The organism is Mesorhizobium sp. M2A.F.Ca.ET.043.02.1.1, from assembly GCF_003952405.1.
GTDB lineage: Bacteria > Pseudomonadota > Alphaproteobacteria > Rhizobiales > Rhizobiaceae > Mesorhizobium.
In genome coordinates this window covers 2,881,229-2,938,715 of record NZ_CP034445.1, presented here as the reverse complement: position 1 = coordinate 2,938,715, position 57,487 = coordinate 2,881,229, and the positions used below count along the sequence as shown (strand labels likewise).

The 57,487-nt window shown below is 64.7% G+C and carries 49 protein-coding genes and 1 pseudogene (2 of these 50 cut by a window edge); 16 read left to right on the top strand and 34 right to left on the bottom strand.

Annotated features, from left to right (window positions below):
• The 6 genes from EJ068_RS13815 to exbB form a co-directional block, all read right to left on the bottom strand.
• A protein-coding gene (locus EJ068_RS13815; protein WP_129554595.1) for an AsmA family protein crosses the window boundary here: on the bottom strand, positions 1-690 show its start. The gene continues 2,397 nt to the left of window position 1, outside the view; only the first 690 of its 3,087 coding nucleotides appear in the window; the start codon lies at positions 688-690; the stop codon falls past the left edge of the window.
• Between the two features lie 171 nt (positions 691-861).
• Positions 862-1,347, bottom strand: coding sequence for a hypothetical protein (locus EJ068_RS13810; RefSeq protein ID WP_245463414.1), 486 nt, complete (start codon positions 1,345-1,347; stop codon positions 862-864).
• A 328-nt stretch (positions 1,348-1,675) separates the two neighbouring features.
• Positions 1,676-3,070 (bottom strand): multicopper oxidase family protein, encoded by a 1,395-nt coding sequence (locus tag EJ068_RS13805; RefSeq protein WP_127252615.1) that lies wholly within the window; start codon positions 3,068-3,070, stop codon positions 1,676-1,678.
• A gap of 85 nt (positions 3,071-3,155) precedes the next feature.
• Positions 3,156-4,118, bottom strand: coding sequence for an energy transducer TonB (locus tag EJ068_RS13800; protein WP_127252616.1), 963 nt, complete (start codon positions 4,116-4,118; stop codon positions 3,156-3,158).
• A complete protein-coding gene (gene exbD, locus EJ068_RS13795; RefSeq protein ID WP_127252617.1) occupies positions 4,115-4,600 on the bottom strand; it encodes a TonB system transport protein ExbD in 486 nt (161 codons plus the stop codon). Before exbD ends, EJ068_RS13800 begins: the two co-directional genes overlap by 4 nt.
• Before the next feature lie 5 nt (positions 4,601-4,605).
• Positions 4,606-5,544, bottom strand: a complete 939-nt coding sequence (gene exbB / locus EJ068_RS13790; protein ID WP_127252625.1) for a tonB-system energizer ExbB — start codon at positions 5,542-5,544, stop codon at positions 4,606-4,608.
• A 224-nt stretch (positions 5,545-5,768) separates the two neighbouring features.
• Between exbB and EJ068_RS13785 the strand changes: the two genes are divergently transcribed.
• From EJ068_RS13785 to EJ068_RS13775, 3 genes are all read left to right on the top strand, one after another.
• Positions 5,769-6,443, top strand: a complete 675-nt coding sequence (locus tag EJ068_RS13785; RefSeq protein WP_127252618.1) for an isochorismatase family cysteine hydrolase — start codon at positions 5,769-5,771, stop codon at positions 6,441-6,443.
• 130 nt (positions 6,444-6,573) lie between these two features.
• Positions 6,574-6,801, top strand: coding sequence for an antibiotic biosynthesis monooxygenase (locus EJ068_RS13780; protein ID WP_127252619.1), 228 nt, complete (start codon positions 6,574-6,576; stop codon positions 6,799-6,801).
• Positions 6,802-6,889: 88 nt separating this feature from the next.
• Positions 6,890-7,804 carry an RNA polymerase sigma factor gene (locus EJ068_RS13775; protein WP_127252620.1) on the top strand — a complete coding sequence of 305 codons (915 nt, stop codon included), beginning with the start codon at positions 6,890-6,892 and terminating at the stop codon, positions 7,802-7,804.
• 1 nt (position 7,805) lies between these two features.
• Here the strand turns inward: EJ068_RS13775 and EJ068_RS13770 are convergent, their stop codons facing one another.
• Positions 7,806-8,744, bottom strand: coding sequence for an LLM class flavin-dependent oxidoreductase (locus tag EJ068_RS13770; RefSeq protein ID WP_127252621.1), 939 nt, complete (start codon positions 8,742-8,744; stop codon positions 7,806-7,808).
• Positions 8,745-8,902: 158 nt separating this feature from the next.
• Entirely contained in the window at positions 8,903-9,058 is a 156-nt protein-coding gene (locus tag EJ068_RS13765; protein WP_095816548.1) for a hypothetical protein, read from the bottom strand.
• A gap of 279 nt (positions 9,059-9,337) precedes the next feature.
• Between EJ068_RS13765 and EJ068_RS13760 the strand changes: the two genes are divergently transcribed.
• Positions 9,338-10,105 carry an SDR family oxidoreductase gene (locus EJ068_RS13760; RefSeq protein ID WP_127252622.1) on the top strand — a complete coding sequence of 256 codons (768 nt, stop codon included), beginning with the start codon at positions 9,338-9,340 and terminating at the stop codon, positions 10,103-10,105.
• A gap of 190 nt (positions 10,106-10,295) precedes the next feature.
• Here EJ068_RS13760 and EJ068_RS13755 read toward each other — a convergent pair whose 3' ends face one another.
• From EJ068_RS13755 to EJ068_RS13715, 9 genes are all read right to left on the bottom strand, one after another.
• Positions 10,296-11,240, bottom strand: a complete 945-nt coding sequence (locus EJ068_RS13755; RefSeq protein WP_127252623.1) for an ABC transporter permease — start codon at positions 11,238-11,240, stop codon at positions 10,296-10,298.
• The gene (locus EJ068_RS13750; protein ID WP_127252624.1) at positions 11,237-12,292 is read right to left on the bottom strand and encodes an ABC transporter permease; all 1,056 of its coding nucleotides are present in this window, start codon (positions 12,290-12,292) and stop codon (positions 11,237-11,239) included. Before EJ068_RS13750 ends, EJ068_RS13755 begins: the two co-directional genes overlap by 4 nt.
• Positions 12,292-13,812 (bottom strand): ABC transporter ATP-binding protein, encoded by a 1,521-nt coding sequence (locus EJ068_RS13745; RefSeq protein WP_127386310.1) that lies wholly within the window; start codon positions 13,810-13,812, stop codon positions 12,292-12,294. The genes EJ068_RS13750 and EJ068_RS13745 overlap by 1 nt, the downstream gene beginning before the upstream one ends.
• Positions 13,813-14,148: 336 nt before the next feature.
• Entirely contained in the window at positions 14,149-15,174 is a 1,026-nt protein-coding gene (locus EJ068_RS13740; protein WP_127253691.1) for a BMP family protein, read from the bottom strand.
• A 301-nt stretch (positions 15,175-15,475) separates the two neighbouring features.
• On the bottom strand, positions 15,476-17,551 hold the full coding sequence (locus EJ068_RS13735; protein ID WP_127386311.1) for a 3-hydroxyacyl-CoA dehydrogenase NAD-binding domain-containing protein: 2,076 nt from the start codon (positions 17,549-17,551) through the stop codon (positions 15,476-15,478).
• A 336-nt stretch (positions 17,552-17,887) separates the two neighbouring features.
• The gene (locus tag EJ068_RS32625) at positions 17,888-18,049 is read right to left on the bottom strand and encodes a hypothetical protein (RefSeq protein WP_189512684.1); all 162 of its coding nucleotides are present in this window, start codon (positions 18,047-18,049) and stop codon (positions 17,888-17,890) included.
• Positions 18,018-18,815, bottom strand: coding sequence for a transposase (locus tag EJ068_RS13725; protein ID WP_189512638.1), 798 nt, complete (start codon positions 18,813-18,815; stop codon positions 18,018-18,020). Before EJ068_RS13725 ends, EJ068_RS32625 begins: the two co-directional genes overlap by 32 nt.
• Positions 18,816-19,145: 330 nt before the next feature.
• The gene (locus tag EJ068_RS13720) at positions 19,146-19,736 is read right to left on the bottom strand and encodes a hypothetical protein (protein ID WP_129554593.1); all 591 of its coding nucleotides are present in this window, start codon (positions 19,734-19,736) and stop codon (positions 19,146-19,148) included.
• Positions 19,737-19,781: 45 nt separating this feature from the next.
• Positions 19,782-20,390: a TetR/AcrR family transcriptional regulator gene (locus EJ068_RS13715; RefSeq protein WP_127249852.1), complete on the bottom strand. Its 609-nt coding sequence runs from the start codon at positions 20,388-20,390 to the stop codon at positions 19,782-19,784.
• Between the two features lie 78 nt (positions 20,391-20,468).
• Between EJ068_RS13715 and EJ068_RS13710 the strand changes: the two genes are divergently transcribed.
• A complete protein-coding gene (locus tag EJ068_RS13710; RefSeq protein WP_127249853.1) occupies positions 20,469-21,752 on the top strand; it encodes an MFS transporter in 1,284 nt (427 codons plus the stop codon).
• A gap of 295 nt (positions 21,753-22,047) precedes the next feature.
• Positions 22,048-23,622 (top strand): alkaline phosphatase, encoded by a 1,575-nt coding sequence (locus EJ068_RS13705; RefSeq protein WP_127249854.1) that lies wholly within the window; start codon positions 22,048-22,050, stop codon positions 23,620-23,622.
• Between the two features lie 213 nt (positions 23,623-23,835).
• On the opposite strand, the gene EJ068_RS13700 is transcribed toward EJ068_RS13705, so the two are convergent.
• Positions 23,836-24,117 (bottom strand): hypothetical protein, encoded by a 282-nt coding sequence (locus tag EJ068_RS13700; protein ID WP_126083653.1) that lies wholly within the window; start codon positions 24,115-24,117, stop codon positions 23,836-23,838.
• Positions 24,118-24,318: 201 nt separating this feature from the next.
• On the opposite strand from EJ068_RS13700, the gene typA reads away from it, so the two are divergent.
• On the top strand, positions 24,319-26,148 hold the full coding sequence (gene typA / locus EJ068_RS13695; protein ID WP_126063759.1) for a translational GTPase TypA: 1,830 nt from the start codon (positions 24,319-24,321) through the stop codon (positions 26,146-26,148).
• A 50-nt stretch (positions 26,149-26,198) separates the two neighbouring features.
• On the opposite strand, the pseudogene EJ068_RS13690 reads toward typA, so the two are convergent.
• A pseudogene (locus EJ068_RS13690) lies at positions 26,199-26,824 on the bottom strand (DUF1062 domain-containing protein).
• Between the two features lie 629 nt (positions 26,825-27,453).
• Here EJ068_RS13690 and EJ068_RS13685 point away from each other — a divergent pair.
• Positions 27,454-28,065: a LysE family translocator gene (locus EJ068_RS13685; protein ID WP_127249855.1), complete on the top strand. Its 612-nt coding sequence runs from the start codon at positions 27,454-27,456 to the stop codon at positions 28,063-28,065.
• A 108-nt stretch (positions 28,066-28,173) separates the two neighbouring features.
• Here the strand turns inward: EJ068_RS13685 and EJ068_RS13680 are convergent, their stop codons facing one another.
• The gene (locus EJ068_RS13680) at positions 28,174-28,497 is read right to left on the bottom strand and encodes a YciI family protein (RefSeq protein ID WP_127249856.1); all 324 of its coding nucleotides are present in this window, start codon (positions 28,495-28,497) and stop codon (positions 28,174-28,176) included.
• Positions 28,498-28,641: 144 nt separating this feature from the next.
• Positions 28,642-29,205, bottom strand: a complete 564-nt coding sequence (locus tag EJ068_RS13675; RefSeq protein WP_128314964.1) for a peroxidase-related enzyme — start codon at positions 29,203-29,205, stop codon at positions 28,642-28,644.
• A 127-nt stretch (positions 29,206-29,332) separates the two neighbouring features.
• Here EJ068_RS13675 and EJ068_RS13670 point away from each other — a divergent pair, with 127 nt between their 5' ends.
• Positions 29,333-34,108 (top strand): NAD-glutamate dehydrogenase, encoded by a 4,776-nt coding sequence (locus EJ068_RS13670; protein ID WP_127385966.1) that lies wholly within the window; start codon positions 29,333-29,335, stop codon positions 34,106-34,108.
• 247 nt (positions 34,109-34,355) lie between these two features.
• Positions 34,356-35,729, top strand: coding sequence for an MFS transporter (locus tag EJ068_RS13665; RefSeq protein WP_127249859.1), 1,374 nt, complete (start codon positions 34,356-34,358; stop codon positions 35,727-35,729).
• 201 nt (positions 35,730-35,930) lie between these two features.
• Here EJ068_RS13665 and purH read toward each other — a convergent pair whose 3' ends face one another.
• The 4 genes from purH to htpX form a co-directional block, all read right to left on the bottom strand.
• The gene (gene purH / locus EJ068_RS13660; RefSeq protein WP_127249860.1) at positions 35,931-37,547 is read right to left on the bottom strand and encodes a bifunctional phosphoribosylaminoimidazolecarboxamide formyltransferase/IMP cyclohydrolase; all 1,617 of its coding nucleotides are present in this window, start codon (positions 37,545-37,547) and stop codon (positions 35,931-35,933) included.
• A 113-nt stretch (positions 37,548-37,660) separates the two neighbouring features.
• A complete protein-coding gene (locus EJ068_RS13655; RefSeq protein ID WP_127249861.1) occupies positions 37,661-39,385 on the bottom strand; it encodes a heparinase II/III family protein in 1,725 nt (574 codons plus the stop codon).
• Between the two features lie 149 nt (positions 39,386-39,534).
• On the bottom strand, positions 39,535-40,914 hold the full coding sequence (locus EJ068_RS13650) for an RsmB/NOP family class I SAM-dependent RNA methyltransferase (RefSeq protein ID WP_189341952.1): 1,380 nt from the start codon (positions 40,912-40,914) through the stop codon (positions 39,535-39,537).
• On the bottom strand, positions 40,905-41,933 hold the full coding sequence (gene htpX, locus EJ068_RS13645) for a zinc metalloprotease HtpX (RefSeq protein ID WP_127249863.1): 1,029 nt from the start codon (positions 41,931-41,933) through the stop codon (positions 40,905-40,907). Before htpX ends, EJ068_RS13650 begins: the two co-directional genes overlap by 10 nt.
• Positions 41,934-42,038: 105 nt before the next feature.
• Here htpX and EJ068_RS13640 point away from each other — a divergent pair, with 105 nt between their 5' ends.
• The gene (locus EJ068_RS13640) at positions 42,039-42,260 is read left to right on the top strand and encodes a DUF1674 domain-containing protein (RefSeq protein ID WP_126080561.1); all 222 of its coding nucleotides are present in this window, start codon (positions 42,039-42,041) and stop codon (positions 42,258-42,260) included.
• 65 nt (positions 42,261-42,325) lie between these two features.
• Here EJ068_RS13640 and EJ068_RS13635 read toward each other — a convergent pair whose 3' ends face one another.
• Positions 42,326-42,991, bottom strand: coding sequence for an HAD-IA family hydrolase (locus EJ068_RS13635; protein ID WP_127249864.1), 666 nt, complete (start codon positions 42,989-42,991; stop codon positions 42,326-42,328).
• Between the two features lie 187 nt (positions 42,992-43,178).
• Between EJ068_RS13635 and EJ068_RS13630 the strand changes: the two genes are divergently transcribed.
• Both EJ068_RS13630 and EJ068_RS13625 read left to right on the top strand, forming a co-directional pair.
• Positions 43,179-44,048 (top strand): transglutaminase family protein, encoded by an 870-nt coding sequence (locus tag EJ068_RS13630; RefSeq protein WP_127249865.1) that lies wholly within the window; start codon positions 43,179-43,181, stop codon positions 44,046-44,048.
• A 297-nt stretch (positions 44,049-44,345) separates the two neighbouring features.
• Positions 44,346-45,761 (top strand): pilus assembly protein, encoded by a 1,416-nt coding sequence (locus EJ068_RS13625; protein WP_127249866.1) that lies wholly within the window; start codon positions 44,346-44,348, stop codon positions 45,759-45,761.
• A 375-nt stretch (positions 45,762-46,136) separates the two neighbouring features.
• Here the strand turns inward: EJ068_RS13625 and EJ068_RS13620 are convergent, their stop codons facing one another.
• Together EJ068_RS13620 and acs are read right to left on the bottom strand one after the other, a co-directional pair.
• Entirely contained in the window at positions 46,137-46,901 is a 765-nt protein-coding gene (locus tag EJ068_RS13620) for an MOSC domain-containing protein (protein WP_127249867.1), read from the bottom strand.
• Positions 46,901-48,856 (bottom strand): acetate--CoA ligase, encoded by a 1,956-nt coding sequence (gene acs, locus EJ068_RS13615; RefSeq protein ID WP_127249868.1) that lies wholly within the window; start codon positions 48,854-48,856, stop codon positions 46,901-46,903. The genes EJ068_RS13620 and acs overlap by 1 nt, the downstream gene beginning before the upstream one ends.
• Before the next feature lie 304 nt (positions 48,857-49,160).
• Here acs and EJ068_RS13610 point away from each other — a divergent pair, with 304 nt between their 5' ends.
• Positions 49,161-49,433 (top strand): usg protein, encoded by a 273-nt coding sequence (locus EJ068_RS13610; RefSeq protein WP_126063777.1) that lies wholly within the window; start codon positions 49,161-49,163, stop codon positions 49,431-49,433.
• Between the two features lie 306 nt (positions 49,434-49,739).
• Here EJ068_RS13610 and EJ068_RS13600 read toward each other — a convergent pair whose 3' ends face one another.
• The gene (locus EJ068_RS13600) at positions 49,740-50,774 is read right to left on the bottom strand and encodes an aldo/keto reductase (protein WP_127249869.1); all 1,035 of its coding nucleotides are present in this window, start codon (positions 50,772-50,774) and stop codon (positions 49,740-49,742) included.
• Between the two features lie 37 nt (positions 50,775-50,811).
• A complete protein-coding gene (locus tag EJ068_RS13595) occupies positions 50,812-51,999 on the bottom strand; it encodes an MFS transporter (protein ID WP_126080567.1) in 1,188 nt (395 codons plus the stop codon).
• A 121-nt stretch (positions 52,000-52,120) separates the two neighbouring features.
• Here EJ068_RS13595 and EJ068_RS13590 point away from each other — a divergent pair, with 121 nt between their 5' ends.
• Complete coding sequence (locus EJ068_RS13590; protein ID WP_127249870.1) at positions 52,121-53,026, top strand: LysR family transcriptional regulator; 906 nt, start codon at positions 52,121-52,123, stop codon at positions 53,024-53,026.
• Between the two features lie 61 nt (positions 53,027-53,087).
• Here EJ068_RS13590 and EJ068_RS13585 read toward each other — a convergent pair whose 3' ends face one another.
• From EJ068_RS13585 to EJ068_RS13570, 4 genes are all read right to left on the bottom strand, one after another.
• Complete coding sequence (locus EJ068_RS13585) at positions 53,088-54,137, bottom strand: aldo/keto reductase (protein ID WP_126080569.1); 1,050 nt, start codon at positions 54,135-54,137, stop codon at positions 53,088-53,090.
• Positions 54,138-54,266: 129 nt separating this feature from the next.
• Complete coding sequence (locus EJ068_RS13580; protein ID WP_126080570.1) at positions 54,267-54,668, bottom strand: type II toxin-antitoxin system VapC family toxin; 402 nt, start codon at positions 54,666-54,668, stop codon at positions 54,267-54,269.
• On the bottom strand, positions 54,668-54,922 hold the full coding sequence (locus EJ068_RS13575; protein ID WP_126080571.1) for a type II toxin-antitoxin system Phd/YefM family antitoxin: 255 nt from the start codon (positions 54,920-54,922) through the stop codon (positions 54,668-54,670). The genes EJ068_RS13580 and EJ068_RS13575 overlap by 1 nt, the downstream gene beginning before the upstream one ends.
• Positions 54,923-55,006: 84 nt before the next feature.
• Complete coding sequence (locus EJ068_RS13570) at positions 55,007-55,669, bottom strand: YggS family pyridoxal phosphate-dependent enzyme (RefSeq protein WP_126080572.1); 663 nt, start codon at positions 55,667-55,669, stop codon at positions 55,007-55,009.
• Positions 55,670-55,885: 216 nt separating this feature from the next.
• Between EJ068_RS13570 and leuS the strand changes: the two genes are divergently transcribed.
• Positions 55,886-57,487: the 5' portion of a leucine--tRNA ligase gene (gene leuS / locus EJ068_RS13565; protein ID WP_126080573.1), read on the top strand. Its footprint extends 1,026 nt past the window's final position; 1,602 of the gene's 2,628 nt are visible here — the first part of the coding sequence; its start codon is at positions 55,886-55,888; its stop codon lies beyond the right edge, outside the window.

Below are 57,487 nucleotides of genomic sequence, written 5' to 3'. Positions count from 1 at the left end.
GATTTGGGCCGGCAGCCGTTTCAGAATCGGCCTAAAGGCGGAAAGGCTCCCGCTTATGTCGACGCGACGGCCGTTGCTGGTGCCGGCCAATGAAAACGAGACCTCCCGGTCGAGGTCCGGAACCCTGAGGTCGGCGTCGATCGCCGTCACCTTGGCGGCGTTCCCTGTCGATGCGCCTGAGGTGAGGGTGCCGTTCGTTATGGTCAGCCGGTTGATCGACAGCCGCTCGAGCGTATCGACAATCGCCGCGAAGGGATCAGCCTGAACATCCTTCGGCTCGGGAGCTGGCTCCGCGCTCGCCGAAGCCTCGAGCGCGATTGTCGGATCCGCCAGCGCAACCGACTGAATCTCGAGCTTTTTCGACCATAGCGACGACAGCGTTATCGACGTCGAGAAGCGCGGAGCGGATATCGCGATGTCGCCCGTGCCGGTCGAGAGCGAAATATCATCCGCGACCACCGCCAGCCTGGGCAGCAGCGACAGCCTGACAGGCCCGTCCAGCCGAATGGTCATTCCGGTCGCGGACGACAATCGCCGGCCTAGTTCAGCACGAACCCAGTCGGTCGAGACCAGCGCGGGCAGAAGGAAAAGCAGCCCGACGACAAGAACGACGGCTACGCTGAGTGCGGCGACGATTTTTCTCACATCGACCAGCCAAAAATGATCGGAAGAATCAGTATCGTCGAGCATACATGCTTCCGGCGCCCGACTGAATCCTGCCGAACCAAGGGCTTGGCGCCGGACGAATCCCGGACTGGTCCACGGGACCCGGGGCCGGCATGTTTCGCCTAACGCCTCCCCGGCGCCATTCACCCTGGAGAACGCTGACACAAGCGGAGTCTCGGACCGGCCTCGCTCCACTCACCTGGAAACTGCCCTCGCCTTGTGATTGCGTTGGCGCGCATAGGCCACACAGGCGTCCACCGTGCTGACGCAGAGCGCATCGACGCTGTTCGGCAGATTGTTGTCGCCGGCATAGGAGACCTCGGCGACATGGCCGCCGACCATGCGGATCTGTGTGTTGCAGTAGCCGCCGGGGGCGACATTGACTGACCCGCCGACCGCGGGAATCGCGCCCACGGCCATGGTCGGCACCGCGATGCTGAGGTTGCCGCGCTGCACGGTGCGTTGATAGGTCCAAATCTGGCCGGATGGTCCCGTATCGGCCGTCGCGGTCGGAAAGCCGGCGCACATGCGGACATCGGCCTCGCTGAGACCGACCATCTCCTTGCGGGCGGCGGCCGTGGTGGGGTCGACCTTGGCGATGCTGGATGTATCGTCCGGGATGACGCAGGACGACAGGATGGAGATGCCTGCCGCAACAAAGGCAAGTTTTCGAATACGCAAGGATGTCATGCCGTCGGTTGGAGTTGCGTGCCGCCCCAGCGCCCTCCTGCCTACCTAGGCATTCGGCCAAACGCGTCAACCCGAGACAGGCGCGGAAATGCCGCGCGTTAGAGCGGTTCACCGTTTCGCGGAAACGGCGAACCGCGTTATCTCTTTGTTTTTACGCTATTCCGGACGGAAAACCGCTCACACTTTTCCCGGAATTGCTTTAAAGCGCGTCGCGCTGAAACGGATTCGGGCGACGCGCTTTAAGTCGTTGTTTTGATGATGTCGTTGTCCCAGAACCGCTGCGCACTTCTGGGCGACATGCATTAGTGCACCAATGCGCTCACACCACCCGAAAATAACTCGTCATGCCTGTCTTCTGATGCTCGATGATGTGGCAATGCAGCAGCCAGTCGCCGGGATTGTCGGCGACGAATCCCAGCTGCACCTTCTCGTCGGGCTGGATGAGATAGGTGTCGGAGACGAGCGGCTGCACTGGCCTGGTCGAGGACGACAGCACCTTGAAGCTCATGCCGTGCAAATGGATCGGGTGCGCGTGCGGCGTCAGGTTCTCCATGTCGATGATATAGCTCTTGCCGAGCTTCAGCTCGGCTAGCGGCGCGGTCGGGTCGGGCGTGTCGCCCGGCCACGGCACCTTGTTGATCGCCCAGAAACTGTAACCGAGCGAACCGCAGATGCTGTCGGCCGAAACGTTTTCCGCCGTGGCGCTCAGCGCCAGCGGAATGCGCCTGGCGCTGGAAAGGTCCACCTCCGCCACCGGATTGACTTCCAGCGGGCCGAGATCGCGCAGATCGTGCTTGAGCGATTTGCCGACGGAACGCAGCGTCGCCACGATTTTCGGCTTGGTGCCCCGGACGTCGCGCAGGCTGACGATCGCGCCTTCCTCGTCGGGCATACGGATGGCAAGCTCCAGCCGCTGGCCGGGTCCAATCTGCAAGGCGTCCGGCGTAAACCGCTGCGGCACCGGGTTGCCGTCGAGCGCGATCACCGCCGCCTCGGCGCCGTCGACGCGGAAGGCATAGATACGGGTGACGTCGGTGATGGCGGCGCGCAGCCGCACCAGTCCGCCGGCCGGCGCATCGAATTGCGGCTGTTCGAGCCAATTGGCGGTGCGCACCGTGCCGAAGGTGCCGGCCTTTGCGGCGTCGCGCGGCCGGAACGCCTCGATGAACTGGCCATCGTCGCCGAGCCGCCAGTCGCGCAGGTTGATCACCATTTCGGCGTCGAAGGCGGGGTCCTTCGGGTTCTCGACCACGATCACGCCGGTCAACCCGTGACCCATCTGGATCAGCGTGTTGCAATGCGGGTGGTACCAGAAGGTGCCGGCGTCGGGCGGGGTGAAGGCATAGTCGAAATGGTCGCCCTGATAGACATAGGGCTGGATCAGGAACGGCACGCCGTCCATCTTGTTGGGAACGCGGATACCGTGCCAGTGGATGGTCGTCGGATCATCGATGCCGTTGATCAGCCGCGCGGCAAACGGTTCGCCTTTCCGCATCCTGACGACCGGCGGCGGGCCTGCCTCGCCATAGGTCAGAACATTCTGCGTCGGCGCACCGTCCATCAGCCGCGCCTCGATGCTGGTGGTCTTCAGGATCAGCAGTTCGGGCTTCGCCGCCGCCCAACCGGCCAATCTGCCGACGGTCGCGGCGCCGATCCCGGCGAGTCCGGCGGCAACTGTGGTCTTGAGAAGGGCGCGGCGGGTCAGTGCTGTCATAGGCTTTCAATCGAGACTGTTCTTGGCGCATTGAGGACAAAGCTGAGCGCTTCCGTCAATCGCTCCGAAGCGGTCGGAGCCGTCTTCAATCTTCCAGGAAGAAATACAAAGGCGCGATAACGCTCGTGCCGGCCTTCTCAGCTGGCGGCGCAGGTACGGTAGCGCCCTGGAGAGTTTTGAGCGCGGCCCGGTCTAGATCGGCGTCGCCTGAGGATCGCGCCAATCGTACGGATGTCACTTGCCCGGAGGCAGCTACCGTGAAAACCACATTCGCGGTGCCCTTCGCGCGCCTGAGGCGCGCCGCGCTCGGATAGCGCGTATGCCTTCCTAGCCAGGTATACAGCCGGGACTTCCATTTTGAGTCGTCGCCAGGCTTGGAGTTGCTCCCGGTTGATTTGGGCGCGGCCGCCTTAGCGTCGATGCTCGCCGTCATCGACGTCCTGGGAGCGGATGCTTTTTCTTTTTTCGGCCGCGACTTCGGCTTTTCGACGGGCTTTTTCTCCGCCTTTTTCGTTTCGACGGGCTTTACCGGTTTTTCGTCCGCCTCGACCGGCCGCTTCTCCGGCAAAGGCACGACGACATCGGGGTTGATCGCCTCGACGGGATCCGGCACGACTTCTTCCAGCGGCGGCTGCTCGCTCAGCGCCGCCATCCGCTCGGCCGGTTCGGCCTCTTGTGCCGCCTCGTTTTCGACCGGCGGTTCGGCGACCGGCTCTTCCGCCACCGGCTCCGGCGCCGGGTCGGTCAGGGGTTGCACATCGGTGGGCTTGTCCGTCTCCTCCGCCGCGTCGGGCGGCTCCGGGGTCACCGTGTCCAGCATGGCGGCTTCTTCGGGGATGGCGGGCGTGCTCGGCAGCGGCGCCAGGTCGATCGCCAGGGTCGGCGGCGGCCCGCCGTCCGCATCGGCAAAGCTGAGATTCTGCAAGCCATAGGCAACGGCCACATGCCCGGCAAGAACGATCGCGGCCGCGGCCGTCCAAAGACCGGCGGCGCGCGCGCCGGGGCGCGGCAGCCTGAGCCCGTCCGGAGCGGCGGCCGCTTGCGTCATGGTGCGGCGCTTCCGCTTGCGGCGGGGGCCACGGTTCCGGCGGGCGCGGCGGCGCCAGTTCCGCCCGCCGTTTCCAGCCCGACCAGCGCGACCTTCAGATAGCCGGCGGCGCGCAAGAGGTTCATGACCTCCATCAGGTCGCCATAGCCGACCGTCTTGTCGGCGCGCAGGAAGATGCGCGTCTGCTTGTCGCCCTTGGTGCGGCTGTCGAGCATCCCGGCAAAGGCCGGACGCGGCACGCTGTCATTGCCGATCGCCAGCGTCAGATCGCTTTTCAGCGTCAGGAACAAAGGTGTCTCGGGCCGCGGCGCCGGCGTCGCCGTCGATCCGGGCAAGTCGACATTGACATCGACGGTGGCGAGGGGTGCCGCGACCATGAAGATGATCAGAAGCACCAGGATCACGTCGATGAATGGCGTGACGTTGATGTCGTGGCTTTCCTCAAGATCGTCGCCGGAGGTCTCGCGAATCCGCGCCGCCATCGCCGCTACTCCGCCGCCATCGCCGCTGCCGGCGGCACCGTGCGGAAATCGAGGTCGCGGCTGACCAGCCGCTCGACGCCGGCTGAGGCGTCGGCGAGGATCTGTTTGTAGCCGGCTATCGAGCGCGCGAAGACGTTGTAGATGACGACCGCCGGGATGGCCGCGACAAGGCCCATCGCGGTCGCAAGCAGCGCCTCGGCGATGCCCGGCGCCACCACGGCGAGGTTGGTGGTCTGCGCCTGCGAGATACCGATGAAGGCGTTCATGATGCCCCAGACGGTGCCGAACAGGCCGACAAAGGGCGCCGTCGAGCCGATGGTGGCGAGCAGGCCGGTGCCGCGCGACATGCGCCGCGCCGCCGTCGCCTCGATGCGCGAGAGCCTGGAAGCGACGCGTTCCTTCAGGCCGTCGCCGGAAACGTGGTCGAGCGCGCCGGCCGATAGCGCCCGTTCCTCTTCCGCCGCCCGCACCAGAAGCGCGCCCGGACCGCCGCTATGGCCGAGTTCCCGGCGGGCCTGGGTCAGCGTCGCGGCATTGCCGATCGCATCGGCGGCGCGGCGGGCCCTCAGCTTGCCGCCGAAGACCTCCAGCGACTTGGCAAGCCAGATCGTCCAGGTGACGAGAGAGGCGAAGGCCAGCCCGACCATGACCGCCTTCACGACGATGTCGGCATTCATGAACATGCCCCAGGGCGACAGGTCATGCGGCAGTGTCAGCGCGATGGAAGGCTCTTCACCGACGGCGCCGTTCGGAGCCGGCTGGAGGCCCTGCGCCATCGGCGTGGCGGCGGGCGCCGCCGGCGCCTGCTCGATTGGCTCCTGCGCGGCGGGTGCTATCGGCTGCCCAGCCGGCGCCTGCGTCGCCGGCTGTTCTTGCGCCCCGGCGATGCCGGCCGAAAGAATGAGGGACACGGCCAGCGCCGCGAAAATACCGTTCCAGGACAAGGCTCGTCCTCGCTTCATCATCGCAATGCGGTGGCCGCCATTGAGATCAGACACAGGGCGAGCCATGGCAGTTGACTATGAAACATGAATTTCCGAGTCAACTATAAAGATGACTGTGCGATCAACAATCTACGATGCGCCGATGCCACCTGGGTACGCTGCGGGCTGGACCGCAGGTCTGCTAGCGAGCACGATGCACCGACAACGACCAAAGCAGGTGACCGATGATCAAGGCGATACCCTTCGACTTTCCCTATGACGGCAGGCTGGAGCCGCAGCATGCGGCGCTGCTGGTCATCGATCTGCAGGAGGATTTCCTGTCGCCGACCGGCTATTTCGCCAGGAAAGGCTATGATCCGGCGCCGTTGAGAGCCATCCTGCCGGCGGTGAACCGGCTGATTGCCGCGGCTCGCGCCGCGGGCATCATCATCATCCACACAAGGCAAGGCTACCGCGCCGACATGGCCGACATGACGCCTTACGAGAAATGGCGCCGCAAGCGGGCCGGCCTCGACGGCACCGATGTCATGCTGCGCTCGGGCCCGGGCTTCCAGATCGCCGCCGATGTCGACGTGGCGCCGCAGGACATCATCATCGACAAGACCTGCAACAGCGCCTTCACCTATACGGATATGGAGATGGTGCTGCGCGCCCGGGACATAACGCATCTGCTTTTCACCGGCTGCACGACGGATGTGTGCGTGCACACCACGTTGCGCGAGGCCTGCGACCGCAACTTCCAATGCCTGACGGTTTCGGACGCCTGCGCCAGCGGTGACCAGTATGCGCACGAAGCGGCGCTGCACATGGTGACGGTCGAGGACGGGATCTTCGGCGCGCTGGCGGATTCGGAGGCCGTCATCGCCGCGTTGCGGCAACTCGCGGACGCGGCGCGCTGAAGATTATTTCGGGGTCTCATCGAGAATTTTCGCCCCGCCGTTCTGTTTGCGGTTCCGCCTTCGTCTTGAGGGTCGTAACAGGTGTGAGAGCCACGACCGCCTCCGCCATCAGCATAAACGGAGCCGAGCCATGTCGACCACAGTGACCCTGATCAACGTCTTCACCGCCAAGCCGGGCAAGCAGCAGGAACTCGCCAGGACGCTCGCCGAAGGCAACTTCTTCAGCAAGCAGCCGGGCTCGCTGTCGTCATCCGTGGTCGTCGGCGGCGACGGCAGCAAGGTCGCCAACATCTCGCAATGGCGTTCGGCAAGGACATCGCGGCCTTCCGCGCCGATCCCCACTTCGCCGACTACATAAAGAGCATCGTTGAGCTGGCCGCGGGCGAGAGCATAATGGGCCACACGACCTATTCCCATACGGGTGGCGTAGAAAACTAGGAGGTTGCGTGACCGGTTCGCAGGATCAGGCCGTTGCGGCGACCGAGTCCCGCCTCCGCGCCTTCGAGCGCGAGGCCGCTTCGCTGAGAGCCAGGCTGCACCGCTACGCGTCACGCATGGTCGGATCGGTCATCGATGGCGAGGACATCGTCCAGGAGGCTTTGGCCAAAGGCTTCGTTGCGATCAGGAATGGCGACATGCCCGATAGGACCGAACCCTGGCTGTTTCGCATCGCGCACAACGCGGCGCTCGATTTCCTGCGCAAGCGCGCCCGCTTGCGGGGCCGCGAAAGCGAGGTCGAGCTCGACACGATCGCCGACGAGAATTCGGCGCTGGACGCGCGCATCGCCGCCGAGGCGAGCCTGGCCGAGCTGATGCAGCTGCCGCCGGCGCAACGGTGCGCGGTCGTGCTGAAGGATGTGCTCGGCCACAGCCTGGAAGAGATCGGCGAAATCCTCGAAACATCCGACATGGCGATCAAGGGCGCGCTGCAGCGCGGGCGCGAAAGCTTGCGCAAGCTGGCGGCCGCGCCGCGCATGGCGCCGCCCCGTCCGGCGCTCGACCGGCAGGACATGCGCCGCTTGGGCGACTATGTAGTTGCCTTCAACGCCAGGGATTTCGATACGCTGCGCGGCCTTTTGGCCGAGGACGTCAAGCTGGAGCTGGTCAATCGGCTGCGCGCGGACGGCAAGGAATATGTCGGCAATTATTTCGGCCGCTATGCCGACGAAACGCATTGGCATTTCGCGACCGGCCTTGTCGAAGGCCGGCCCGCCATCCTGGTCACCAGCCCGGAGCGTCCGGACGGACCGCCGCGCTACTTCATCCTCATCGATTGGAAGGACAGCCGGATCGCCGGCATCCGCGATTTCCTGTTCGCGGATTACGTGATGGACGGGCTGGAGTACTCCGGCACGCCGTGACTCAGCCTATGCGGTGTTCCGCAAAGGGGGATGAGGCAAACGCACCCGGTTGCGGAATTTCCGCCTCGCGGCGCGCCAGCGAATTCGCGAGCAGCGTGATCGTCTCGCGCCCAATGCGGACGATCTCGCCCGGACGGTCGATGCCGCTGATCATGAATTCCTCGATGCCGAGCGCCGCATAGGGCAAAAGCGCCAGGGCAATCCGCGCCGGCGGCCCGGCGATCTCGACCGCCTTGTGATCCGGGGTTCCGCTCCAGCCATCCGCGTGGATGCGGACCGGCAGCGCGAAGCGCAACCTGCCGGCGCGGCCGTGCTCGGCGGCGGCGCCGCGCGCACGCTCGATCAATTGCCGCACCTCGTCCGGCGAGCCGGCGGCCAGTTCGAAGACATCGGCATGCTTGCCGGCCACCTTCAGCGCGGTGCCCGATTGGCCGCCAAGCCGGATGACGAGATCGGCGCCATGCGGGCCCTTGCGAGGCACGAAGCCGCCCCTGACGCTGTAGAAGGCGCCTTCATGGTCGAAGGGCCTGTCGTTCGACCACAGGCGCTTCAGCAGCACCAGATATTCGTCGATGCGCTGCCAAACCACGCTGTGGCCAACCGGTCGCGCCTCGGCATCGCTGTCTTCCAGCGGCTCGCTCAGCATGCGAAGCGACAGGCGTCCGCCGCCTCTGCGGTCGAGCGCGGCAAGCTGCCTTGCCGCCACCGTCGGCTCGATCACGCCGGCCCAATGCGTCAACACCACCTCCAGCGAACCGGTGCGGTCGAGCGTCTGCGCGGCGATGTCCATATTGGTGAGCAGGCCGGCCGGATCGTCCACCACCAGCCTGCGGAAACCGGCATCCTCGATCAGCGACAGTTTGGTCGCCGTCTCGGCGAAATCATAGAAGAAGCCGCCATTGACAGCCTTACCGGGAACATGCGTGAACTCGATCGGCATTGCCATCTCCTCCATCACGTCGGCTTGCCCCGCTCCAAAGCCTTTTAAACCAAATCCGAGGACGCAGGCGCGCGACACCGCCCCGGCGCTCGGCCAGCTTTCCACTCCGGTTACGCAACTCAGATTGTTTTGACGGCGGGTCTCGGCCCGCCTTGAAATCAGGGGATCAACCCCAGCACCACCGCGCCGGTGAACACGAATGCAAGCGCGAAGACGAGATAGGCGAAGGTACCGCCATAGGCGGGCCTCCAGCTCTGGTCGGCGGTCAGCCTTTGGCCCTTGCGGGCGGTCTGAGCGTTCTGGATATAGGACATATCGGCCTCCGTCTCAGCGCTTAATCTATAAAGTAAGTAGACTTTGTCGATTGCTATTTTTCAAGGATTTTTGGGAGAATGTTCTCAGGGATGGTGCAATCCAGGGTAATTCGTGCTCCTCCAGAGTGGAAGATCCAGCGAGCAAGCGGAGCATGGGCTGCCCGACAAATGCCTGGAACCACGGACTTTCAGTGGCAAAACGGCCTCCTTTGAGCGCTTGGCTATTCCCCGCGCGAGGCGATAGCATCTAAAACACTCACGGAATCCAGGGAGACAAAAATGGGTGGAAGGCTGGCGGGCAAGGTCGCCATCGTTTCGGGCGGCGCGACGGGGATGGGCGGGGCGGCTTCCGAGCTGTTCGCCGCCGAAGGCGCCAAGGTGGCGATCGTCGACCGCAATGGCGAGGCGGCCGGCAAGACCGCGGCGGCGATCCGGGCGCGGGGCCATGTGGCGGAGCATTTCGTGGCCGATGTTTCGGATGAGGCGCAGGTCGAGGCGGCGGTGAAAGCGGCGACGGATGAGCTCGGTCCGGTCACGGTGCTGTTCAACCATGCCGGCACGATCGTGATCAAGCCCTTCCTGGAGACGACGCTGCAGGAATGGGACTGGCTGCATGCCGTCAATGTCCGCTCGATGTTCCTGATGACGCGCGCGGTGCTGCCCGGCATGATCGCCGCCGGCGGCGGCTCGATCGTCTGCACTTCCTCAATCTCGGCGGTGGCGGCGACGCCGAACGAGGTGCTCTACGACACCACAAAAGGCGCCTGCCACATGTTCGCGCGGGCCATAGCGGTGGAATTCCGTGACCGCAACATCCGCTGCAACGCCGTCTGCCCCGGGTTCATCCGCACGCCGCACGGTCTGCGCGAAGTGGCCGATCTCGGCAAGCTCGGCGTCGATGTCTCCGATGCCGCCATGGCCGCGCAACAGGGCCGCATCGGCGAGCCCGAGGAAGTGGCTAAGGCCGCGCTGTTTTTGGCCAGCGACGAGTCCAGCTTCGTCAATGGCGCGCATCTGTTTGTCGACAACGCGTTCACGGCGATATGAGGCTTTTCCTCGCCCCACGAAAGTGGGGAGAGGTGGCTCGGCGGAGCCGAGACGGGGAGGGGACGCCCTGCGTGAAGCCAGAACCGGCTGAGAATTTGGCGCAAACGCGTCGCCAAAAGAGCAACCGTCGACGCAGACCCCTCTCCGGCCGCTTCGCGCCACCTCTCCCCCGCCTTGCGGGGCAAGGAAATTACCGCTCCTCCCTCCGAAACGGCTTCAGCAGCGCCGAAGGTGCCACTGCGTTGCGCGACATGAAGGCCATGGCGACGATGGTGAAGATGAAGGGCAGCATCAGGAAGGCTTCGTAGGCGATGTGGCCGAGGCCGCTGGCCTGCATCCTCAGCTGCAGCGCGTCGACGAAGGCGAAGAGCAGCGCCGCGCCTGCCGAACGCCACGGATCCCAGCGGCCGAACACGACCAGCGCGATCGCCACCCAGCCGCGCCCGGAGACGACGCCGAATGTGAAGGCATTGAACTGCGCCATGGTGAGGAAGGCGCCGGCAAGCCCCATCAGCGCGCCACCGAGGATAACCGCCTGGAAGCGTGTCGCGATGACGCTGACGCCGGCCGAATCCGCCGCGCGCGGGTTTTCGCCGACCATGCGCACCGACAGCCCCCATGGCGTGCGGTAGAGCACGAAGGCGGCGAGCGGAATGGCGACGATGGCGAGATAGACGAGGGTGAACTGGTTGAACACGGCAGGGCCGATCACCGGTATGTCCGAGAGCAGCGGGATCGGCGCCGGCTTGAAGCCGTCGATGCTGGGCGGCACCGATTGCTGGCCGAAGATCAACCGGTAGAGGAAATAGGCAAGGCCCGAGCAGAACAGGGTCACGCCGATGCCGCAGACATGTTGGCTGAGGCCCAGCGCGACGGTGAACAGCGCGTGCAGGGCGCCCATCAGCGCGCCGACCAGCACGGCCACCAGCACGCCCAGCCACAGGCTGCCGCTGAGGCTGGCGGCGGTGAAACCGGCCATGGCCGAGAGCAGCATGATGCCTTCGATGCCGAGATTGAGCACGCCGGCGCGTTCGGAAAACATTTCGCCGAGTGTGGCGAAAGCGAGCGGCGTGGCGATGCGGATGATGGCGGCGAGGAAGCCGACCTGGAAAATCTGCTCGAACACCGCGCTCATGTCTGCGCTCCCACGCGGCGGACGCGGTAGGCGGTGAAGAGCAGCGCCACCAGCATGGCAAGCAGCGCCGTGCCCTGGATGACGTCGCTCAGGAAGGCCGGCACGCCGGTTGCGCGCGACATCGCTTCGGCGCCGGTCATCACGGCGGCCAGGAAGATCGCCGCCGGCACCACGCCGAGAGGGTTGAGCCTGGCGAGCATGGCGACGACGATGCCGGAATAGCCATAGCCCGGCGAGATGTCGCTCATCACCTGGAAATGCACGCCGCCAACCTCGCCGACGCCGGCGAGCCCGGCGAGCGCACCCGACAGCAGCGCCGTCGAGAGCAGCACGCGCTGCACGCTGATGCCGCCATAGCGGGCGGCTTCCGGATTTTCGCCGGTGACGCGGATCCTAAAGCCGAGCGTGGTGCGGGCGATCAGGAACCAGCAAAGCGGCGCTGCGATCAGCGCCACGACGACGCCGAGATGCAGCCGCGTGCCTTCGATCAGCACCGGGAAGTTGGCGGAATCCTCGATCGGTGGCGAGATCGGGTAGCCGGAAAAGGTGTCCTTCCACGGCCCTTCGATCAGCGCCATCAGCGCGTAATAGATGACCGAGTTTAGCAGCAGCGAGCTCACCACGTCGTCGACTTTGAATTTGATGCGCAACGTCGCCGGCACCAGCGCCACGAGCGCGCCGGCGGCGGCGCCTACAATCGCCATCAACAGCATGGCGAGGGTGCCCGGCATCGGGATCGCGCCGACAAAGCAGCTCGCCACCGCGCCGGCGAGCAGCTGGCCCTCGGCGCCGATGTTCCAGAATTTGGCGCGGAAGGCGATCGCCACGGCAAGGCCGGTGAAGATCATCGGGGCGGCGCGCACTAGGGTCTCGGTGATGGCGTAGCTGTCGCCGAGCGAGGCCGACAGCATGACGCCATAGGCCTCGATCACGCCGGCGCCGGCGATGGCGATCAGGCCACTGCACAGAATGAGCGTCGCGGCGATGGCGATCAGCGGCAGCGCCAGATTGAACCAGGCGGGTGTCGAGGTGCGGGCTTCGAGGCGAAACATCAGGCCGCCTCCTCGGTCTGCCCGGCGCCGGTCATCATCAAGCCGAGCCTGGTGACGGTGGCATCGGCGCTGATAAGCGTGCCGGCGATGCGGCCCTCATACATCACCGCGATGCGGTCCGAGAGCATCAGCAATTCCTCGAGGTCTTCGCCGATGACGATGATGCCGCAGCCTTTGGCGCGCATCGCGAGGAATTTCTCGTGGATGAAGCGGGCGGCGCCGATGTCGAGGCCGCGCGTCGGCTGCGAGACGATCAGCACTTTCGGGTCGAAGGCGAGCTCGCGTGCCAAAAGCGCCTTCTGCAGGTTGCCGCCGGAGAGCGCGCCGGCGCGCACCATCGGGCCAGGGCAGCGTATGTCGTAGGCCTTGATCTGTTCTTCGGCGAAGGCGCGGATCGCCGCCGGGTTGAGCAGGCCTTTGCGGCTGAAGGCCTCGGTGCCGATCCGCGGCAGAACCATGGAATCGGCTAGAGGCAGGTTGGTGACCAGTCCGGTGGTCATGCGGTCTTCCGGGATGCGGCCGAGGCCAAGCGCCTGCAGCTCGCGCGGCGAGAATTGCGTCACCGTTTTGCCGGCTATCGTCATCGTGCCGGCCCTTGGCGGCAGCATGCCGGAGATGACATCGGCCAGCGCCCGCTGGCCGTTGCCGGAGACGCCGGCGATGCCGAGTATCTCGCCCGCCCGGACGACCAGCGAGACGTCGCGCAGCGGCGTGCCGGCATGGCCGGCGGTGGAGATGCCGTCGAGCATCAGCACGGCGGCGCCGGGCGTCGAAGCCTCCTTGACCGGTGGGACGATTTCGTGGCCGCACATCAGTCTGGCCATCTCGGCCAAGGTGGTTTCTGCCGGGTGGTCGACGCGGCCGGCGACCTTGCCATGGCGCAGCACGACGCAGCGATGGGTGAGCGCCCGGACCTCGTTCAGCTTATGCGAGATGAAGATGATGCCGAGCCCCTGCGCCGCCATCGAGCGCAGGGCGGCGAACAGGCCGTCTACTTCGCTTGGCGCCAGCACGGCAGTCGGCTCGTCGAGGATCAAAAGCTTCGCGCCGCGAAACAGCGCCTTGATGATCTCCAGCCGCTGCTGCTCACCGACCGACAGCGCCGACACCGGCAGGTTCGGATCGAGGCTCAGCCCATACTGCCGGCTGATTTCGGTGAGCCGGGCGAGCCCGCGCGCACGGTCGATGCGGCCGGATTTGCCGGGAATGCCGATCAGCAGGTTTTCCAGCACCGTGAGGCGCGGCGCGAGGTGGAAATGCTGATGCACCATGCCGATGCCGGCGGCGAGCGCATCGGCCGAATTGTGGATGGCGACGGGCCGTCCTTCGACCAGGATCTCGCCGGCGTCCGGCGCGTAGGCGCCGAACAGCACGTTCATCAGCGTCGTCTTGCCTGCGCCATTCTCGCCAAGCAGGCCGAGGATTTCGCCGGGTGCGACGCTGAGGTCGACGGCCTCGTTCGCCTTGACGGCGCCGAAGCTCTTGGTGATGCCGCGCATTTCGATGAGTGGGGCGGACAAGGGTGCTCCCTGGATTTGCGATCCGGCTAACCGCCTAAAGCGCGTCGCGATCTTTCAGATGCGCTCCACGCGCTTTAGGTTTTGATTTTACGCATGTCTTTATCCCGAAACCGGTTCCCACTTTCGGGAGACATGCTTTAGGGCAGCGCGAGGCCCCCCTCTCTGGCCTGCCGGCCATCTCCCCCTCAAGGGGGGAGATCAGATGTCACGCCGGCTTTCGTCAACTTTCAACGTTGAAAAGATCGAGCGCCGTCAATGAAACTGCCGATCTCCCCCCTCGAAGGGGGAGATGTCCGGCAGGACAGAGAGGGGGCCTCGCGCCACCCTCAAAATGCATCAATCCGAAACCGGCGTGTTCTCGTCGACGTCGACGCGGAAATTGCCTTCGAGGATCTCGGCCTTTTTCTTCTCGACCAGTTCCTTCACCTCGGCGGGCAGCGTCTTGTCGAACTTGTGGTAGGGCGCCAGATACGAGCCGCCCTTGGCCATGCGCGAGAAATCGCCATAGTCCTGCGCGGTGAAGACGCCGGCCTTGACCAGCTTGATCGCCTGCTCGACCGTCGGATACATGTCCCAGACCGGGCCTGTGATCACCGTATCTGGCCCGAGGCTCGACTGGTCGGACATGTTGGAGATGGCGTAGATCTTCTTCTCCACTGCCGCCTCGATGACGCCGAAGCGCTCGGCATAGATGACGTCGACGCCGGCGTCGATCTGCGCGACGGCCGCTTCCTTGGCCTTGGGCGGATCGAAGAAGGAGCCGATGAAGGCGACCTTCTTCTTGACGTTCGGATTGACCTCCTTGGCTCCGGCGAAGAAGGCGTTGACCAGGCGGTTCACTTCCGGAATGCCCATTGCCGCGACGGCGCCGACCGTGCCGGACTTCGACATCTTGCCGGCGATCATGCCGGAGAGATAGGCCGGCTCATGGATCCAGTTGTCGAAGACGCCGAAATTGGGCTCGGCCGGGCCGGCGCCGGAGCCGAACAGCCAGGCGGTCTTCGGGAATTGCTTGGCGGTCTTTCGCGATTCGCGCTCGGCGGCGAAGGCGTCGCCCAGCACCAACTGGTAGCCGCCCTGCGCATATTCGCGCATGACGCGGCTGAAGTCGGCGGTCTGCACCTTTTCCGACCATTTGTATTCGATGCCCAGTTCCTTCTCGGCCTTCTGCAGGGCGACATGGATCTGGTTGTCCCACGGCTCCTCGATCGGCGTGGCGAAGATCGCCGCCACCTTCAGCTTCTTGTCCTTGGCGAAGGCCGCGCTGGGCAGCACGGTGGCCGCGAGGCCGAGCGCGCCAAGTTCCAGCAGGTTGCGCCGCGACAGGCCGGCGCGTTGCGTTTTGCTACGGTCGTTTTCCATGAAGTGCCCCTCTGTTCGACAGCCGTGTCGAGCCGGCCGTTCCAAAAATGTCAGACGCCGGGGACTATGGAACGGTGGGTGAGATTTGTCCACATGGTCAAATTTGGTTGCGCTTTCGCGTTCGTCATCCACGGGCGGGGCAAGGAGCGAAGCGACGCGCGCAGACCCGAGGATCCGCTCCTCAACGGCGCAGAACCAGCAACGGCTGCGCCAATGCCTGTTCTGCACCGTGGCATTCTTCGCTTGAAGTTCCGGCATGGATTCCAGGGTCTACGCTTCGCTTCGCCCTGGAATGACGAAGTTACGGGGCGCCGCCCGCGCCCTCCCACGATCCCGTCTCGGCAAACCTTTTCAACGCCGGCGCCGGCTCGAAAATCGCCCGTCCGGTCCGCCGGTGCCAATACTCCAGGCGCTCGACGATCTTGCCCGCGCCCGCAAGCCCGGCCCAGAACATCGGTCCGCCCTTGCCGATGGGAAAGCCGTAGCCGTTGACCCAGACGACATCGATGTCGGACGCGCGGGCTGCTACCCCCTCCTCGAGAATCCGCGCACCTTCGTTGACCAAGGGATAAAGCGTGCGCTCGATGATTTCCTCCGCGCCGATCTCACGCCGGGCAATTCCAAGCTCCGCCGCCTTGGCGCGGATCAGTGCCTCCACATCCGGGTCCGCGACCGGCTCCCGCGCGCCGCTCTCATAGCGGTACCACCCACTTCCGGTCTTCTGACCGAAGTGACCCTGTTCGCACAGCGTATCAGCAATCACCGCCGTCTGGCCACGCGCCTTGCGGTTGCGCCAGCCGATGTCGAGGCCGGCGAGGTCGCCCATCTGGAACGGTCCCATCGGCCAGCCGAAATCGGTGAATGCCTTGTCGACCTGGGCAGGGGTGGCACCTTCCAGCAGCAGCGCTTCGTTCTCCGCCCCGCGCGCGGACAGCATCCGGTTGCCGACAAAACCGTGGCAGACGCCGACGACGACCGCGACCTTGCCGATGCGCCGGGCGAGATCAGTGACCGTCGCCAGCACCTCGGGCGCGGTCTTTTCGGCTCGCACGATCTCCAGGAGCTTCATGATGTTAGCCGGCGAAAAGAAATGCATGCCGAGCACGTCTTGCGGCCGTGACGTCGAGGCGGCGATTTCGTTCACGTCGAGATAGGAGGTGTTGGTGGCGAGGATGGCGCCGGGCCTGGCGATGGTGTCGAGCTTGCCGAACACCTCCTGCTTGACGACCATGTCCTCGAACACGGCCTCGATGATCAGGTCGCAATCGGCAAGGTCGGCATAGTCGGTGCTGCCCTTGAACAGTTCGAGGCGCTTCTGCTTGGCCTCCTCCGTCAAAGAACCGCGGCTGACCGATACGGCATAGTTCTTCTCGATCGTCGCCAGCCCGCGCCCCAGCGCCTCATCGCTGGTCTCGAGCAAGGTCACCGGCAGGCCGCCATTGGCGAAGGCCATGGCGATGCCGCCGCCCATCGTGCCGGCGCCGATGATGCCGACGCGTTCGAGCCGACGCTTCTGCAGGTCCTTGCCGGGCACCTTCGCCGCCTCGCGCTCGGCGAAGAACAGATGCCGCTGCGCGCGCGACTGATCGCCGGCAACGAGCTTTTGGAAAAGCTGCCGTTCGGCGGCAAGCGCTGCGTCGAAAGACAAGGTGATGGCGTTGCGCACGGCCTCGGCGCAGGCGATTGGCGCTTCGAGGCCGCGCGCCTTCCTGGCGAGGTCAGCGGCCTGGGCGTCGAGGGTGGCAAGATCGGTCTCGGCGAGGCGGTCCTTGCGCTCACGCACCGGCACGAAGGGGCCGCCTCGGTTAGTCATTTCGTGGGCGAAACGAACGGCCTCCGCCGGCAGATCGCGGTCGACGACCGCGTCGACAAGCCCCGCCGCCTTCGCCTCGCCGGCCGAAATCGGCGTTCCGGAAACGATCATGGCGAGCGCCTTCGCGGCGCCCACAAGGCGCGGCAGCCGCACCGTAGCGCCGCCGCCCGGCAAGAGACCGAGTTTTACTTCGGGCAGGCCGAGCTTGGCGCCGCGATCGGCGATGCGGAAATGGCAGCCGAGCGCCAGTTCCAGCCCGCCGCCGAGCGCCGTGCCGTGGATGGCGGCAACTGTCGGCTTGGGAATCGTTTCAAGCAAGGCGATGATGGCGCGTAGTTCCGGCTGCTGGACCGGCTTGCCGAATTCGGTGATGTCTGCGCCGGCGACGAAAGTGCGCCCGGCGCAGGCTATGACGATCGCCTTGGCGGCAGGATCGTAGCGTAGCGCGGCAAGCGCCTCATAGAGCGGCTTGCGGACATGAAAACTCAGCGCATTGACCGGCGGATTGTCGATGGTGACCACCGCCACGCCGTTGTCATTCGTGACGCTGACAGAACTGGACAAGCGGAACCTCCCGAGACCGGCTGCAATGGCGCAAGGGTTTACTAGGCCGGCCCGTGAATGGGAACCCGAACCAGACTTGGCGCAATGGTTAGTTGAGAGCGGCTGGTTTCCCGACAAAGGGATTTTGAAAGGTTGGCTGCGTTTTTGCGTTGGCAGGCGGTATGCGTTGGAGATTGGCAGAAACGTCCATCGCGATCGTAATTCCAGGGCGGAGCAGGAGCGAAGCTCCGTCGCGGAGACCCTGGAATCCATGCCGTTACCTTGATCCAAGAGCGGCAGCGGAGCAGAATTCTGCACCGTGAGAGGCGCGCCTGCATAACGGCATGGCAACTGTGTTCACGCGAATGCGGTTTTGTCGCGCATGATGGCGTTGAGGACGACCAGGAGCTTCCTTGCGACGGCGATGATGGCGAGTTTCTTGGACCCTGAGCGGGCAGCAAGTGCGGTATAGAAGGTCTTGAAGCGCTCACAGGTTCTGATGGCGGTGAGGGCAGCCATATAGAGGGCGCGACGCACGCGTGATCGCCCGCCCTGGATCTGGCTCCTGCGGCTGAGCTTGCCGCTCTTGTTGTCGAACGGGGCAAGGCCGGCGAGCGCGGCGATTCGCCTTGGGTGAGCGCTGGCCGAGCTCGGGCAGGAGCGCCAGCAAAGAGAGCGCGCCGACATTGGAGACACCGGGCACGGAGACCATCAGCGCATGGTCGCGAGCGGTGTCCTGGTTTTGACGAATGACTTCGGCAATCTGGCTCTCGAACGCCTTGATACGCGTGTCGAGGAAGGCGATCGTCTCTTCCAGATCGGCAATGACGGCCTCCTCGAAAGCCTCGGCGAGGTGCTTCTTCAGCGCTGCCCGCATCTCGACCAAATGATCGCGGTGGCCGGCAAGCGATTGAAGCCGCTCGACTTCTTCGCTCGGCGCCGGCTCGGCCTCAGGGTTATAGCGACGGCCATAGTCGCTCAGCATCCTGGCATCGAGAGGATCGGTCTTGGCGCGCCGGCGCGTCGACTTCGAATAGTGGTGGGTGTGCGCCGGGTTGTGCCGCGAGAACGGCACGCCGGCCTTGGCCAGCGCATGGCGCAGCAGCCGGTCATGGACACCTGTCGCCTCCATGACGACGAAGTCCCGACTGGGATCAAGGCCTGCCACATAGGCGGCGATCGCATCGGCCTGGTTGTCGATGCGCCGAAGACGGCCGCTTGTCTCATCAAAAAAGTCGAGCCACTGCTTGGAGATGTCGCAGCCGACATAGTTCTGGGCTATCATGTCCACGCCTCTTCCTGTGGTGCGGGGTCTGCTTCGAACAGCCCCGTGCAACTGTTCAGGTTGATGGTTCACCGGTGGGAAGGGACCGGGCCATGCCACGGCCTGTCCGAAAGGACGACCACGATCCACTCGGTCTCCTTCCCACCTCAACCATACACCAGAACCAACACACAGGATTCTATGGTCTGCGCCGCGTCGCTTCGCTCCTTGCTCCGCCATAGAATGACGAAGTTGGGGCGGCTCCAGCCAATCCCCGGCGTTTGCGCTGATTTTCACGGGCGGCGGAAAATCGACACCAAGACAAACTTTCAAAAGCCCTGTGCAGCGCCACTAGTTATCTACCCGGCCGAAGGGCGGCACGTCGCCGATCACTTCGCGCTTGTCCTTGCCGCAGACGAAGGTCTTGGCTTTCTCATCCGCCAGCTTGCGCGCCTGATCGTTGGCCTGTGGGTTGCCGGTGGCCAAAACCAGGCCGACGGTGCAGCCCTGATGCTCTTCCGGTTGCGCGACCTTGGCGACGACCAGCACGTCGGTCGATTTCTTGTCGTCCTCGGGGTTGCTGACCGAGCGGCGATGGATGGCGGCGAAAGGGATGGCGATGTCGCCATTGGTCTCGATGCGCCATTCCACTTTCGGGCCTGAGCCGTTGAAGGCAGTGAAGCTCTCCCAGACCGCGGTCATGTCGTCGGACGGAAAGCCATAATAGACGGATTCGCGCGCGTCGTCGTAGCCGATCAGCACCGGGTAGCCGCGATAGCCTGAGCAGACGAGGCTCGCCCAGTCGCCGTCGCCTTCCGCGGCCTGGGCATAGGTCACGCAGTCCTTCTTCGAATCGAGATCGGTGTAGGCGCTGGAGATGTCGCCGGCCTGGGCCGCCTGGCAGAAACCGGCAAGCGCAAGCGGGATCAGAAGGGCACGCATCGATGGCAACTCCGTTTCGAGCTGCCGGAAGCGTAACGCCGTCCGCTATTTCTTCAAGCTGGCTTCGATCAAGAGGTCGGCGTTGCGGGCGACCGACGCCGCCGGTCCGCCATGGCCGAAAAGCTGGCCACTGATATAGGCGCCTTCGATGAGGAGGAGCAGCCCATCGCCCAGCGTGTCGGAATCGGCTGCGCCCATCGCCGTCGCCATGGCGCGCAGGCGCCGGCGCAATTCCTGCTTGTTGTTCTCGCTGACGATGCGCGCCGGGTGACCACGCTCAGGATATTCCACCGCGGCGTTGGTCATGCCACAGCCGCGATAATCCGGCTTTTGCGTGCGTTTGCCGACACGGGTCAGGAAAGCGATGATCTGGGCGCGCGGATTGCCGGGATGCGCGTCGACGGCCTCGTCGAAGCGCTCCCAGAATTCGAGGTCGTATTTGCGCAGATAGGAGGCGGCGAGCTCATCCTTGGACGGGAAACTGCGATAGAGGCTGGGCTTTGTGACGCCGGCGCGCCTGACGATCTCGTCGACGCCGATCGCCCTGATGCCCTCGCGGTAGAACAGGTCGCGCGCCACGTCGAGAATCTTGTCGGCGGCCCTCGGGGCGGGGGCCGTGTTCAACGACGCTTCAATTTTATTGTCCGATGGCATGCAGACGACTCGCTTGACAATGTTACTGACCGGTACGTATGTATGGTGCCATCCCATTGCAACGTACCGGTCAGTAACATGATAGCTCAATCCCGTCCGTTTGGCCAGCGCTACGCCTTCGTCGTTGTCGCGGTCATCTTTCTTTGTCTTTTGATTGCAGCAGGGCTTCGTTCAGCGCCGTCAGTCATGATGCTGCCGCTGGAAGAGAGCTTCGGCTGGCGGCGCGACATCGTCTCGCTGGCTGCCGCGATTGGCATCTTCCTCTATGGTCTGACCGGACCGTTTGCCGCGGCGTTGATGGAGCGGATCGGGCTGCGCCGCACGCTGCTTGCCGCGCTGATGATCATGTCGGGCTCCACCGCGCTCAGCCTGCTGATGACCAAGCCGTGGCATCTGCTGATCACCTGGGGAGTGTTTTCAGGCATCGGTTCGGGCGCGGTCGCGACCGTGCTCGGCGCAACAATCGTCAACCGTTGGTTCAAGACCAATCGCGGCCTGGTGATGGGGTTGATGTCCGCCTCCAGCGCGACCGGCCTGCTGGTGTTCTTGCCGCTGCTTGCCTCGCTGGCCCAGTCGGGAGGTTGGAAGCCAGTCGCCATAGCGATCGCGATCGCCACCGCTGCTCTCGTGCCGCTGGTCTTTCTGCTGGTGCCGGAACGCCCGGCCTCGATCGGTCAGGTGCGCTATGGCGCCGATGCCGACGACGTGCCGCCGGTGTCGCCCGCATCGCAGGGCAATTTCCTGGCGCATACGCTGAACACGCTGCGCCGCGCCGCCGGCACACGGGTGTTCTGGTATCTCTTCGCCACCTTCTTCGTCTGCGGCTTCACCACCAACGGCCTCGTCGGCACGCATCTTATCGCCTTTTGCGGCGACATGGGCATCGGGGAGGTGCAGGCGGCCGGGCTGTTGTCGATGATGGGTATTTTCGACCTGATCGGCACCACCCTGTCCGGCTGGCTCACCGACCGTTTCGATCCGCGCAAGCTGCTCGGCGTCTACTATGCCGTGCGCGGCCTGTCGCTGATCTATCTGCCTTATTCCGGCTTCTCGGCGACCAGCCTGATCATCTTCGCCGTGCTCTACGGGCTCGACTGGATCGCCACCGTGCCGCCGACGCTCCGGCTCGCCAACGAAGCCTTCGGCGACCGTAGCGGGCCGATCGTGTTCGGCTGGATCGTCGCCGGCCACCAAGTGGGCGCAGCGGCGGCTGCAGCCTTCGGCGGCACGATGCGCGAGTTGCAGGGCAATTACGAACTGGCCTTCCTGATCGCCGGCATGACGGGCATCGCGGCGGCCTGTATCTCGCTGCTGATCAATACGACCAAGCTGGCATTCGAGCCGGAGCCGCAGGCGGCTTGAGCTGCCAATCTCACCCCTTGTGGGGGAGATGCCCGGCAGGGCAGAGGGGGGCGCTGTCCCGCCGACTTGTCAGTTGAATTGCAGCCAATCAAAGCCGTCGGCCAGAAGCTCGAACAGGCCGTCCCTGAGAAGTTGGCGATCCTTCGCGCCCCCCTCTGGCCTGCCGGCCATCTTCCCCACAAGGGGGAGATCAGCAGTTCTGTCGACTGTTATCAAAACTTCATGGTTCCGAGACACGCCTGAAACAATGAGGCGAGAGCTTGGCGGTCCCGTTCAAAGCCATCCGGAGACAGCCATGGACAAGCTTTCCCTTACCCGCCGCGCTTTCGTCACCTCGGCCAGCGCCTTCGGCCTTGTCGGCGCCTCCGGTCTGGCGCTGCCCTATTATTCCCGCGCCAGCCAGCGGCCGGCCTTCACGCATGGCGTGCAGTCCGGCGACGTCGACGCCACGTCCGGCATGGTGTGGACGCGCACCGACCGGCCCGCGCGCGTTATGTATGAAGTGTCGACCACCGAAAGTTTTGCAAACGCCACAAGGCTCGCGCCGCTCGATACGTCGCCGGCCAGCGACTGCACGGTGAAGCGGCTGCTCACCGATCTCGCCTCCGACCAGGACATCTTCTACCGCATGATCGCGGCCGACCTGTCCGACATCAACGCCGTCTCCGAGCCGATCGTCGGCCGTTTCCGCACCGCGCCGTCCTCGAAGCGCGACGTGCGCTTCGCCTGGTCAGGCGACACCGCCGGCCAGGGCTGGGGCATCGACGAGACCGGCATGAAGACCTATTCGACCATCGCCAAGCACACGCCGGACTTCTTCCTGCATTCGGGCGACACGATCTATGCCGATGGCGCGCTGAAGGACGAGGTCGACCTGCCCGGCGGCGGCAAGTGGAAGAACGTCGTCATGCTCGACGGCAAGCGCAAGGTCGCCGAGACGCTGGACGAATATCGCGACCAGTGGAAATACAACATGATGGACAAGCATGTGCTTGCCCTCTCGGCCATCTGTCCGACCTTCTACCAATGGGACGACCACGAGGTTCTCAACAACTGGTCGGACTCGAAGGACCTCAGCAAGGACGACCGCTACAAGGAAAAGTCGATCCATGTGCTGGCGGCCAGGGCCGCGCGCGCCTTCCATGAGATGACCACCATCCGTTACGAGCCGTCGGAGCCGGGCCGCGTCTACCGCAAGATCTCGCATGGGCCGCTGCTCGACGTGTTCTTCCTCGACATGCGCTCCTATCGCGGCCCGAACGGCGCCAATCTGGATGAAACGCTGACGCCGAAGTCGCGCATGATCGGCGAGGAGCAATCCAAATGGCTGAAGCGCGAGCTGGCGAACTCGAAGGCGACCTGGAAGGTCATCGCCGCCGACATGCCGCTCAGCCTCGTCGTCTGGGACTACGCGGCGAAGAAGGCCGGCTTCGAGGCCGTCAGCAACAACGACAACGGCAAGCCGAAGGGGCGCGAGCTCGAATTCGCCGATGTGCTGCGCTTCATCAAGACTGCCGGCATCACCAACACCGTCTGGCTCACCGCCGACGTGCACTACACGGCGGCGCATTACTACAACCCCGACAAGGCGCAGTTCCAGGATTTCAATCCGTTCTGGGAATTCGTGTCCGGCCCGATCCATGCCGGCACGTTCGGCCCCAACGACCTCGACATGACCTTCGGGCCGGAGCTGAAATTCATCAAGGCGCCGACCGCCGAGCAGGGCCAGAACCTGCCGCCGTCGGCAGGCTTGCAGTTCTTCGGGCTGGTCGATATTTCGGGTGCGACAGAGCAGCTCACCGTGCGCTTGATGGATCGCGACGACAACGAGCTTTACAAGGTGACGCTGGACCCGGTGCGATCGGCTTGAAGTGAAAGTAAACCGTCGGCGGTACAGCGCCCCCCTCTGGCCTGCCGGCCATCTCCCCACTTGGGGGGAGATCAGCAGCTTTGGCGCCTCGCTCCTTCGGCAACGTCGGCGATTGGCGAAATCAAACGCGACAGCCAACTCCCTCAAGTGGGGGAGATGTCCGGTAGGACAGAGGGGGCGCGAAGGATAGCTACGTTTGCGGTATTGAGAGCGTCAATCCGGATAACAAGCGCGCGGAATGTTCGGCCAGACCGCGGTGTCGCAATTGGCATCCTTCTGGCGCTGCTTGAAGGCGGCGCTGACCGGGCCGGTGACGATCGGGTCGACGCCGTCGGGGGCATCGGCGAACATCTGCTGCGCCGTTTGGGCATCGGGCGGCGAGATCGGATCGGCTTGCCTGAGCGCCGCCGCCGACTGCGCGGCGCCCGCCGCGACGAGCAGGCCAAGCGCCGCCCACGCGAAAACCGGACGCAATCTGGACATCTGATCGGTCATGAACATGAAATCGCCCGGCCCCTCAAAGGTTCCGCCTTGGTTAACAGATTCATTTCACACCAAGACGTTTAAGAATCAGTGACCATTATTTGGGGTCGGGCCTCCCCTTTCGCAAATGCGAAAAACCTTGTATGAGCCGCGCAACCGAAAAAGGCGGCGCTTGTTAAGCCTGCCGCCTGCAACGTTTCCGAGACCAGAAAAATGAACCTCCGAAATATCGCGATCATCGCGCACGTCGACCATGGCAAAACCACGCTGGTCGATCAGCTTCTGAAACAGTCCGGAGCCTTCCGCGACAACCAGCGCGTCGCCGAACGCGCCATGGATTCCAACGACCTCGAAAAAGAGCGGGGCATCACCATCCTGGCCAAGGCGACCTCGGTCGACTGGCACGGCACCCGCATCAACATCGTCGACACGCCCGGACACGCCGATTTCGGCGGCGAGGTGGAGCGCATCCTGTCGATGGTGGATTCGGCGATCGTGCTCGTCGACGCTGCCGAAGGGCCGATGCCCCAGACCAAGTTCGTTGTCGGCAAGGCGCTTAAGGTCGGCTTGCGGCCCATCGTCGTCATCAACAAGATAGACCGTCCCGACGCCCGCCATGTCGAGGTTGTCAACGAGGTGTTCGACCTTTTCGCCGCGCTCGACGCCACCGACGAGCAGCTCGATTTCCCGATCCTCTACGGGTCGGGCCGCGACGGCTGGGTGTCGGAAAACCCCGAAGGTCCGAAGGACCAGGGCCTAGCCCCGCTGTTCGACCTCGTCGTCAAGCATGTGCCGGCGCCGACCGTCCATCCGGGTCCCTTCCGCATGATCGGCACCATCCTGGAAGCCAATCCGTTCCTTGGCCGCATCATCACCGGCCGCATCGAGTCCGGCACGCTGAAGCCCAACCAGGCGGTCAAGGTGCTGCATCACGACGGCACGCAGATCGAGGCCGGACGTATCTCGAAAATCCTCGCCTTCCGCGGCCTCGAGCGCCAGCCGATCGAGGAAGCGCAGGCGGGCGACATCGTCGCCATCGCCGGCCTGTCGAAAGGCACCGTCGCCGACACGTTCTGCGACCCGCAGGTGAGCGAGCCGCTGCATGCGCAGCCGATCGACCCGCCGACGGTCACCATGTCCTTCCTCGTCAACGACAGCCCGCTTGCCGGCACCGAGGGCGACAAGGTGACCAGCCGCGTCATCCGCGACCGCCTGCTGCGCGAGGCCGAGGGCAATGTCGCGCTGAAGATCGAGGAATCGGCCGAAAAGGACTCCTTCTTCGTTTCCGGCCGCGGCGAATTGCAGCTTGCGGTGCTGATCGAGACGATGCGCCGCGAGGGTTTCGAGCTTGCCGTGTCGCGGCCGCGCGTCGTCATGCAGAAGGGCGAGAACGGCGAATTGCTGGAACCGGTCGAGGAAGTCGTCATCGACGTCGACGAGGAGCATGCCGGCGTCGTCGTGCAGAAGATGTCGGAGCGCAAGGCCGAGATGGTCGAGCTGCGTCCTTCCGGCGGCAATCGCCAGCGCCTCGTCTTCCATGCGCCGACGCGCGGCCTGATCGGCTACCAGTCGGAGCTGTTGACCGACACGCGCGGCACCGCGGTGATGAACCGGCTGTTCTTCGCCTATGAGCCTTACAAGGGCGAGCTGCCCGGCCGCACCAATGGCGTCTTGATCTCCAACGAGCAGGGCGAGTCGGTCGCCTACGCCATGTGGAATCTGGAAGACCGCGGCCCGATGATCATCGATCCGGGCGTCAAGGTCTATCAGGGCATGATCATCGGCATCCATTCGCGCGACAACGACCTCGAAGTGAATGTGCTCAAGGGCAAGAAGCTCACCAACATCCGCGCCGCCGGCAAGGACGAGGCGGTGAAGCTGACGCCGCCGATCCGCATGACGCTGGAGCGGGCTCTCGCCTGGATCCAGGACGACGAGCTGGTCGAGGTGACGCCGAAGACCATTCGGCTGCGCAAGCTCTATCTCGACCCGAACGAGCGCAAGCGTTTCGAGAAGGCCGCCAAGGTGATGGGCGCGGCGTAAGCTTTCCAGCCAAGGGTTCAAAAGAGGGAGCGTGTGCTCCCTCTTTCGTTTCAGCGGCACGCGGCCGACAGGATGGCGCGGCAATCCGCCTCGTCGGCTAGACCGATGCGCACCGCCAGGCCGTCCCGAACCGGCTTGCGCAAGGCTTTCGCGCCATCCGGTTCCATGGTCAGTCGCCTTCGGTCGTCCAGGGCCTGGAGTCTTGACCGCGAAAGGCCGAGCTCGCCGGCAAGCAGGCGGTCCAGCCGCAAAGGCGTCGTCCCCTCCAGCCGAAGCTCGAGCGCGAGGGCGTTGGCGTGTCCCGGCTCTCGGTCGAGCGGCTCCTTTCGAACCGTGACATCGGGAGATTCCTCGACCCGTCCGGCTCGGTTGCGCAGCGGGGCGGCATCGAAGGCATAGCGGCGCGCAAGCGCCGGATCGTTGCTTTCGAGCCTGCCAGCAGCGCCGGCTCGATATCGTGGCGGTTTTGTCGTTCCAGGATGGTGAAATTCCAGGAGTTTTCGCAGCCGCTGCAGCGATAGATCAGCCAGACGTCGATGCGCTTGCCATTGGCATTGACGCGGAATTTCTCGCTGCATTTGTATGGTCTGAAGCCGCCGCAGCGGTTGCAGTTGATGAAAGGTCGTGGCGCGATTGCGGGCGCGATCGTCCAGAGGACACGCAAGGTGGAAGACATGCCGGTAGGCCCTTCCCGTCGGGAAGTCCGTCAGGCCGGCAATGTCCGAGATGCCCTTCATGGGCACGGCGTGGCGAAAGACTGTGTTGTCTGGAAATCAAGCGTCGGCGCGATAGCACTCGACGGCGGTTCAGCAATGCCAAACCGGTCTCGAACCGCCGCCTGAAGAACACGTGAAAATGGAGCAGGCGGCGCCAATGGCCGCGCCTGCGGTGCATTCAGAGGAGTTGGCGAGACCGGCGGTTACTGAGGCAAAGTGATGCTCGAAAATGGATGTCGGGCGGGTCTTGTAGCTAAGGCTGAAGGGAACGGCAAGAGCAGCACAAGAGCAGCAATTGTCGGCGTCGGCGCTGCCCCTCATCCGCCTGCCGGCACCTTCTCCCCGTGAACGGGGAGAAGAGGGCTGGCCGCGATGCTGGTGCCTATCCTGCAACGCCGGCGACTGACGAAAGCAGCCATGAGAGCGTCCTTCGCCCCGTTTACGGGGAGAAGGTGCCCGAAGGGCGGATGAGGGGGCGGCGCCGGCGCTGCTAGCTATTGTCTCCTTGCTCAACGATCGCATCTTGCCAGGCGTGCCAAATGTGATGCGATCCGGTATGGTCTGTTCCTGTTCAAAAGGAAGCGCTCTCATGCATCTCGCCTCGCTGCTGATCTTCGCCGCCGCGCTCTTTGTCGCCGCCGGTTCGCCCGGCCCATCGATCGCCGCACTCGTGGCGCGGGTGATCTCGAAAGGGTTCCGCGACGTCTTCCCCTTCCTGCTGGCGATGTGGATCGGCGAGGCGATCTGGCTGTCGCTGGCGGTGTTCGGGCTGGCCGTAGTGGCGCAGACCTTCCACTACGCCTTCGTCGTCGTGAAGTGGATTGGCGTGGCCTATCTCGCCTGGCTAGCGTTCAAGATGTGGACGGCGCCGGTGGAGGCCAAGGAAGGCGAGATGCCGCGCGAGGATTCGCCTGTGAAACTGTTCTTTGCCGGCATGGCGGTGACGCTCGGCAACCCGAAGATCATGATGTTCTATCTGGCGCTGCTGCCGACCATCATCGATCTCGCCTCGGTCAGCGTCGTCGGCTGGGTCGAGCTGACGCTGACAATGGCTGTCGTGCTGGTCGTCATCGACCTAGCCTGGGTGCTGGCCGCTTCGCAGGCGCGCCGGCTTCTGAAAAGCAAGCACGCCATGAAGATCGCCAACCGCGTCAGCGCCACGACCATGGCGGGCGCCGCCGCGGCAATCGCCGCGCGCTAAAGCAATTCCAGAAAAAGTGTGAGCGGTTTTCCGCCCGGAATTGCGTCAAACAAAAAGTTAGAGCGGTTCGCCGTTTCCGTGAAACGGTGAACCGCTTAGGCGCCGGCCTCACATCATCTCGATGATCGGCGCGATCTCGACGCTGAAGGCCGGGTCCATCAGGATCGGGCACTCTTTGGCTTTGGCGACGGCATCGTCGATGTCCTTGGCCTCGACGATCGTGTAGCCGGCGGTCGGATTGCTGCCGCCATTGTTCTCGACCTTGCCGCTGGGCAGAACCGTCTTGGACATGCCGACCGGATTGCCGCCGTCGACCACGGCCGAGCCGAGCTTGCCGTACCAGCCGGTCCAGGCATCCATAGCCGCTTTGCGTTCGGCCTCGTCGGTCGGCATCTTGCCGGAGCCGTGATAGACATAGAGAAATTTCGCCATGTTCTCCTCCCTTGTCGGCGGCGTCGAACCGGCACGCGGCCACGCCGCTTGCGATATGCGGCTGCGCCGCAACCCTGATCATCCGACCAAATGGCGGGATGGGCAACGAAAAATTCGGTATTGCTAATATAATGACAGCGGCCGCTATCGCGCCATGGCGTGGTATTCGGGATTTGGCCGCATGTCGACCGCGGCGGCCACGCGGTTCGACATATTGAAGAACGCGGCGGTCGAGGCGATGTCCCAGATGTCGCGGTCCGAAAAGCCGGCCTGGCGCAAGGCGGCTCGGTCGGCTTCCACAATCCTGGCCGGCTCCTCCGTCAGCTTCACGGCGAATTCGAGCATGGCGCGCTGGCGGTCCGACAGATCGGTGGCGCGGAAATTCATCGCCATCATCTCGCCCAGCGCCGGCTCGCCCGACAGCTGACGCACCGCCGCGCCATGCGCGGTGAGGCAGTAATAGCAATGGTTGATCGAGGAGACGGCGACCGCGATCATCTCGCGCTCCAGCTTCGACAGGCCCGAATCGCCCAGCATCAGATCGTTGTACATGTCGGTGAAGGCGCGCAGCTTCTTCTCGTCGAAGGCGTAGGCGAGCAGCACGTTGGGCACGAGGCCGAGCTTCTCCTCGCATTTGGCGAAATAGGCTTTCGTCGACTCGCTCAGCTCCGCCTGGACAAGCTCAAGCGCGGTTATTTTGCCGGTCATATGGGTTCTCCTTGCAGGCCGATGGCGTCAGTTCGAATTTTTTTATGCGTCGTCAAACCTTTGTCGCGAAACGGCGGTCATCTGCTACGATAGCCACAAAAGCATAAGACGGGAGGGAAGAAGCGTCATGGCCAGCGTGAAATCCAAGCCGAAGAAGAAAGCCGCCGCCTTGAAAGCGGAGGAGAAGCCGGCAAGGCTTGCCGATTATCTGCTTGCCCGGGCGCCCGCCGAGGATATCGCGGCCTATGACGCGGCCGACCTGGAACGCGCAGGCGAGCTCGCAGCCCGAGCGGTGGCCAGCCACAGGAAGGGCGAAAGCGTCGTCGCCGTCGATGCCGATTCGGGGGTTGCCTGCGACGGCCGGCCGGTCACGGTCATCACGGTCGTCAACGACAACATGCCGTTCCTGTTCGATTCCATCCTGGGCGAGATCACCGAGACGAGCGGCCAGCCGACGCTGGTCACCCATCCGATTGTTACCGTCCGTCACGGCAAGGCCGGCGTCGTAGAGGTTCTGGGCGACGGTGGCAAGGAGGATGACGAGCACGAGCGGCTGAGCGTTGTCCACGTCCACATTCCAAGGCTGACCGCGGAGGAGGCGAAGAGCCTTACCGAGCGGCTGCGCAAGATGCTCTCCCAGGTCCGGGCCGCGGTCGTCGACTGGAAGCGTATGCTCGCCCGCCTCGACCAGGCGATTTCCGAGTTCCGCTATTCCGCGGTGCCGCTCGACAAGAAGAGCGTCGCCGAGGCGATCGCCTTCCTCGAATGGCTGCGCGACGACAATTTCACCTTCCTCGGCATGCGCGAGTTCAAATATGTCGGCGGCGAGGAGAGCGGCTCGCTCGAGCGCGCCGACAAGCCAGGGCTCGGCATCCTGGCGGATCCCGATGTGCTGGTGCTGCGGCGCGGCACCGAGGCGGTGACGACGACGCCGGAGATCCGCGCCTTCTTGCATGGACCGGAGCCGTTGATCGTCACCAAGGCGAACGCCAAGTCCCTGGTGCACCGCCGCATCTATCTCGACTATGTCGGCGTCAAGACCTACACGGCGAAAGGCGCGCTGGCGGGCGAGCTGCGCATCGTCGGCCTTTTCACCTCGACCGCCTACACGCGCTCGGTGATGAAGATCCCTTATCTGCGCTCGAAGGCCGAAACGATCATCGCCAAGTCGGGTTTCAATCCAAACGACCATTCCGGCAAGGCGCTGATCAACGTGCTGGAGAGCTATCCGCGCGATGAGTTCTTCCAGGTTCCGGTGCCGGTCCTGAGAAAGCATGCCAATGCCATTCTCGGGCTGGTCGAGCGGCCGCGGATCAGAGCGCTGGTGCGCGCCGACCAGTTCGACCGTTTCGTTTCGATCCTCGTTTTCGTGCCGCGCGACCGCTATGACAGTGTCGTGCGCGAGAAGATCGGCGCCTATCTCAAGACCGTCTTCGAAGGTCGGCTGTCGGCCTATTACCCGGCCTTCCCGGAAGGCGGGTTGGCGCGCGTGCATTTCATCATCGGCCGTTCCGGCGGCAAGACGCCGAAGATCGAGCAGTCGACGATCGAGGCGGCGATCCGCGACATCGTGCGCACCTGGCAAGACGCGCTCTCCGAGGCGGCGGAAGCGGCCGGCAGCGATCCGGCGCTGAAGGCGATCGCGGCGCGGTTCCCCGAAAGTTACCGCGATAGCTTCTCGGCCGCCGTGGCGCTGGCCGATGCCGGGCGCATCGCCAAAATCAGCGCCGGCAATCCGATCGCCATCGACTATTACCGCCATGCCGACCAGAAGCCGAACCAGGCGGCGCTGAAGATCTACCACCATGGCAGCCCGGTGGCGCTGTCGCGGCGCGTGCCGGTGCTGGAAAATATCGGCTTCCGCGTCATCAGCGAGCGCACCTTCGAGGTCGCCGGCGACCCGGCTGCAACGGTCTTCATCCACGACATGGAGCTGGAGAACAGCTACGGCAACCCAATCAACCTCGCCCATGGCGGGGCGCTGTTCGAGGATGCCTTCCTCTCGGTCTGGCGCGGCGACGTCGACAATGATGGCTATAACGGCCTGGCGCAGACCGCCGGCCTGTGGTCGGGCGAGATCACCATCCTGCGCGCCTATGGCCGCTATCTGCAGCAGGCCGGCATTCCGCAGAGCCAGGATTTCATCGCCGCCGCGCTCAACCGTTATCCGGAGATCGCGCGCGGCCTGCATTCGCTGTTCGTCGCCCGGCTCGGGCCGGCGGCGGAAGGCGACGGCGCGGTGGCGGCCAAGCACCTCAAGGCCAAGATCAGGGACGCGCTGGAAGAGGTGCCCAATATCGATGACGACACCATCATCCGCCGCTACCTCAACCTCATCGAAGCCTCGCTGCGCACCAATCATTTCGTCGCCGATACGAAAGCGAAGGGGCAGTCGCTCGCAATCAAGCTCGACTCGCAGGCGGTCGAGGGATTGCCGGCGCCGCGCCCATGGCGCGAGATCTTCGTCTACGGCTCCGAGGTCGAGGGCGTGCATCTGCGTTTCGGCCCGGTGGCGCGAGGCGGCCTGCGCTGGTCGGACCGCGCCCAGGACTACCGCACCGAGGTGCTGGGTCTGGTGAAGGCGCAGCAGGTCAAGAACGCGGTCATCGTGCCGGTCGGCGCCAAGGGCGGCTTCTATCCGAAGAAGCTGCCGATGAGCGCCGGGCGCGACGCCATCTTCGAGGCCGGCACCTCGGCCTACAAGAACTTCGTCTCCAGCCTGTTGTCGATCACCGACAATATCGGCGTCGACGGGGTCATTCCGCCAGCCGGCGTGGTGCGGCGCGATCCTGACGATCCCTATTTCGTCGTCGCCGCCGACAAGGGCACGGCGACCTTCTCCGACACCGCCAACGCCATTTCGGAGAAGCATCACTTCTGGCTGGACGATGCCTTCGCCAGCGGCGGTTCGGCCGGCTACGACCACAAGAAGATGGGCATCACCGCCAAGGGCGCCTGGGAAGCGGTGAAGCGGCATTTCCGCGAGATGAACCGCGACATCAAGGCTGAGCCCTTCAGCGTGGTCGGCGTCGGCGACATGTCGGGCGACGTGTTCGGCAACGGCATGCTGTTGTCGCCCGCCATCAGGCTGATCGCCGCCTTCGATCATCGCGACATCTTCATCGATCCCGATCCGGACATGGCGGCCTCCCTGGCCGAGCGCCAGCGCATGTTCGCCCTGCCGCGCTCGTCCTGGCAGGACTACGACAAGTCGAAGCTGTCGGAAGGCGGCGTCATCGTCTCGCGCAACCAGAAATCGATCACGCTGCCGCAGGCGGCCGCCGCCGCGATCGGGCTCGCCAAGACCACGGCGACGCCGGTCGAGATCATGAGCGCCATCCTCAAGGCGCCGGTCGACCTTTTGTGGTTCGGCGGTATCGGCACCTATGTGCGGGCTTCCGGCGAAAGCAATCAGGATGTCGGCGACCGCGCCAACGACGCCATCCGCGTCACCGCGCTCGATGTCCGGGCGAAAGTCATCGGGGAGGGCGCCAATCTCGGCGTCACGCAGCGGGCGCGCATCGAGTTCGGCATGAATGGCGGCCGCTGCAACTCGGACGCCATCGACAATTCGGGCGGCGTCAACTGCTCCGACGTCGAGGTCAACATCAAGATCGCGCTGGCTTCCGCCATGCGCAAGGGCTCGCTGACGCGGCCGGCGCGCAACAAGCTGCTCGCCGAGATGACCGACGAGGTGAGCGCGCTGGTGCTCTTCAACAACTACCAGCAGACGCTGGCGCTGTCGCTCGCGCGCAAGCGGGGCCTGGCCGACATCGCGCACCAGGCCCGCTTCATGACAGCGCTGGAGGCGCGCGGCCTGCTCGACCGCGCCGTCGAGACGCTGCCTTCGCCGGCGGCGCTCGCCGAGCGCGAGGCGCGCGGCGAGCCGCTGACCAGGGCCGAGCTCGGCGTGCTGCTCGCCTATGCCAAGATCGTGCTGTTCTCCGACATCGTCGCCAGCGACGTGCCGGACGAGCCGCATTTCGACCGCGACCTGATGGGCTATTTCCCGGAGCGCATGGCCAAGAAATTCGCCGGCGAGATCCGCGACCATCGGCTCCGGCGCGAGATCATCGCCCGCGTCGTCGCCAACGATCTCGTCAATCGCGGTGGGCCATCCTTCGTCAACCGGCTGCAGGAAGCCACCGGCCGGCCGGCGGCCGATGTCGTGCGCACCTTCGCCGTGGTTCGCGACGGCTTTGCGCTGCCGGCGCTCTATCGCGAGATCGACGCGCTCGACAACCAGATCGACGGTCAGATCCAGCTCGATCTCTACCAGTCCGTCAGCCGGCTCATCTTTGTAACCAGTGGCTGGTACCTGAAGAACGAAGCCGGCTCCGCGCCGCTCGGCCAGCGGATCGACGAGCTGCAAGAGGCCCGCAAGGCGCTCGAGCCGAAGCTCGTCTCGCTGCTGCCGGCCTTCTCGCGCGAGCGCATCGAGGAGCGGCGGCAAGGCCTGTTCAAGGGTGGCGCGCCGGAGAAGCTCGCCGGGCAGCTCGCTTTGGCCGAGGTGGCCGAGCTGATCCCCGACATCGCGCTCACCGCGCGCACCGCCAATGCCGACATCGTCAGCGCGGCCAAGGCCTTCTTCGCCGTCAGCGACGCCTTCCGCATCCCGCGCGTCGAGGAAGCGGCGCGCTCGATCATGCCGCCCGACTACTACGACCAGCTGGCGCTGTCACGCGCGACCGACACGATCGGCGTCGCGCGTCGCGGCATCGCGGTGGCGGCTCTGACGGCGCATGGCGCGGCGGCGGATCCGGTCTCGGCGTGGCTGGAAGCCGGCGGCGAGCGCATCGCCCGCATCCGCGAGCGGCTGCAGGCGCTGACCGAAGGCGGCGACATCACCGTGTCGCGGCTGTCGGTGGCGTCCGGGCTGATGACCGACCTGACGGGGATGTGAGCTGCTGTTCCTCGCCTCCGCCAAAGGCGGGGGAGAGGTGGCCGCGTAGCGGCCGGAGAGGGGCTTCGCAGGGCGAAGGCCCTTCTCGACTGATCAACCTGCCACAGCCCGCCGCATTCCCCTCTCCGTCTCGGCTTCGCCGAGCCACCTCTCCCCACTTCGTGGGGCGAGGAACTGGCGCTTGTTGCGCCACCGCCGGAAAACATGCAGACATGGCGCCCGGCGCGAGCGGCCCGAGGGAATCAGCATGGCGGCAGTAGAGACAGTGCAGCGGGCATCGGGGCGCGGCATCTGGGGCTGGATGTTCTTCGACTGGGCGGCCCAGCCTTTCTTCACCGTCGTCACCACCTTCATCTTCGGCCCCTATTTCGTCTCGCGCATGGCGAGCGACCCGACCGCCGGGCAGGCTGCCTGGGGTTACGGCATCGCCGCGGCGGGCCTGGTCATCGCGGTGCTGTCGCCGGTGCTCGGCTCGATCGCCGACCAGACCGGGCCGCGCAAGCCCTGGATCGCCTTCTTCGCAACGATCAAGATCGTCAGCCTCAGCCTGCTGTGGTTCGCCGCACCCGGCTCGAACCTGTTCCTGGTCGTGCTGTTGTTTTCGCTGGCCTCGGTTGCGGCCGAATTCTCCACCGTGTTCAACGATTCCATGATGCCGCGACTGGTGCCGAAGGAGGAGATCGGCCGCATTTCCAACGTCGCCTGGGGACTCGGCTATCTCGGCGGCATGGTGGCGCTGATCTTCGTCGTGCTGTTCCTGGCCGGCAATCTCGAAACCGGCAAGACCCTCATCGGCCTCGATCCGCTGTTCGGGCTGGACCCGAAGCTCGGCGAGGATGCGCGCTTCACCGGGCCGATGTCGGCCGGCTGGTATTTCCTGTTCATCCTGCCGATGTTCTTCTTCACGCCCGACGCCACCAAGGGAATCCCGATCGGACCAGCGGTGCGCGAGGGCTTGTCCGAACTGAAGTCCACGCTCGCCGAGGTGCGCCAGCGCAGCGGCATCCTGCGCTTCCTGCTTGCGCGCATGATCTATCAGGACGGCGTCAATGCGCTGCTGGCGCTCGGCGGCACATTCGCGGCCGGCATGTTCCACTGGTCGATCACCGAGATCGGCATGTTCGGCATCATCCTCAACATCGTAGCCATCTTCGGCTGCTGGATCGCGGCGCGGCTCGATACCGCGCTCGGCTCGAAGCATGTCGTGATGATCTCGCTGGTGATGCTGTCGGTCGCCACGATCGGCGTCGTCTCGACCGGCCCGGGCTTCACGCTGCTCGGCCTGATCCCGCTGCCGACAACCGATTCCGGCGGACTGTTCGGCACCGCGGCCGAAAAGGCCTATATCCTGTACGGGCTGCTGATCGGGCTCGCCTTCGGGCCGGTGCAGGCCTCGTCACGATCCTACATGGCGCGCAGCGTCACCGCCGCCGAGTCCGGCCGCTATTTCGGCATCTACGCATTGGCGGGGCGGGCGACCAGCTTCCTGGCGCCCTTCATGATTGCAAGCATCACCACGATGAGCGATTCGCCGCGGCTCGGCATGGCGGCGATCATCCTGTTCCTAGGCATCGGCATGGCGATACTGGCGGGGACGCCCTATCCGGCGGACAAGCGGTAGCGCTGTTTCCTTCTCCCCTTGTGGGAGAAGGTGTCGCCGAAGGCGACGGATGAGGGGTGCTGGAAGGATCGCTGCGCGGAAGAAGTAAGCGCCTGGTATCTTTCAGTTTTCCGACGTCTCACTCCGCTGGAACACCCCTCATCCGTCTCGGCGCTGCGCGCCGATCCACCTTCTCCCACAAGGGGAGAAGGGGAAGATCGCTCAATGCCTGAAATGCCTTACACCGGTGAACACCATGGCGATGCTGTGCTCGTCGGCGGCGGCGATGACGTCGTCGTCGCGCATCGAGCCGCCGGGCTGGATCACCGCCGTGGCGCCGGCCTCGATCGCCGACAAGAGCCCGTCGGCGAAGGGGAAGAAGGCGTCCGAGGCGACGACCGAACCCTTGGTCAGCGGTTCGGCGAGGCCGGCGGCTGCCGCCGCGTCCAGCGCCTTGCGGGCGGCGATGCGCGAGGAATCGACGCGGCTCATCTGGCCGGCGCCGATGCCGACCGTCGCGCCGTCCCTGGCATAGACGATGGCGTTGGACTTGACGTGCTTGGCGACGCGGAAGGCGAATTTGAGGTCGGCCAGTTCCGCCGGCGTCGGCGCGCGCTTCGTCACCACTTTCAATTCGAGGTCGTCGACCACGGCATTGTCGCGGCTTTGCACAAGCAATCCGCCGGCGACCGACTTCGCCGTCGTGCCGGCCGCGCGCGGGTCGGGCAGGCCGCCGGTGACCAGCAGGCGCAAATTCTTCTTAGCCGCGACGATCGCGGCGGCTTCGTCGGTGGCGTCCGGCGCGATGATGACCTCGGTGAAGGTTCTCACGATCTCTTCCGCGGCTTCCGCATCGAGGATGCGGTTCATGGCGACGATGCCGCCGAAGGCCGAGACCGGGTCGCAGGCCAGCGCCTTGGCGTAGGCCGCCTTCAGCGACGAGCCTTCGGCGACGCCACAGGGGTTGGCGTGCTTGATTATGGCGATCGCCGCTGAGCGGGCCGAATCGAACTCGCCGACCAGCTCGAAGGCGGCGTCGGTGTCGTTGATGTTGTTGTAGGAGAGCTGCTTGCCCTGCAATTGCCTGGCGGTGGCGACGCCCGGCCGCTTGTCGCCCGAGAGATAGAACCCTGCATTCTGATGCGGGTTCTCGCCATAGCGCATCACCTGGTCGAGCCGGCCGCCGAACGCGCGCCATGTCGGGTGCTCGATCTGGAGTTCCTCGGCGAACCATCCGGAAATCGCCGCGTCATAGGTGGCGGTGCGGGCAAAGGCCTTGGCCGCCAGCTTCTTGCGGAAATCGAGCGACAGCGAGCCGAGATTCATCTCCAATGCGTTGACCACTGAAGCATAGTCGGCCGGGTCGGTGACGATGGCGACATAGGCGTGGTTCTTGGCCGAGGCGCGGATCATCGCCGGCCCGCCGATGTCGATATTCTCGACGATCGAGGCATAGCCGGCGCCGGAGCGGCGCACCTCCTCGAACGGATAGAGGTTCGAGACGACCAGGTCGATCGGCTCGATGTGGTGGTCGCGCATGGCCTTGGCATGCTCGGCATCGTCGCGGATGCCAAGCAGCGCGCCATGCACCGAAGGATGCAAGGTCTTCACCCGACCGTCCATGATTTCGGGAAAGCCGGTTAGCTCGGAAACGTCGCGCACCGCAAGGCCGGCCTCGGCGATGGTCTTGGCCGTGCCGCCGGTAGAGACCAGCTCGACGCCGGCAGCGGCGAGCGCCTTGGCAAAGTCGACCAGCCCGGTCTTGTCGAAGACGGAAAGCAGCGCGCGGCGCACCGGAACGAGATCCGGCGCCGGAATGTTTTTTGTGGGCACGGCCATGGCGGGCGGCCTTTCAGAGCTGTTGGAAGGGACGTTGGCCGGCCCTAGCATATGAGCCCCGGAAATCAAGTGAATCCGGGATCATGGCGCGCAGCCGCGTTTGCCGGGCAGGCTCAGTTGTTTTCGGGATAGCCGGCGATAATGGTGCGGGTCAGCTGCCAGTGGACCTCGGTAATCTCCGAGGCCTTGAAGGCGAGCACGATCTGCCGGCTGCGGCGCGGACCGCTCAGGCCGGCGAAATAGATCGATTCCTCGACCTCCGGCACCACTTCGGCGCAGGTGAAGACCCAGCTGTCGCCCTGCGCGGCGGCAAGGGTCAGCCGGTCGTGATCGTCCTGCAGCAGGCTAATATCGGGGTGGACGTGGAAGCGCACCGTGACGAAGTCGCGGCCGTTGTTGCGGATCGCGGCATTGCCCGGGCGCAGGAACCGGTCTCGCCCGGCAAGCACGTTGCCGTTCGTGCCAAGCTTCAGCTCGCGCTCATGCAGGAAGCCGAATTGCTGAAGGTAGCCGTCATGGCGGGCGACGAAGCCCTGCATGCCCTTCTGGTCGAGGCGCTTGCAGGGCACATGCTGCGGGCCGCCGATCAGCGGCGAGCCCAAAAGGTCGCTGACGCGCAGCGAGTGGCTGAAGCGCGCCGACGAGGTGTCGTTGATCGTGGCGGTCGAATGCGCCGCGGTGGCGCGCGCCAGAGGCCGGAATTCCGGGGCGCCATACGTATCGATGCCGGCATTGACGATGAAGTGCTGGCGCCCGGACGAAAGCTCGAAGGCAAGACAGCCGGCATGCGCGGCATTGGAGACGTCGATCGGCGGCGGCAGGCCGGTGTCGGCGATCACCGTCACGCCGCCCATCGAAAGGCGCTCATAGCCGGAATGCGGCGCGTGCAGCAGCGGCGCGCCCACCGTGTCGTCATGGCGCAAGATGGTGGCGATGCGGTCATGGATGGTGGCGCCCATGCCGTTGAAGCGGGCAAGGCTGCCGTCCTGATGGCGGAAGAAGCGCAGCGCCGGCAACATGCGGTCGATGGCGCCGATCAGGGCCGCCGGCGGCGCCTCGGCCTGGTTGGCATAGGTCTGGCGCAGCGGCAGGAGATCGGCGAGCAGCTCCAGCACCGCCATCGGTTTGCGCGAGATGTGGCCGCCATCGGGCAGGATTTGATGCTCCAGCTCCTCGGCCAGGTTGCGCGTCGCCGAACGCAGCGCCGAAGCCGGCGCCGGCAGCGACAGCGCGGCGAAGGCGAGCGCGATGCGGGCGCGCAGCCTGGCCTCGCCCTCCGGCATCTCACGCGCGACCGAGCGCAGGTAGCGAATCTGCACGGCAAGCGATTTGAGGAAGGCGCGATAGAACGGGAATTCGGCGCCTTGCAGCACCACCGAGGAATGCTGCAGCCAGGCGATCACGCGCTTGGCCGTCGTTCCCGGCTCCCAGGCGATGCCCGAAATCTGGTTGCCGTGCATGGCAATCCAGTCGGTCACCAGGGCTCTCGCATTGGCGGCGGCGAGCTCGGTGCCGGCGGCGCGCATGTGGCGCAGCCAGCGGAAGCCATGCAGCGATTTCTGCCAGCCGCGATTGGGCACGTCGAGCTGAAAGGGCGAGGTGCCGCCGGTCTCGACCAGATGGCCGGACAGCGGGTAGCGGCCGTAATAAATCTCCAGGGCGATTTGCGGATCGGCGAGCCGCAAATCCGGCGGGGCGATCAGGACGCGTTCGGGCGTGCGGCCGGAATAGCGCCAGCGATAGACCGGACCGGCGCGCAAACGCCGGCGCGTCTTGCGCCAGAACTCCTTCGCGACGAGCGTCCATAGACGCGTCGTGTTGCCGGCAACAAGTGCCAATAGCCCTCCAGATGTCCCCATTACCCAAGCGCAAGCTTATGCGATTCAAGAACTTATGCGAAGGCGGATTTCGCCGAAGTGAACCACTTCACGCCGCTTTGCCGGTACCGATCCCTAAAAAAGTCAGCACGTTTTTGCGGGATAACGACTCAACCAGCCCGTCTCATCCGGGCCGCGAAGAAGCCGTCCAGACCGGAAATCCCCGGCGATTCAAGCATTAGGTCGGCGGGCGTCGTGCGCAGCGCGCCCGCAGGGGTGAGGAAAGGGTCGACCTCGGCGAACTCGCCCGGGCGGATCGGGTCGTCGATCACCCCGGGGGTTTCGGCAAGGAAGGCACGATAGAGTTCTTCGCCTTCGATCGGGTCGAGCGAGCAGTTGGAAAAGACGATGCGGCCGCCGGGCCTGACGAAACCGACGGCATGGGCAAGGAGGCGACGCTGGAGATCGGCGAGCTTTTCGACATCCGCCATGGTCTTGGTCCAGGGCACATCGGGATGGCGACGCACAGTCCCGGTCGAGGAGCAGGGCGCGTCGAGCAGCACGGCGTCGAACAGGTCCGCCGGCCGGTAATCCAGGAGGTCAGTCTGGACCAGATCGGCCGTCAGGCCGAGGCGGTCGAGATTCTGCTTCAGCCGCGCCAGCCGGTTCTTCGAGGTGTCGACAGCGGTGACGTCGGCGCCGGCCAGGATAAGCTGCGCCGTCTTGCCGCCGGGCGCGGCGCAGAGGTCGGCGACGCGTTTTCCGCTTATGTCGCCGAACAGGCGCGCCGGCAGGCTTGCGGCCGTGTCCTGCACCCACCAGGCGCCGTCGGCGAAGCCGGGCAGGTCGATGACATTGGCCGACAGCTTTTCGACACGCACGGTGCCGGTCGGCAGAACGATGCCGCCCAGGCGCTCGGCCCAAAGCGCTGGATCGGCCTTGACGGTGAAATCGACCGGCGCCTCGTGGCGATGCGCGGCAAGGATGGCGTGCGCCTTGTCGGCTCCGTAGGCGGCGGTCAGCCGCTCGGCAAACCATTGCGGCGCCTCGCTGGTGGCGGCAAGCGCCCGGGCAAGCTCGGCGTCCTTGGCGCGGGCCAGCGAACGCAGCACGCCATTGACGAGGCCGGAGAAGCGGGTGGTGCGCGGATCGGATTTGGCGTGGGTGACGGCAAGGTCGACGGCGGCGCTGTCCGGAACGTCGAGGAACAGGATCTGCGCGGCGGCGACATTGAGGATATGCGAGAGTGCCGTGGCATTGGCCGGCAAGGGCTTTTCCAACCGCCTGGACAGCAGCCCGGCAATGGTCATGCGATGGCGCAGCGCGGTCACCAGGATGGCGCGCACCAGCGCGCGGTCGCGGCCGTCCAGCGCCTTGTATTGCGGGTGGCCGTGCTCGTTGTCGGTCAATCCATCGAGCGGCGTGCGGGCATCGATGACGGCGGCCAGCAGTCGCGCCGCCGCCTTGCGCGCGGCAAGGCCGGCTATCTCCTCACCGGCCTTGTGTTGCGCATTGCCTGGCTGTCCGCGCCTCGGCGGCGTCACGACCACGGACCTTTCGACCGGCGCGGTCCGGTCGGGTTGCGGCCCCACGGATTGGGTTTCGGCGGCGGCGGGCCGGCAGGCGGCGCGGGTTCCGTCCGCTTACCCCATGGACCGGCCGACGCCTCCTCGGGCTGGATGGGCCGCGCGGAAGCCTCGCGCCGATTGGCAGGCGACGCACGACCCATCTCGCTTGCCATCTCCTGTAGCGCCGCGATGCGGTTCTCGGTGCTCGGATGGGTCGAGAACAGATTGTCCATGCGCTCGGCATGCAGGGGGTTGATGATGAAAAGATGCGCCATCGCCGGGTTGCGCTCGGCATCCTCATTGGGGATTTGTTCGGCGCCGTGCGCGATCTTGGCGAGCGCCGAGGCCAGCCACAGCGGATTGCCGCAGATCTCGGCGCCGCGCCGGTCGGCCTCGTATTCGCGGGTGCGGCTCACCGCCATCTGCACGATCATGGCGGCGAAGGGCGCCACCAGCATTGCCACCAGCACGCCGACAAAGCCGAACGGGTTGTTGTTGTCGCGGCTGCCGCCGAGGAAGAAGGCGAAGTTGCCTAGCATCGAGATCGCGCCGGCAAGTGTCGCCACGATCGTCATGGTCAGCGTGTCGCGATGCTGCACATGGGCAAGCTCATGCGCCATCACCGCCGCGACCTCCTCGTGCGAGAGGCGCTGGAGCAGGCCGGTGGACGCGGCCACCGCGGCATTCTCGGGATTTCGGCCGGTGGCGAAGGCGTTGGGCTGCGGGTTGTCGATCAGATAGGTCTTCGGCATTGGCAGGCCGGCCTGCTTGGCCAGCGCCTGGACGATCGCGTAATATTCGGGCGCATTCTTCTCGTCGACCTCGATGGCGTGGTTCATCGACAGCACCATCTTGTCGGCGTTCCAGTAGCTGAACAGGTTGGTGCCGGCGGCGATCAAAAGCGCGATGACCATGCCGCCCGAGCCGCCGATCAGATAGCCGACGCCCATGAACAGCGCCGTCATCGCGGCAAGCAGCATGGCGGTGCGAAGCGTGTTCATCGTTTCATCCGTTCGGGGAGATGGAGAATTGGGGTCGATCCTTTTGGGGTCATGGCTATATGATGGGAAAGGCCGGGCTCCGTTTCAATCGGCAGGGAATATCGCATGACCGAACTGACCAACAAGACCGAAACCGCGGGCGATGGCGACGGGCCGCGAAAGATGCTGACGCCGGCCGCGAGCCGCGCGCTGGCGGAGGCCGAGGCCAGGCGCAGGGAATATCGCGAGGCCGAGGCAAAATTGCCGAAGGAAATCGGCGGCCGCGGCGGCAAGGAACCCGGCCGCTATGGCGATTGGGAGGTGAAGGGCCTCACCAGCGACTTCTAGCCGGATGTGCTGATATTCAGGTGAGGCCGGCCTGCAGGCGGCCCGGCCTGACCCCCGACACATCCTTAGGCCGCAGCCCGTGTCGGCGACAAAACGATGAAACCACTTTCGTCGACCGCAATGCCGATCTCGTCATAGGAACGGATCGTCGGGTGCGGTGTGACGAGCGGGTGGACGTGCGTGGCGCTGATCACCATCACCGAGGCGCCGGAAGCCTCGCCCGCCGCGATGCCTGCCGGCGCATCCTCGAAGACCAGGCAGTCGCGCGCCTCGACTCCAAGATGCTTTGCCGCCAGGAGAAAACAATCCGGCGCCGGCTTGCCATGGGTCACGTCTTCCGCCGTTACCATCATGGCGGGAACTGGGATGCCGGCCGCCTGCATGCGCAGCAGCGCCAGCTCGCGCGGCGCCGAGGTGACGATGGCCCAGCGCTCCGGCGGCAGCGATTCCAGGAACGAGACGGCGCCGGGGATAGGGACGATGCCTTCGAGGTCGTCCGCCTCGGCCTTGAGCAGCGCATCGGCTTCCGCAACCACATCGACGCCCGGAAGCATCAATCCGCCGATCGTCTCGATCGCCCGCTTGCCATGGATGGTCGGCAGGAAGGTGGCGATGTCCAGCCCGTGGCGCTCCGCCCACTTCGTCCACACCCGTTCCGCCGCGGCGATCGAATTGAGCACCGTGCCGTCCATGTCGAACAGGAAGGCGGCGAACTTTGAGCCTGCGAACATCGGATTTCCTGGAGAATCGTTTTCGGGGAGGGCGAAACGTGGTACCCAGTTTAGACCGGCCAGCACTGGCTGAGAAGGCGAGATACCCACCATTTCAATTTCGCACGGGAACAACCTCCGGTTCGTTGCGTTGAAGAGGCTGTCTTCCAAAATCGCCACGGAGCCAAAACCACCAAGGGGGCATGCGATGCTGATCCGGCTCGGCTATGAAATCGCCATCGAATGCGCGGCGGCGACGCCGATCATCTCGCTTCTCGACATCCATCCCGACCGGCATGCCGACATCAAGCGGCAAACGCGGGTCCTGACCTCGCCCTCGGTGCCGACCCGGACTTATCACGACCGCCACGGCAATATCTGCCGTCGCTTCACGGCGCCCGCCGGAAGCTTCCGCATCCTCTATGACGCGGTGATCGAGGACAGCGGCGAGACGGACGAGGTCAACACGCTGGCGCGAGAAACGCCGGTCGCGGAACTGCCCGACGACGTGCTGACCTATCTGCTCGGCAGCCGCTATTGCGAGACCGACCACCTCGGCAGCATCGCCTGGCAGCTTTTCGGCCAGTTCCCGCCCGGCTGGGCGCGCGTTCAGGCGATCGTCGACTATGTCAACAGCCGGCTCTCCTTCGGCTACGGCTACGCTCGCGCCACCCGCACGGCGGCCCAGGCGCATGAGGAGCGTGTCGGGGTCTGCCGCGATTTCGCGCATCTGGCGATCACGCTTTGCCGATGCATGAACATTCCGGCGCGCTACGTGAACGGCTATCTCGGCGATATCGGCGTGCCGGCCGATCCGGCCCCGATGGATTTTTCTGCCTGGATGGAAGTCTTCCTCGACGGCAAATGGTACACGTTCGACCCGCGCCACAACCGGCCGCGCATCGGCCGGGTCGTCATCGCGCGCGGCCGCGACGCCACCGACGTGCCGTTGCTGCACAGTTTCGGTCCGCACCGGCTCTCTCTTTTCAAGGTGTGGACCTACGAGCAGGAAGGCAATCGCTTCAATCCTCCGCATCACGGCGTCGATCGGACGGTCAGCGCGCAGATGTTAGCCTAGGCTCGACAGACCCCTGCGCCGCACCATGTTTCATTGGAGCCGCCGACCCGCTTCGGCACAGCCCGATTGTGCCAAACAGAGACCGGACGCAACAGTCCTCGAGATCATGGTAAGCGCTTCATGAAGCTGGCTTCACCGGTGCATTCTCGTTTACTTCCTGTTCACCCTCAACTTTGCCGAAAGCAAGCAGAAACAATGCACTAACTGCCTGTTAAGCGTCTTTCGGCGGCTTCTGGCCGAAATCCTGCACTGCCTTTGCCGAGCGGCGCAGCGCCGCAGACAGTGGAGGCGGAAGGCATGCGGCAGTTCAGAGATGTCGTTCGTGGGGTGGGCGACTTTAGCCGGAATCGCGAAGGCAATTTCGCGATTCTGTTCGGAGCTGCCGTATCTGTCCTCGCGCTGGGGGTGGGATACGCGGTCAACATCTCGCAACTCTACAATGCGAGGTCGAGCTTGCAGGGCGTCGTCGACGCGGCTGTGACCTCGACGGCCCGCGATCTCACCCTCGGCGTCATCACGGAAGCCGAAGCCAGCAAAACGGTCCAGGCATTCCTCGACGCCAACAGCACCGCCGGCATCCTGCAGGCCAACCAGGTGGTGCTGGACAAGCTTACGGTCGACAGGACAGCCAACACCGTGCAGGCCGATGCGCATGCCGATGTCGGCCTCTTCTTTCCGCTGTTCAGCACCGACAGCATGCGCCGCGTGACCGCTTCGACCACCGCGCTCTACTCGGACAAGACGGTGGAGGTGGCGATGATGCTCGATGTCACCGGTTCGATGGCTCCCGACTGGCGCGCCAAGACCAACAAGATCGGCGACCTGAGGACCGCCGCGTCACAGACGGTCAAGGGTCTCCTGGATCAGAATCGGGACCCCAATGATCCCCGGATTCGGGTGTCGATCATCCCCTATGCCGAAGCCGTCAACACCGGCCGCCTGGCCGACACGGTCTTCGTGGAGACCGAGATGGGGGCGAAAGTGCCGCCGCCGATCGATGCCGCGGTGCCGGTTTCTGCCACGGTGTCCGACAATTGCGCAACCGAGCGCAAGGACAAGGACGGCTACGTCGATTACTCGTCGGACGGGCCCTACACGCAACGGCCCGACAATCAGGGCAGGATCTATCTGGCCAAGGTCAACCGCGACTACCGTGTGAAGGTATGCCCCACGGGCACTCTGGTTCCGCTTACTGCCGATGAGGACAAGCTGGTGACGGCGATCGAACATTTTCAGGCCGGGGGCGTGACCGCAGGCGGCATTGCCGCGCAGTGGGGCTATTACATGCTCTCGCCATCCTGGCGTACGGCCATATCGAGCGCTCGCCTAGGCGCCGGCCCCGCCAACTTCGATCGCAACAGGGTGGCCAAGATCGCCATCCTGATGACGGACGGCCAGTTCAACACCGCCTTTGCCGGCGGACGCGGCGCGTCCAGGTCGCAGGATCAAGGTCAGAAGTCGCGCGCCAATGCCGAAAACATCTGCGATAACATGAAGCGCGACGGCATCGAGATATTCACCATCGGCTTCGATCTCAACGATCCGGCGATGACCGCAACCGAACGCGATCAGGCCAAGTCCGTGTTGAAGGACTGCGCGACGGACGACACCTCGTCGCTCAAGCATTATTACGAGGCCGCCAATGGCGCCGAGTTGTCCCATGCCTTCGGGGAAATCAGCCGCAATATCGAGAAGCTCACAATCAGCCGCTGACCTGCAGCGCCGACCCCAAAGCGCGTCGCGATCTTTCAGATTCGCTCCATGCGCTTTTACGTTTTTGACTTTACGCATGTCTCCCAAAACCCGGTTCCCACTTTCGGGAGACACGCCTCATACGGAAAAGGCCGCCGCTTCTTGACGAAGCAGGCGGCCTTCCGTGTTTCCGTCCATGACGCGGCTCCTGGCGGCAACCGCTTCGGGCTGCCTGCCGCGCGTCTCGCGCCTTAACGGGAAGACTGCTTCCCGGAAGTGCAATCCGCTGAGCTCACGTTATGGAAAACGAAATCACTCGACATCGGATCACCTCCTTTCGGTTTGTTGAACACACCCCAATGATGGGGTGCGTTGCAGCAAAAGACAAGAGGCAGGTCAGACGAAGCGCATCGGCGCGCCGATCTCGATCCGCGCCGGCCGGTCGACGGTGCAGTAGACGCCGAGATTGTGGGCGTTGTGGCGCACCAGATTGCGCAGGATGCCGGGGTCGGTGTCGAAGCCGTCCTGGGCGATGATGGTGAAGCCGCAGCGGCGGCAGGGTTCGGAGACGGTGAGCTCGAGATCGCCGACCGCGAGCTTCCTGCCGATCCATCGCGTCTCCGGGAAGGCGCCTTCGACAGGCGCCATGTCGACGACGATGTTGGGCCGGAAGCGGCGCGGATCGGGCGTGCCCTCCGGATGCAGGGCCTTCAGGCGGGCCAGCGAGGCAGTGGTGAGCAGATGGATCGGCGCCTTGGCATAGCGGGCTGCGGTCAGCGGCCCGGTATAGAAGGGCGCCGCGTTCTCAGCGCCGAACGGACGGATGGAGGCCGCGAAGCCGAGGAAGGCCGAAATCGCGCGGTCGCTTTCCGGGTCGGGCGCCGGCAGCCAGCCGCCGCCGGGCACGGCGACTTCCAGGCGCCATTCCTTGCTCATCGGGGCCCCGCCCAGCCGGGTGCGAATCAGCGGCACTTTGTGCCACTTTGTTTCGCGGTCTGGCCTTGCGATCTCGCCGTCGGAAGCATCGACCAGTCCGAACAGCCGGTCGCCATCGACAGTCGTCGTGCCGACGGAAATGGCATCGAGCCGCTCGCCGGCGAGCGAGCTCGCCGGATAGCGCCAGAGCTGGCTGACGGAGCCGAGGATCGTCTCGCCGGCCATCAGCCTTTCTTGTTCTGGCGGTTGACGACGAGGTCGTCGACCACGGCCGGATCGGCGAGCGTCGAGGTGTCGCCCAGCGAACCGAAATCGTCCTCGGCGATCTTGCGCAGGATGCGGCGCATGATCTTGCCGGAACGGGTCTTGGGCAGGCCGGGCGCGAACTGGATCTTGTCCGGCGTGGCGATGGCGCCGATCTCCTTGCGCACATGGGCGACTAGCTCCTTGCGCAGGTCCTCGCTGCCTGCCTGGCCGGCCATCAGCGTAACATAGCAGTAGATCCCCTGCCCCTTGATGTCGTGCGGATAGCCGACGACCGCGGCTTCGGAAACCTTGTCGTGGCTGACCAGCGCCGACTCGACCTCGGCCGTACCCATGCGATGGCCGGAGACGTTGATGACGTCGTCGACGCGGCCGGTGATCCAGTAATAGCCGTCGGCGTCGCGGCGGCAGCCGTCGCCGGTGAAGTACTTGCCCTTGTAGGTCGAGAAATAGGTCTGCACGAAGCGCTCGTGGTCGCCATAGACCGTGCGCATCTGGCCCGGCCAGGAGTCGGTGATGCACAGATTGCCGTCGGTGGCGCCTTCCAGCACCTTGCCTTCACCGTCGACCAGCTGCGGCTGAACGCCGAAGAAGGGCCGGGTGGCGGAACCGGCTTTCAGGTCCGTGGCGCCGGGCAGCGGCGTGATCAGGATGCCGCCGGTCTCGGTCTGCCACCATGTGTCGACGATCGGCACCTTGCCGTTGCCGACGACGTTGAAATACCACTCCCAGGCTTCCGGGTTGATCGGCTCGCCGACCGACCCCAGAACGCGCAGCGACTTGCGTGAGGTCTTCTTCACATGGCCGTCGCCGGCGCCCATCAGCGCGCGCAGCGCCGTCGGCGCGGTGTAGAAGATGTTGACCTTGTGCTTGTCGATGACCTCCCAGAAGCGCGCCTGGGAGGGATAGTTCGGCACGCCCTCGAACATCAGCGTGGTGGCGCCGTTGGCCAGAGGTCCGTAGACGATATAGCTGTGGCCGGTCACCCAGCCGACATCGGCGGTGCACCAATAGACGTCGCCGTCATGGTAGTCGAAGACATATTGGTGCGTCATCGAGGCATAGACGAGATAGCCGGCGGTGGTGTGCAGGACGCCCTTCGGCTTGCCGGTCGAGCCGGAGGTGTAGAGGATGAACAGCGGATCCTCTGCCTTCATCTTCTCCGGCTTGCATTCAGCCTTCACCGAAGCGACTTCGTCGTGATACCAGACGTCGCGACCGGGAGCCCAGCCGACCTTGCCGCCGGTGCGGCGCACGACCACGACCTTGTTGACCATCACGAAGTTCCTGGCGGCGATGTCGATCGCCTTGTCGGCATTGTCCTTCAGCGGAATGGTCTTGCCGCCGCGCAGACCTTCATCGGCGGTGATGACGAAGGTCGATTCGCAGTCGACGATGCGGCCGGCGAGCGCGTCCGGCGAGAAGCCGCCGAAGACGATCGAATGGATGGCGCCGATGCGGGTGCAGGCGAGCATCGCATAGGCCGCTTCCGGGATCATCGGCATGTAGATGGTGACGCGGTCGCCCTTCTTGACGCCGTGCTTCTTCATCACATTGGCGAGCCGGCATACATGTTCGTAAAGCTCGTTGTAGGTGATCTTCCTGTCGTCGTAGGGATTGTCGCCTTCCCAGATGATGGCGGTCTGGTTGCCGCGCTTCTTCAGGTGCCGGTCGATGCAATTGTAGGAGACGTTGGTCTGGCCGTCCTCGAACCACTTGATCGAGACCTTGCCGTCGAACGAGGTGTTCTTGACCTTCGTGAAAGGCTTGAACCAGTCGATGCGCTTGCCGTGCTTGCCCCAGAACTTGTCCGGGTTCTTCACGCTGTCGGCATACCATTTGAGGTAGGTATCGTTGTCGATCAACGCGTTCTTCTTCCACGCCGGCTGGACGCGGTGGACATGCACATCGGACATTTCCTGCTTTCCTCCCAAACCACTCTCGCCGGCTTGAGCCGCCAGCGGCATCGCGGCAAAACGGCCGCGAATTCGCGGGCATTATTAACAGTTCCGTCGTGGCGGCAATATTAGACGTTGGATTCGCGCGGCGGGATGACGCAGGGGCAAGCGCCCAAGGCTACTAGCACTCCCGCTGGGCGGCTGCTAACCGCCTGTTTTAATGAGAAAAATTTTTAGGGACCTCGCAAAAAACCATAGACGGTTAAGCAACCGTGCGCACAATTCGGCGTTGGGAGGAAGGAGAATCAACCAAGGAAACGCAATGCGCGACAATTCCGAAATGGACCTGATGCTCAGGGGATATGGGCTGACCACGGCCAAGATCCTTTACCACTATCCGGACCACCCGCACCTGCTGCAAAGCTTTGTCTGGCAGGATTACGACATAGCGCCGCAATTCCCGGTGCTGATCCGCTTCATCGAATTCTGGAAGACCAAGCTCGACGGACCGCTGCATTCGGTGACGTATACCCACCAGAGGCTCGTCGCGCCGAATGAGTGGCGGAAGGTCGATGGGGAGTTTCTGGTGCACTGAGGCGTTGCCCAGAAGTTCTCTGGACGTCGAATGTTTGGCGGAAACGCCTGTGACTTCGTCATCCACGGGCGGAGCAAGGAGCGAAGCGACGCGGCGCAGACCCGAGGATCCATTCCGTGACTTCGAAGCGTTGCGGCGATCCAGAATTCTGCTCGCCGCGCCTACGATCGAGGTAACGGAATGGATCCTCGGGTCTTCGCGACGCCGCTTCGCGGCTGCTTCGCCCGTGGATGACGAAGTTCAGAGGGCTGCGGCTAATCTCGCGCGTTCACGCTCGCGCTGAGGGGGCAGCTTCAGCGCCGGCGATCACACCGCCGGCGGGTTCAGCCGGGCGAAGCCTTCTTGGCGCCGATAGGGGAAGTAGGGATAGGGCGCCGTCACCGCGCTCGCTTCGTCGAGCGCCTTGATCTGTTGGGGCGTCAGCGTCCAGCCGACGGCGCCGAGGTTCTGGCGGAGCTGTTCCTCGTTGCGCGCGCCGATGATCACCGACGACACGGTCGGCCGCTGCAGGAGCCAGTTGATGGCGACCTTGGGCACGGTCTTGCCGGTCTCGGCGGCGACCGCTTCCAGCGCATCGACCACCTTGAAAAGATGCTCGTCCTCGACCGGCGGGCCGAAATCGGCTGTGCCGTGCAGCCGGCTCTTTTCCGGCAAGGGCTGGCCGCGGCGGATCTTGCCGGTCAGCCGGCCCCAGCCGAGCGGACTCCACACCAGGGCGCCGACGCCCTGGTCGAGGCCGAGCGGCATCAGTTCCCACTCATAGTCGCGGCCCACCAGCGAATAATAGACCTGATGCGCGACGTAGCGCGGGTAGCCGTGTTTGTCGGCCAGGCCGAGCGATTTCATCACCTGCCAACTGGAGAAGTTGGAGACGCCGACATAGCGCAGCCTGCCGGAGCGCACGAGGTCGTCCAGCGCCGACAGCACTTCCTCGATCGGTGTCGAGGCGTCGAAGGCATGGAGCTGCAAAAGGTCGATATAGTCGGTGCCGAGACGCTTCAGCGCCGCGTCGACGGAGCGGATCAGGCGGGAGCGCGACGAGCCCCAGTCGGCCGGACCGTCGCCCATCGGCAACGACGTCTTGGTCGAGATCAGCACCGCGTCGCGACGGCCCCTGATCGCCTCGCCAAGCACCTCTTCCGAGACGCCGTTGGAATAGACATCGGCCGTGTCGAAAAGATTGACGCCCGCCTCCAGGCAGATGTCGACCAGCCGGCGCGCCTCTTTCGCGTCGCTGTTGCCCCAATGGCCGAAGAGGGGACCGGAGCCGCCAAAGGTTCCGGCGCCGAAGGAAAGCGCCGGCACTTTCAGGCCGGAGGCGCCGAGAGGTCGATAATCCATCTTTTTTCTCCTGATTGGATGTCGAAGGGATCGGCGTTCAGCACTGCGCCGTGACCGGCTTGCCGATCGCGCTGCCGCGTTCGAGACGCAGCGCCATGAGCACCACGCCGAGCGCGGCGATCGGCACCAGGCCGGCGACGAGGGGGACGGCGCCGAGGCCGGGGCCGTGATCGATGACGAAGCCGCCGAGCCAAGCGCCGATGGCGTTGCCGAGATTGAAGGCGGCGATGTTGAAGGAGGAGGCCAGGCCCTGGCCGGCGCCCTTGGCCTTCTCCAGCACCCACATCTGCAGCGGCGCGACGGTGGCGAAGGCGGCGGCACCCAGCAGGCCCACGGCAATGATCGCCGTGATCGGCTGATGGATCGCCGCGGTCATGAGGAACAGCACCGCCGACAGCGCAACCAGCGTGCCGACGACCGTCGGCACAAGGTGCCGGTCGGCGAGGCGTCCGCCAAGCAGGTTGCCGGCGACCAGCCCGCCGCCGAAGACGAGCAGGATCGGCGAGACGGCTCCCTCGGAAAAGCCGGTGACGCGGGTCAGGATCGGCGCCAGATAGGTGAAGGCAGCAAAGACGCCGACCCAGCTCAGCACCGTGGTCAGGAGGCCGAGCAGCACCGCCCGGCGGCCGAGCACGGCGAGCGTGCCTTCGGAGCTTTCCTCTTCGTCTGCTGCTACCGGTTCGTCGCGCGGCACGAGCAGCGCGATCACGGCAAAGGCGATGACGCCGACCAGCGTGACGGCGAGGAAGGTGGAGCGCCAGCCATAGGCCTGGCCGAGCCAGGTGCCGAAGGGCACGCCGAGGATGTTGGCGACGGTGAGGCCGGTGAACATCAGCGCGATGGCCGAGGCCTTCCTGTTGGGCGCGACCAAGCTGGTGGCGACGACGGAGCCGACGCCGAAGAAGGAGGCGTGGGCGAAGGCGGTGAGCACACGCGCCGCCATCAGCGTCCAGTAGTCGGGCGCCAGTGCGCAGGCCAAGTTGCCGACGGTGAAGACCACCATCAGCGCAAGCAGCAAGGTCTTGCGCGGCAGCCGGCCGGTCAAGGCGCCAAGCAGCGGCGCGCCGATGACGACACCCAGCGCGTAGCCGGAAATGAGCAGGCCCGCGGCCGAGATCGAGACGCCGAGATCGGCGCTGACATCGAGCAGCAGACCCATGATGACGAATTCAGTGACACCGATGCCGAAGGCGCCGGCGGTGAGGGCATAAAGAGCAAGGGGCATGGCAGGGTCCGTTTGGTGCTGAAGGACGCCCAAGTCCCGCGCCCCGATGCCGAAGATCGTGATCCGTCGAGCTGTGAACCAGTCTTGCAATGGGCATATTTTCTGTGAAATAAATTCACAAATGGCGCGACCCGAAATCAACCGCTCCGGCGAGATCGAAGTGTTCGTCCGCGTCGCCGAGACGGGCAGTTTTTCCGCCGCGGCGCGGGCCTTGCGCATGACGCCCTCGGCGGTGAGCAAGCTGATCGCGCGGCTGGAGGCGCGGCTCGGCGCGCGGCTGGTCAGCCGCTCGACACGCAAGCTGCAACTGACACCGGAGGGAACCAGCTTTTACGACAGCGGCCTGCGTATCCTTGCCGATCTTGATGCGGCGGAACGCGAGGCGGCCGCAGGCGCCGCGCCGCGCGGAAAGCTCAGGGTCAACTCCTATGTGCCGTTCGGCCAGCACCGGCTGATGGAATTGCTGCCGCGTTTCCTGGAGCGCTATCCCGAGATTTCCGTCGAAGCGGTGCTGACCGACAATGTCATCAACCTGTTGGAGGAGCGGGCCGATGTCGCCATACGCGCCGGACCGCTTAGCGAGTCGCGCCTGGTGGCGCGCAAGCTCGGCCAGAGCCGGATGGTGCTGGTTGCGTCCCCCGCCTATCTCGCAGCACGCGGCACGCCGCGCGCATTGTCCGACCTTGCCCGCCACAACATGCTCGCCTTCGGCTTCGCCAGGCATATCGACGGCTGGCCTTTCATTGATGCCGCGGGCAAATCGATCATCCTGCCGATCGTCGGGAACATGTCGCTGACCGATGGCGAAGCGATGCGGCTGACGACATTGGCCGGAGCGGGCATCGCAAGATTGGCGCGCTGGCATGTCGAGCCCGACATCGCCGCAGGGCGGCTCGTGCCGCTGCTGGAGACGTTCAATCCCGGCGACGAGGAGCCGACGCACGCCGTCTATGTCGGCCACGGCAAGCATCTGCCGGCGCGGGTGCGGGCCTTTCTCGACTTTCTCGCGGAAACTGTCCGGCTCTGAAATGGAAGAGCCGCGCTTAGACAGCGCGGCTCCCGAAAAAAGCCAGCCTATTGGAGATAGATCACGCCTTCGGCACGAACGGCGCCGGACGCCGGCCGGCACTCTGCCGCTCAAGCATCCAGCCGGGATATTCGGCGGGCAGCGCGCTCACCTCGTCGAGCCTGGCAAGATCGTCGGCATCGAGCTGCAAGCCGGTAGCGGCGAGGTTCTGCTCGAGCTGGTCCATGCGGCTGGCGCCGATGAGGACGCTCATCACAAAAGGTTTTGCCAGCACGTAGCCAAGCGCCACGGTGGCAACGCTGACGTCATGCTTCTTCGCCACCTCGCGCATGACGGCGACCGCCGCCCAGGCGCGGTCTTCGTTGACCGGCGGGAAGTTGAAGGAGGCGCGGCGGCCCTCGCCATTGCCGGGAGCGCCAGGGCCGTATTTGCCGGAGAGCAGTCCGCCGGCCATCGGCGACCAGACCATCAGGCCGAGCTTCTCTTCGTTGATCAGCGGCACGATCTCGCGCTCGAGATCGCGGCCGGCGATCGAGTAATAGGACTGAATGGTCTCGAAACGGGCGAAGCCCTTGCGCTCGGCAATGCCCAGCGCCTTGGCGATGCGCCAGGCCTGCCAGTTGGAGACGCCGACATAGCGCACCTTGCCGCTGGCGACGAGATCGTCGAGCGCGCGCAGCGTCTCGTCGATCGGCGTCACCGTGTCGGTGCCATGCAACTGGTAGAGATCGATATGGTCGAGCTGCAGCCGCTTCAGGCTGCCGTCGACGGAATCCATGATGTGGCCGCGCGACGAGCCGCGCTCGTTCGGGCCGTTGCCCATCGCGCCATGCACCTTGGTGGCGATGATGACGTCCGAGCGCTTGATGCCGAGATCCTTGAGCGATTGTCCGAGCAATTGCTCGGACTGGCCGAAGGAATAGACATCCGCCGTGTCGAAGAAATTGACGCCGGCGGCGATCGAGCGGGCGACGATCTCGTTGACGCCCTTCTGGTCGAGACTGGCGATCAGCCCCCATTGGGCATTCTCGCCGGCGGCGCCGAACGTCATGGTGCCGAGGCAGAGTTCGGAAACGAAAAGGCCGGTATTGCCAAGCTGGTTGTAGCGCATGGTGGGATTCCCCGAGAGAAGGAGTGAGTGACCACAAGCAAATAGGAACGGGCCGTTTCGTTTCAAGCGCTGGCACAACCACGGTAGTCAACTTGGCGTGAAGTTGCCCGCCGGCGGATCCCAGAACGGTCAGACTTCCCAGGGATTGAGGACTGTAACGCCGACGCCCTCGAAGTCGGCGACGTTTCGCGTGACCAGGATCAGGTCGTGCACGAGGGCGGTCGCCGCAATAAGCGAGTCGGCGCTCCCCCGTGTGCGTCCCGCCGTTATGCGACCCCAGGCAAGAGCGACCTCCTCCGTGATCGCGAGAATGCGGTCCGTATTGTCTCTTCGAAGTTCTCGCAGCCAGATATCGAGCCGAGCCGCCCTTTCAGGGTCGATCTTACGCTGTTTGACGATTCCTCGCTCGATCTCACCCAGCGTAATGACACTAAGGTTGATCGACGCCGGATCAATCGAAGCTATCCAGGCAGTCGGCTTAGGCAACCGTCTTTGCACGTCCGACACGACGTTCGTGTCCAGCAGATACATCAGAGATCAATGTCCCGGATAATCGTGTCCGAGCGACGGGTGATTTCCTTGTCAAACTCCTCGTCCCAACCTGGACCGCTCAATAGGTACTCGACGAGCGATTTCTTCTTCCCGGCCAAGCGATCGTAGTCGTCTGCGGAGAGGACGACCGCGGCACGTTCGCCGCGAAGTGTCACGGTCTGCGGTCCCTCGGTTCGCGCCCGCTGGACCACTTTCGAGAAATTGTTCTTCGCGTCCTGAAGATGCCAGTTCATCTTGCTGCTCCTAGCTAGCTTGGCTAGATATAACGCGGTAGCCGCAGATATCAATCGATACCGGCGCAAGATACGGGGCGCAGGCTACCGGCTGCCGAAGATCGCCGATCCCACCCGGACGCTGGTCGCGCCGAAGGCGATCGCAGTCTCATAGTCGCCGGACATGCCCATCGACAGTTTTTCAACGCCGGCCTCGCGAGCGAGCTTTTCCAGCAGCGCGAAATGCGGGCCGGGGTTCTCATCGGCCGGGGGGATGCACATCAGGCCTTCGATGGCCAAGCCATGAACGTCGCGGCAGCGCTTGACGAAGGCGACCGCCTCGCGCGGCTCGATGCCTGCCTTTTGCGGCTCGGAGCCGGTGTTGACCTGGACATAGAGTCTTGGCGTCCGGCCTTGCCTGGTCATTTCCCTTGAAAGCTCCGCGGCGATCTTCTCGCGGTCGACGGTCTCGACGACGTCGAACAGCGCGACGGCTTCCTTGGCCTTGTTGGATTGGAGCGGGCCGATCAGATGCAGCTCCAGATCGGCAAATGCCTCCCTCAGCGCCGGCCATTTGCCCTGCGCTTCCTGCACGCGGTTCTCGCCGAAGACACGCTGGCCGGCCTCGATCACAGGGCGGATGTCCTCGGCCGCGAAGGTCTTCGACACCGCCACCAGGGTGACCGCGCCGGGCTCGCGCCTTGCCTCGCGCTCGGCGCTTGCTATCTTCGCCTTGACCGCGTGAAGCTGCTCTACGGCGTTCGTCATGCCACTATCCTGCCTATAGTTTTCATGGCCGGGCCGGCTCGCCGCAGTTGACGGGTCCGGCAATCCATGGTGAACACCGCGACGACATTGTCTCGGCTGCCGGCCTGGGCGTGTCGATATTCGGGCGATGCCGGCCTGCGAATGCCGGCCTGACCTGAATATCAACACACGCCTTAATCCAGCACCGCGCACCTGCTTTTAAGTGAAAAACATCCGATGGCAACCGAACGTTACAATCCGCGCACGTCAGAGCCCAAATGGCAGAAGGCCTGGGCCGAAAAGAAGCTGTTCGAGGCTCGCAACGACGATCCGAAGCCGAAATACTACGTGCTCGAGATGTTCCCCTATCCGTCGGGCAAGATCCATATCGGCCACACCCGCAACTACACGATGGGCGATGTGGTGGCGCGCTACAAGCGGGCCAAGGGCTTCAACGTGCTGCATCCGATGGGCTGGGACGCCTTCGGCATGCCTGCTGAAAACGCGGCCATGCAGAACAAGGTCCACCCCAAGGACTGGACCTACGAAAATATCGCCGTCATGCGCGAGCAGCTCAAGATGATGGGCCTGTCGCTCGACTGGGCGCGCGAGTTCGCGACCTGCGACGTCGACTACTATCACCGCCAGCAGATGCTGTTCCTTGACTTCGTCGAGAAGGGGCTGGTGACGCGCAAATCCTCCAAGGTCAACTGGGATCCGGAGGACATGACGGTGCTCGCCAACGAGCAGGTCATCGACGGCCGTGGCTGGCGCTCGGGGGCGTTGGTCGAGCAGCGCGAGCTGACGCAGTGGTTCTTCAAGATCACCGACTTCGCGCAGGATCTGCTGGATTCGCTCAACCTGCTCGAGGAGTGGCCGGAGAAGGTCAAGCTGATGCAGCACAACTGGATCGGCCGCTCCGAAGGCCTGCTGATCCGCTGGCCGTTGGCAAAACCGGTTGGCGACGCGCATGAGCTCGAAGTCTACACGACGAGGCCCGACACCATCTTCGGCGCTTCCTTCATGGCCGTCGCCGCCGACCATCCGCTGGCGAGGAAGGCCGCAGAGGAGAATGTCGAGCTGGCGAAGTTCATCGAGGAAGTCCGCCATATGGGCACCTCGGTGGCGGCGCTGGAGACGGCCGAAAAGAAGGGCTTCGACACCGGCATCCGCGTCGTCCACCCGTTCGACGAGAATTGGACGCTGCCGGTCTATGTCGCCAATTTCGTGCTGATGGAATATGGCACGGGCGCCATTTTCGGCTGCCCGTCGGGCGACCAGCGCGACCTCGATTTCGCCAACAAATACGGCCTGCCGGTGATCCCGGTGGTGATGCCCGAAGACGGCGACGCCAAGACCTTCCAGGTCATCGAGGAGGCCTATGTCGACGACGGCGTGATGATCAATTCGCGCTTCCTCGACGGCATGAAGCCCGAAAAGGCCTTCAATGAAGTGGCGAAGCTGCTGGAGGCAAAGACGATCGGCGGCCGGCCGATGGCGGAGCGCAAGGTGAATTTCCGCCTGCGCGACTGGGGCATCTCGCGCCAGCGCTACTGGGGCTGCCCGATCCCGATGATCCATTGCGAAGCCTGCGGCGTCGTGCCGGTGCCGAAGGCCGACCTGCCGGTGAAGCTGCCCGACGACATCGAGTTCGACCGTCCGGGCAATCCGCTCGACCGGCATCCGACCTGGCGGCATGTGAAGTGCCCGCAATGCGGCCGCGACGCGCGGCGCGAGACCGACACGATGGACACGTTCGTCGATTCGTCCTGGTATTTCGCCCGCTTCACCGCGCCCTGGGCCAATGAGCCGACCGAGCCGAAAGCGGCCGATGAATGG

Coding starts and splice junctions, on each gene's coding strand:
- EJ068_RS13805 (WP_127252615.1), bottom strand. CDS start 3,070: ATGACAGCACTGACCCGCCGCGCCCTTCTCAAGACCACAGTTGCCGCC.
- EJ068_RS13800 (WP_127252616.1), bottom strand. CDS start 4,118: ATGACGCAAGCGGCCGCCGCTCCGGACGGGCTCAGGCTGCCGCGCCCC.
- exbD (WP_127252617.1), bottom strand. CDS start 4,600: ATGGCGGCGCGGATTCGCGAGACCTCCGGCGACGATCTTGAGGAAAGC.
- EJ068_RS13785 (WP_127252618.1), top strand. CDS start 5,769: ATGATCAAGGCGATACCCTTCGACTTTCCCTATGACGGCAGGCTGGAG.
- EJ068_RS13780 (WP_127252619.1), top strand. CDS start 6,574: ATGTCGACCACAGTGACCCTGATCAACGTCTTCACCGCCAAGCCGGGC.
- EJ068_RS13770 (WP_127252621.1), bottom strand. CDS start 8,744: ATGCCGATCGAGTTCACGCATGTTCCCGGTAAGGCTGTCAATGGCGGC.
- EJ068_RS13765 (WP_095816548.1), bottom strand. CDS start 9,058: ATGTCCTATATCCAGAACGCTCAGACCGCCCGCAAGGGCCAAAGGCTG.
- EJ068_RS13760 (WP_127252622.1), top strand. CDS start 9,338: ATGGGTGGAAGGCTGGCGGGCAAGGTCGCCATCGTTTCGGGCGGCGCG.
- EJ068_RS13755 (WP_127252623.1), bottom strand. CDS start 11,240: ATGAGCGCGGTGTTCGAGCAGATTTTCCAGGTCGGCTTCCTCGCCGCC.
- EJ068_RS13750 (WP_127252624.1), bottom strand. CDS start 12,292: ATGTTTCGCCTCGAAGCCCGCACCTCGACACCCGCCTGGTTCAATCTG.
- EJ068_RS13740 (WP_127253691.1), bottom strand. CDS start 15,174: ATGGAAAACGACCGTAGCAAAACGCAACGCGCCGGCCTGTCGCGGCGC.
- EJ068_RS32625 (WP_189512684.1), bottom strand. CDS start 18,049: ATGGCTGCCCTCACCGCCATCAGAACCTGTGAGCGCTTCAAGACCTTC.
- EJ068_RS13725 (WP_189512638.1), bottom strand. CDS start 18,815: ATGATAGCCCAGAACTATGTCGGCTGCGACATCTCCAAGCAGTGGCTC.
- EJ068_RS13720 (WP_129554593.1), bottom strand. CDS start 19,736: ATGCGTGCCCTTCTGATCCCGCTTGCGCTTGCCGGTTTCTGCCAGGCG.
- EJ068_RS13715 (WP_127249852.1), bottom strand. CDS start 20,390: ATGCCATCGGACAATAAAATTGAAGCGTCGTTGAACACGGCCCCCGCC.
- EJ068_RS13710 (WP_127249853.1), top strand. CDS start 20,469: ATGATAGCTCAATCCCGTCCGTTTGGCCAGCGCTACGCCTTCGTCGTT.
- EJ068_RS13705 (WP_127249854.1), top strand. CDS start 22,048: ATGGACAAGCTTTCCCTTACCCGCCGCGCTTTCGTCACCTCGGCCAGC.
- EJ068_RS13700 (WP_126083653.1), bottom strand. CDS start 24,117: ATGACCGATCAGATGTCCAGATTGCGTCCGGTTTTCGCGTGGGCGGCG.
- typA (WP_126063759.1), top strand. CDS start 24,319: ATGAACCTCCGAAATATCGCGATCATCGCGCACGTCGACCATGGCAAA.
- EJ068_RS13685 (WP_127249855.1), top strand. CDS start 27,454: ATGCATCTCGCCTCGCTGCTGATCTTCGCCGCCGCGCTCTTTGTCGCC.
- EJ068_RS13680 (WP_127249856.1), bottom strand. CDS start 28,497: ATGGCGAAATTTCTCTATGTCTATCACGGCTCCGGCAAGATGCCGACC.
- EJ068_RS13675 (WP_128314964.1), bottom strand. CDS start 29,205: ATGACCGGCAAAATAACCGCGCTTGAGCTTGTCCAGGCGGAGCTGAGC.
- EJ068_RS13670 (WP_127385966.1), top strand. CDS start 29,333: ATGGCCAGCGTGAAATCCAAGCCGAAGAAGAAAGCCGCCGCCTTGAAA.
- EJ068_RS13665 (WP_127249859.1), top strand. CDS start 34,356: ATGGCGGCAGTAGAGACAGTGCAGCGGGCATCGGGGCGCGGCATCTGG.
- purH (WP_127249860.1), bottom strand. CDS start 37,547: ATGGCCGTGCCCACAAAAAACATTCCGGCGCCGGATCTCGTTCCGGTG.
- htpX (WP_127249863.1), bottom strand. CDS start 41,933: ATGAACACGCTTCGCACCGCCATGCTGCTTGCCGCGATGACGGCGCTG.
- EJ068_RS13640 (WP_126080561.1), top strand. CDS start 42,039: ATGACCGAACTGACCAACAAGACCGAAACCGCGGGCGATGGCGACGGG.
- EJ068_RS13635 (WP_127249864.1), bottom strand. CDS start 42,991: ATGTTCGCAGGCTCAAAGTTCGCCGCCTTCCTGTTCGACATGGACGGC.
- EJ068_RS13630 (WP_127249865.1), top strand. CDS start 43,179: ATGCTGATCCGGCTCGGCTATGAAATCGCCATCGAATGCGCGGCGGCG.
- EJ068_RS13625 (WP_127249866.1), top strand. CDS start 44,346: ATGCGGCAGTTCAGAGATGTCGTTCGTGGGGTGGGCGACTTTAGCCGG.
- EJ068_RS13620 (WP_127249867.1), bottom strand. CDS start 46,901: ATGGCCGGCGAGACGATCCTCGGCTCCGTCAGCCAGCTCTGGCGCTAT.
- acs (WP_127249868.1), bottom strand. CDS start 48,856: ATGTCCGATGTGCATGTCCACCGCGTCCAGCCGGCGTGGAAGAAGAAC.
- EJ068_RS13610 (WP_126063777.1), top strand. CDS start 49,161: ATGCGCGACAATTCCGAAATGGACCTGATGCTCAGGGGATATGGGCTG.
- EJ068_RS13600 (WP_127249869.1), bottom strand. CDS start 50,774: ATGGATTATCGACCTCTCGGCGCCTCCGGCCTGAAAGTGCCGGCGCTT.
- EJ068_RS13595 (WP_126080567.1), bottom strand. CDS start 51,999: ATGCCCCTTGCTCTTTATGCCCTCACCGCCGGCGCCTTCGGCATCGGT.
- EJ068_RS13590 (WP_127249870.1), top strand. CDS start 52,121: ATGGCGCGACCCGAAATCAACCGCTCCGGCGAGATCGAAGTGTTCGTC.
- EJ068_RS13585 (WP_126080569.1), bottom strand. CDS start 54,137: ATGCGCTACAACCAGCTTGGCAATACCGGCCTTTTCGTTTCCGAACTC.
- EJ068_RS13580 (WP_126080570.1), bottom strand. CDS start 54,668: ATGTATCTGCTGGACACGAACGTCGTGTCGGACGTGCAAAGACGGTTG.
- EJ068_RS13575 (WP_126080571.1), bottom strand. CDS start 54,922: ATGAACTGGCATCTTCAGGACGCGAAGAACAATTTCTCGAAAGTGGTC.
- EJ068_RS13570 (WP_126080572.1), bottom strand. CDS start 55,669: ATGACGAACGCCGTAGAGCAGCTTCACGCGGTCAAGGCGAAGATAGCA.